This window comes from Phyllobacterium sp. UNC302MFCol5.2 (genome assembly GCF_000686005.1).
Classification (GTDB): domain Bacteria; phylum Pseudomonadota; class Alphaproteobacteria; order Rhizobiales; family Rhizobiaceae; genus Phyllobacterium; species Phyllobacterium pellucidum.
Genome location: NZ_JMLL01000010.1, coordinates 57,426 through 111,964, shown reverse-complemented (window position 1 = coordinate 111,964; position 54,539 = coordinate 57,426). Strand labels below are relative to the sequence as shown.

Annotated in this window: 63 protein-coding genes (2 of these 63 cut by a window edge); 29 read left to right on the top strand and 34 right to left on the bottom strand. The window is 60.2% G+C overall.

Going from position 1 to position 54,539, the window contains the following annotated elements; genetic code table 11:
• The 3 genes in view from BR48_RS0102420 to BR48_RS0102410 are tightly spaced (at most 30 nt apart) and all read left to right on the top strand, a layout consistent with a single transcriptional unit that may run on beyond the window.
• On the top strand, positions 1–113 hold the end of the coding sequence (locus tag BR48_RS0102420) for a PTS transporter subunit IIC (RefSeq protein WP_027229852.1). It extends 1,291 nt beyond the left edge of the window; 113 of the gene's 1,404 nt are visible here — the last part of the coding sequence; its start codon lies beyond the left edge, outside the window; the stop codon is at positions 111–113.
• A gap of 18 nt (positions 114–131) precedes the next feature.
• Positions 132–593: a PTS sugar transporter subunit IIA gene (locus tag BR48_RS0102415; protein ID WP_027229851.1), complete on the top strand. Its 462-nt coding sequence runs from the start codon at positions 132–134 to the stop codon at positions 591–593.
• Between the two features lie 30 nt (positions 594–623).
• Complete coding sequence (locus tag BR48_RS0102410; protein WP_027229850.1) at positions 624–911, top strand: PTS sugar transporter subunit IIB; 288 nt, start codon at positions 624–626, stop codon at positions 909–911.
• A 34-nt stretch (positions 912–945) separates the two neighbouring features.
• On the opposite strand, the gene BR48_RS0102405 is transcribed toward BR48_RS0102410, so the two are convergent.
• The 3 genes from BR48_RS0102405 to BR48_RS0102395 all read right to left on the bottom strand — a co-directional run bounded on the left by BR48_RS0102405 (position 946) and on the right by BR48_RS0102395 (position 2,873).
• The gene (locus tag BR48_RS0102405) at positions 946–1,338 is read right to left on the bottom strand and encodes a type II toxin-antitoxin system HicB family antitoxin (RefSeq protein ID WP_027229849.1); all 393 of its coding nucleotides are present in this window, start codon (positions 1,336–1,338) and stop codon (positions 946–948) included.
• Between the two features lie 23 nt (positions 1,339–1,361).
• A complete protein-coding gene (locus BR48_RS0102400; protein WP_027229848.1) occupies positions 1,362–1,544 on the bottom strand; it encodes a type II toxin-antitoxin system HicA family toxin in 183 nt (60 codons plus the stop codon).
• A gap of 90 nt (positions 1,545–1,634) precedes the next feature.
• Positions 1,635–2,873, bottom strand: coding sequence for an MFS transporter (locus BR48_RS0102395; RefSeq protein ID WP_027229847.1), 1,239 nt, complete (start codon positions 2,871–2,873; stop codon positions 1,635–1,637).
• 139 nt (positions 2,874–3,012) lie between these two features.
• Between BR48_RS0102395 and BR48_RS0102390 the strand changes: the two genes are divergently transcribed.
• The 6 genes from BR48_RS0102390 to panB all read left to right on the top strand — a co-directional run bounded on the left by BR48_RS0102390 (position 3,013) and on the right by panB (position 8,593).
• Positions 3,013–3,225, top strand: a complete 213-nt coding sequence (locus BR48_RS0102390) for a hypothetical protein (RefSeq protein ID WP_155810792.1) — start codon at positions 3,013–3,015, stop codon at positions 3,223–3,225.
• A 162-nt stretch (positions 3,226–3,387) separates the two neighbouring features.
• Positions 3,388–4,461, top strand: a complete 1,074-nt coding sequence (gene nadA / locus BR48_RS0102385; protein WP_027229845.1) for a quinolinate synthase NadA — start codon at positions 3,388–3,390, stop codon at positions 4,459–4,461.
• Between the two features lie 15 nt (positions 4,462–4,476).
• The gene (locus BR48_RS0102380) at positions 4,477–6,036 is read left to right on the top strand and encodes an L-aspartate oxidase (protein WP_027229844.1); all 1,560 of its coding nucleotides are present in this window, start codon (positions 4,477–4,479) and stop codon (positions 6,034–6,036) included.
• Complete coding sequence (gene nadC / locus BR48_RS0102375) at positions 6,036–6,914, top strand: carboxylating nicotinate-nucleotide diphosphorylase (RefSeq protein WP_027229843.1); 879 nt, start codon at positions 6,036–6,038, stop codon at positions 6,912–6,914. The genes BR48_RS0102380 and nadC overlap by 1 nt, the downstream gene beginning before the upstream one ends.
• Positions 6,911–7,756: a pantoate--beta-alanine ligase gene (gene panC / locus BR48_RS0102370; protein WP_027229842.1), complete on the top strand. Its 846-nt coding sequence runs from the start codon at positions 6,911–6,913 to the stop codon at positions 7,754–7,756. Before nadC ends, panC begins: the two co-directional genes overlap by 4 nt.
• A gap of 21 nt (positions 7,757–7,777) precedes the next feature.
• Positions 7,778–8,593 carry a 3-methyl-2-oxobutanoate hydroxymethyltransferase gene (gene panB / locus BR48_RS0102365; protein ID WP_027229841.1) on the top strand — a complete coding sequence of 272 codons (816 nt, stop codon included), beginning with the start codon at positions 7,778–7,780 and terminating at the stop codon, positions 8,591–8,593.
• Here the strand turns inward: panB and BR48_RS0102360 are convergent, their stop codons facing one another.
• From BR48_RS0102360 to BR48_RS0102330, 7 genes are read right to left on the bottom strand one after another with little or no spacing between them, the layout of a single operon-like run.
• Positions 8,594–8,896, bottom strand: a complete 303-nt coding sequence (locus tag BR48_RS0102360) for a HigA family addiction module antitoxin (protein WP_027229840.1) — start codon at positions 8,894–8,896, stop codon at positions 8,594–8,596.
• An 8-nt stretch (positions 8,897–8,904) separates the two neighbouring features.
• Positions 8,905–9,180: a type II toxin-antitoxin system RelE/ParE family toxin gene (locus BR48_RS0102355; RefSeq protein WP_027229839.1), complete on the bottom strand. Its 276-nt coding sequence runs from the start codon at positions 9,178–9,180 to the stop codon at positions 8,905–8,907.
• A gap of 57 nt (positions 9,181–9,237) precedes the next feature.
• Positions 9,238–9,750, bottom strand: a complete 513-nt coding sequence (locus BR48_RS0102350; protein WP_027229838.1) for a cupin domain-containing protein — start codon at positions 9,748–9,750, stop codon at positions 9,238–9,240.
• A 10-nt stretch (positions 9,751–9,760) separates the two neighbouring features.
• Positions 9,761–10,720, bottom strand: a complete 960-nt coding sequence (locus BR48_RS0102345) for an NAD regulator (RefSeq protein WP_027229837.1) — start codon at positions 10,718–10,720, stop codon at positions 9,761–9,763.
• Positions 10,717–11,238, bottom strand: coding sequence for a tyrosine phosphatase family protein (locus tag BR48_RS0102340; RefSeq protein WP_027229836.1), 522 nt, complete (start codon positions 11,236–11,238; stop codon positions 10,717–10,719). The genes BR48_RS0102345 and BR48_RS0102340 overlap by 4 nt, the downstream gene beginning before the upstream one ends.
• Positions 11,239–11,242: 4 nt before the next feature.
• A complete protein-coding gene (locus BR48_RS0102335) occupies positions 11,243–11,875 on the bottom strand; it encodes an HD family hydrolase (protein ID WP_027229835.1) in 633 nt (210 codons plus the stop codon).
• A 13-nt stretch (positions 11,876–11,888) separates the two neighbouring features.
• Entirely contained in the window at positions 11,889–12,740 is an 852-nt protein-coding gene (locus tag BR48_RS0102330; RefSeq protein WP_027229834.1) for a folate-binding protein YgfZ, read from the bottom strand.
• Positions 12,741–12,816: 76 nt separating this feature from the next.
• Here BR48_RS0102330 and BR48_RS0102325 point away from each other — a divergent pair, with 76 nt between their 5' ends.
• Positions 12,817–14,148 (top strand): dihydroorotase, encoded by a 1,332-nt coding sequence (locus tag BR48_RS0102325; RefSeq protein ID WP_027229833.1) that lies wholly within the window; start codon positions 12,817–12,819, stop codon positions 14,146–14,148.
• A 163-nt stretch (positions 14,149–14,311) separates the two neighbouring features.
• Here BR48_RS0102325 and BR48_RS0102320 read toward each other — a convergent pair whose 3' ends face one another.
• The 7 genes from BR48_RS0102320 to BR48_RS0102290 form a co-directional block, all read right to left on the bottom strand.
• Complete coding sequence (locus BR48_RS0102320) at positions 14,312–15,205, bottom strand: sigma-70 family RNA polymerase sigma factor (protein ID WP_027229832.1); 894 nt, start codon at positions 15,203–15,205, stop codon at positions 14,312–14,314.
• Positions 15,189–15,647 (bottom strand): carboxymuconolactone decarboxylase family protein, encoded by a 459-nt coding sequence (locus tag BR48_RS0102315; RefSeq protein ID WP_027229831.1) that lies wholly within the window; start codon positions 15,645–15,647, stop codon positions 15,189–15,191. Before BR48_RS0102315 ends, BR48_RS0102320 begins: the two co-directional genes overlap by 17 nt.
• Positions 15,648–15,962: 315 nt before the next feature.
• On the bottom strand, positions 15,963–17,018 hold the full coding sequence (locus tag BR48_RS0102310) for a D-alanine--D-alanine ligase family protein (protein ID WP_027229830.1): 1,056 nt from the start codon (positions 17,016–17,018) through the stop codon (positions 15,963–15,965).
• A 59-nt stretch (positions 17,019–17,077) separates the two neighbouring features.
• Positions 17,078–17,872, bottom strand: coding sequence for a hypothetical protein (locus BR48_RS0102305; RefSeq protein ID WP_051614491.1), 795 nt, complete (start codon positions 17,870–17,872; stop codon positions 17,078–17,080).
• A gap of 17 nt (positions 17,873–17,889) precedes the next feature.
• A complete protein-coding gene (locus BR48_RS0102300; protein ID WP_027229828.1) occupies positions 17,890–18,147 on the bottom strand; it encodes a hypothetical protein in 258 nt (85 codons plus the stop codon).
• A 102-nt stretch (positions 18,148–18,249) separates the two neighbouring features.
• Positions 18,250–18,600, bottom strand: a complete 351-nt coding sequence (locus BR48_RS0102295; RefSeq protein WP_228019501.1) for a TIGR02301 family protein — start codon at positions 18,598–18,600, stop codon at positions 18,250–18,252.
• A 98-nt stretch (positions 18,601–18,698) separates the two neighbouring features.
• Positions 18,699–19,130: an NUDIX domain-containing protein gene (locus BR48_RS0102290; protein WP_027229826.1), complete on the bottom strand. Its 432-nt coding sequence runs from the start codon at positions 19,128–19,130 to the stop codon at positions 18,699–18,701.
• Positions 19,131–19,228: 98 nt separating this feature from the next.
• Here BR48_RS0102290 and BR48_RS0102285 point away from each other — a divergent pair, with 98 nt between their 5' ends.
• Positions 19,229–19,996, top strand: coding sequence for an SOS response-associated peptidase (locus tag BR48_RS0102285; protein WP_027229825.1), 768 nt, complete (start codon positions 19,229–19,231; stop codon positions 19,994–19,996).
• 33 nt (positions 19,997–20,029) lie between these two features.
• Positions 20,030–20,644, top strand: a complete 615-nt coding sequence (locus BR48_RS0102280; protein WP_027229824.1) for a LysE/ArgO family amino acid transporter — start codon at positions 20,030–20,032, stop codon at positions 20,642–20,644.
• Here the strand turns inward: BR48_RS0102280 and BR48_RS26070 are convergent.
• Positions 20,621–20,788 (bottom strand): hypothetical protein, encoded by a 168-nt coding sequence (locus BR48_RS26070; RefSeq protein ID WP_155810791.1) that lies wholly within the window; start codon positions 20,786–20,788, stop codon positions 20,621–20,623. The two genes, BR48_RS0102280 and BR48_RS26070, sit on opposite strands and share 24 nt — an antisense overlap.
• Before the next feature lie 370 nt (positions 20,789–21,158).
• Here BR48_RS26070 and cysS point away from each other — a divergent pair, with 370 nt between their 5' ends.
• The 5 genes from cysS (at position 21,159) to rarD (ending at position 26,351) form a co-directional block, all read left to right on the top strand.
• Positions 21,159–22,607, top strand: a complete 1,449-nt coding sequence (gene cysS, locus BR48_RS0102265) for a cysteine--tRNA ligase (RefSeq protein ID WP_027229823.1) — start codon at positions 21,159–21,161, stop codon at positions 22,605–22,607.
• A 184-nt stretch (positions 22,608–22,791) separates the two neighbouring features.
• Positions 22,792–23,175: an endonuclease domain-containing protein gene (locus BR48_RS0102260; RefSeq protein ID WP_027229822.1), complete on the top strand. Its 384-nt coding sequence runs from the start codon at positions 22,792–22,794 to the stop codon at positions 23,173–23,175.
• Positions 23,165–23,668, top strand: a complete 504-nt coding sequence (locus tag BR48_RS0102255; RefSeq protein WP_027229821.1) for a GFA family protein — start codon at positions 23,165–23,167, stop codon at positions 23,666–23,668. Before BR48_RS0102260 ends, BR48_RS0102255 begins: the two co-directional genes overlap by 11 nt.
• Positions 23,665–25,278: a citramalate synthase gene (gene cimA, locus BR48_RS0102250; protein ID WP_027229820.1), complete on the top strand. Its 1,614-nt coding sequence runs from the start codon at positions 23,665–23,667 to the stop codon at positions 25,276–25,278. Before BR48_RS0102255 ends, cimA begins: the two co-directional genes overlap by 4 nt.
• A 185-nt stretch (positions 25,279–25,463) precedes the next feature.
• On the top strand, positions 25,464–26,351 hold the full coding sequence (rarD, locus tag BR48_RS0102245) for an EamA family transporter RarD (RefSeq protein ID WP_027229819.1): 888 nt from the start codon (positions 25,464–25,466) through the stop codon (positions 26,349–26,351).
• On the opposite strand, the gene BR48_RS0102240 is transcribed toward rarD, so the two are convergent.
• A complete protein-coding gene (locus BR48_RS0102240) occupies positions 26,348–27,349 on the bottom strand; it encodes a CorA family divalent cation transporter (protein ID WP_027229818.1) in 1,002 nt (333 codons plus the stop codon). The two genes, rarD and BR48_RS0102240, sit on opposite strands and share 4 nt — an antisense overlap.
• Before the next feature lie 21 nt (positions 27,350–27,370).
• A complete protein-coding gene (locus BR48_RS0102235) occupies positions 27,371–27,976 on the bottom strand; it encodes a TIGR00730 family Rossman fold protein (RefSeq protein WP_027229817.1) in 606 nt (201 codons plus the stop codon).
• A 177-nt stretch (positions 27,977–28,153) separates the two neighbouring features.
• Here BR48_RS0102235 and BR48_RS0102230 point away from each other — a divergent pair, with 177 nt between their 5' ends.
• The 5 genes from BR48_RS0102230 to pssA all read left to right on the top strand — a co-directional run bounded on the left by BR48_RS0102230 (position 28,154) and on the right by pssA (position 33,434).
• Positions 28,154–29,407: a LysM peptidoglycan-binding domain-containing protein gene (locus BR48_RS0102230; protein ID WP_027229816.1), complete on the top strand. Its 1,254-nt coding sequence runs from the start codon at positions 28,154–28,156 to the stop codon at positions 29,405–29,407.
• Between the two features lie 122 nt (positions 29,408–29,529).
• The gene (locus tag BR48_RS23610; protein WP_228018711.1) at positions 29,530–29,868 is read left to right on the top strand and encodes a metalloregulator ArsR/SmtB family transcription factor; all 339 of its coding nucleotides are present in this window, start codon (positions 29,530–29,532) and stop codon (positions 29,866–29,868) included.
• A 71-nt stretch (positions 29,869–29,939) separates the two neighbouring features.
• Positions 29,940–31,751 (top strand): ABC transporter ATP-binding protein/permease, encoded by a 1,812-nt coding sequence (locus tag BR48_RS0102220; RefSeq protein WP_245273370.1) that lies wholly within the window; start codon positions 29,940–29,942, stop codon positions 31,749–31,751.
• A 93-nt stretch (positions 31,752–31,844) separates the two neighbouring features.
• Entirely contained in the window at positions 31,845–32,576 is a 732-nt protein-coding gene (locus BR48_RS0102215) for a phosphatidylserine decarboxylase (RefSeq protein WP_280949026.1), read from the top strand.
• Between the two features lie 9 nt (positions 32,577–32,585).
• Positions 32,586–33,434, top strand: a complete 849-nt coding sequence (pssA, locus tag BR48_RS0102210) for a CDP-diacylglycerol--serine O-phosphatidyltransferase (protein WP_051614487.1) — start codon at positions 32,586–32,588, stop codon at positions 33,432–33,434.
• 510 nt (positions 33,435–33,944) lie between these two features.
• Here pssA and BR48_RS0102205 read toward each other — a convergent pair.
• The 11 genes from BR48_RS0102205 to rpsF form a co-directional block, all read right to left on the bottom strand.
• The gene (locus BR48_RS0102205; RefSeq protein ID WP_027229812.1) at positions 33,945–34,697 is read right to left on the bottom strand and encodes an SDR family NAD(P)-dependent oxidoreductase; all 753 of its coding nucleotides are present in this window, start codon (positions 34,695–34,697) and stop codon (positions 33,945–33,947) included.
• 12 nt (positions 34,698–34,709) lie between these two features.
• Complete coding sequence (gene purF, locus BR48_RS0102200) at positions 34,710–36,203, bottom strand: amidophosphoribosyltransferase (RefSeq protein ID WP_036813199.1); 1,494 nt, start codon at positions 36,201–36,203, stop codon at positions 34,710–34,712.
• Positions 36,204–36,341: 138 nt separating this feature from the next.
• Positions 36,342–36,941, bottom strand: a complete 600-nt coding sequence (locus BR48_RS0102195; RefSeq protein WP_027229810.1) for a CvpA family protein — start codon at positions 36,939–36,941, stop codon at positions 36,342–36,344.
• Positions 36,942–36,982: 41 nt separating this feature from the next.
• Positions 36,983–38,383 (bottom strand): DNA repair protein RadA, encoded by a 1,401-nt coding sequence (radA, locus tag BR48_RS0102190; protein ID WP_027229809.1) that lies wholly within the window; start codon positions 38,381–38,383, stop codon positions 36,983–36,985.
• Complete coding sequence (alr, locus tag BR48_RS0102185) at positions 38,383–39,549, bottom strand: alanine racemase (RefSeq protein ID WP_081815733.1); 1,167 nt, start codon at positions 39,547–39,549, stop codon at positions 38,383–38,385. The genes radA and alr overlap by 1 nt, the downstream gene beginning before the upstream one ends.
• A 4-nt stretch (positions 39,550–39,553) precedes the next feature.
• Entirely contained in the window at positions 39,554–41,047 is a 1,494-nt protein-coding gene (locus BR48_RS0102180; protein ID WP_027229807.1) for a replicative DNA helicase, read from the bottom strand.
• Between the two features lie 364 nt (positions 41,048–41,411).
• A complete protein-coding gene (locus tag BR48_RS0102175) occupies positions 41,412–42,692 on the bottom strand; it encodes a cyclopropane-fatty-acyl-phospholipid synthase family protein (protein WP_027229806.1) in 1,281 nt (426 codons plus the stop codon).
• 367 nt (positions 42,693–43,059) lie between these two features.
• Complete coding sequence (rplI, locus tag BR48_RS0102170; RefSeq protein WP_027229805.1) at positions 43,060–43,629, bottom strand: 50S ribosomal protein L9; 570 nt, start codon at positions 43,627–43,629, stop codon at positions 43,060–43,062.
• 19 nt (positions 43,630–43,648) lie between these two features.
• On the bottom strand, positions 43,649–44,617 hold the full coding sequence (locus tag BR48_RS0102165; protein WP_027229804.1) for a DUF2232 domain-containing protein: 969 nt from the start codon (positions 44,615–44,617) through the stop codon (positions 43,649–43,651).
• Between the two features lie 140 nt (positions 44,618–44,757).
• Positions 44,758–45,006, bottom strand: a complete 249-nt coding sequence (rpsR, locus tag BR48_RS0102160; RefSeq protein ID WP_027229803.1) for a 30S ribosomal protein S18 — start codon at positions 45,004–45,006, stop codon at positions 44,758–44,760.
• Positions 45,006–45,434 carry a 30S ribosomal protein S6 gene (gene rpsF, locus BR48_RS0102155; RefSeq protein WP_027229802.1) on the bottom strand — a complete coding sequence of 143 codons (429 nt, stop codon included), beginning with the start codon at positions 45,432–45,434 and terminating at the stop codon, positions 45,006–45,008. Before rpsF ends, rpsR begins: the two co-directional genes overlap by 1 nt.
• 459 nt (positions 45,435–45,893) lie before the next feature.
• Between rpsF and fabD the strand changes: the two genes are divergently transcribed.
• The 7 genes from fabD (at position 45,894) to gmk (ending at position 52,326) form a co-directional block, all read left to right on the top strand.
• A complete protein-coding gene (fabD, locus tag BR48_RS0102145; RefSeq protein ID WP_027229801.1) occupies positions 45,894–46,838 on the top strand; it encodes an ACP S-malonyltransferase in 945 nt (314 codons plus the stop codon).
• A gap of 17 nt (positions 46,839–46,855) precedes the next feature.
• Entirely contained in the window at positions 46,856–47,593 is a 738-nt protein-coding gene (fabG, locus tag BR48_RS0102140) for a 3-oxoacyl-[acyl-carrier-protein] reductase (RefSeq protein ID WP_027229800.1), read from the top strand.
• A 258-nt stretch (positions 47,594–47,851) separates the two neighbouring features.
• Positions 47,852–48,088 carry an acyl carrier protein gene (locus BR48_RS0102135; RefSeq protein WP_008128530.1) on the top strand — a complete coding sequence of 79 codons (237 nt, stop codon included), beginning with the start codon at positions 47,852–47,854 and terminating at the stop codon, positions 48,086–48,088.
• A gap of 109 nt (positions 48,089–48,197) precedes the next feature.
• A complete protein-coding gene (gene fabF / locus BR48_RS0102130; RefSeq protein WP_027229799.1) occupies positions 48,198–49,460 on the top strand; it encodes a beta-ketoacyl-ACP synthase II in 1,263 nt (420 codons plus the stop codon).
• 91 nt (positions 49,461–49,551) lie between these two features.
• The gene (gene mltG / locus BR48_RS23605) at positions 49,552–50,754 is read left to right on the top strand and encodes an endolytic transglycosylase MltG (protein WP_036813190.1); all 1,203 of its coding nucleotides are present in this window, start codon (positions 49,552–49,554) and stop codon (positions 50,752–50,754) included.
• Positions 50,755–50,794: 40 nt separating this feature from the next.
• A complete protein-coding gene (locus tag BR48_RS0102120; RefSeq protein ID WP_027229798.1) occupies positions 50,795–51,682 on the top strand; it encodes a YicC/YloC family endoribonuclease in 888 nt (295 codons plus the stop codon).
• Positions 51,683–51,714: 32 nt separating this feature from the next.
• Positions 51,715–52,326, top strand: a complete 612-nt coding sequence (gene gmk / locus BR48_RS0102115; RefSeq protein WP_027229797.1) for a guanylate kinase — start codon at positions 51,715–51,717, stop codon at positions 52,324–52,326.
• Here gmk and rsmA read toward each other — a convergent pair.
• The 3 genes in view from rsmA to BR48_RS0102100 are tightly spaced (at most 15 nt apart) and all read right to left on the bottom strand, a layout consistent with a single transcriptional unit that may run on beyond the window.
• On the bottom strand, positions 52,323–53,144 hold the full coding sequence (gene rsmA, locus BR48_RS0102110; RefSeq protein ID WP_027229796.1) for a 16S rRNA (adenine(1518)-N(6)/adenine(1519)-N(6))-dimethyltransferase RsmA: 822 nt from the start codon (positions 53,142–53,144) through the stop codon (positions 52,323–52,325). The genes gmk and rsmA overlap by 4 nt on opposite strands.
• Complete coding sequence (gene pdxA / locus BR48_RS23600; protein WP_036813183.1) at positions 53,141–54,166, bottom strand: 4-hydroxythreonine-4-phosphate dehydrogenase PdxA; 1,026 nt, start codon at positions 54,164–54,166, stop codon at positions 53,141–53,143. Before pdxA ends, rsmA begins: the two co-directional genes overlap by 4 nt.
• Before the next feature lie 15 nt (positions 54,167–54,181).
• Positions 54,182–54,539 carry the final stretch of a peptidylprolyl isomerase gene (locus tag BR48_RS0102100; RefSeq protein WP_027229795.1) on the bottom strand. It continues 596 nt past the right edge of the window, so only the last 358 of its 954 coding nucleotides appear in the window; its start codon lies beyond the right edge, outside the window; the stop codon is at positions 54,182–54,184.

Here is a 54,539-nt window from a genome sequence, read left to right as displayed (position 1 = left end):
GTCTCGTCGTGCTTGCGGCCATCATCGCCGCCGCATTCTGGGCCTATCGCCGCAACACGGCCGCATGGGAACGCGCCGCGGGTGCCGACGACGCTGTAGACCAGAACGCCTGAACCAAGTGGAGTGAATGAATGGCTGAGGCCTTGTTGAATACGCTTGATCCCGGGGCAATCGTCCTCGGGGTCAAGGCATCGAGCGACGAAGAGGTAATCCGCATTCTCGCGGCGCGCCTCGAAGGGCTCGGATATGTGAAGCCGAGTTACGCCGATGCCGTCGTGGCGCGCGAAGCCGCGCTGCCGACGGGACTGCCGCTCGGCGGCGCAAACAATGTTGCGGTGCCCCATACCGATCCGCACCATGTCATCAAGCCCGGCCTTGCGCTTGCAACGCTTGCCGAGCCGGTGCTGTTCTCGAACATGGAGGACCCCGACGAGAAGCTTCCGGTCAGCGTCGTTTTCGTCATGGCGCTCAACGACAAGGACAAGCAGGTCGAAATGCTGCAGGAGATAGCCGGAACAATCCAGTCGCCGGAAATCATCGCTGCGCTCATCGCCGCAAAATCCGCGGAAGACGTGCTGGGACTTCTCGGCTAGGTTGGATATTTCAAGGAGGAAAAAGAACAGATGGCCAAGCAGAAGACAGTGCTATTTGCCTGCGGAACCGGCATTGCCACCTCGACCGTCGTCGCACACGCGGTCGAAGAGGCGCTTAAGGATCGCGGCATCCGCATCAACACCCGCCAGTGCAAGGCGACGGAAGTGGCCGGACAGATCGATGATGTCGATCTCGTCGTATCGACCACCCAGTTGCCGAAGGACCTCGGCAAGCCGGTCATCACGACGCTGGCGTTCCTGACCGGGATCGGCAAGGCCGATGCCCTCGACAAGATCGAAGCCGCTCTGCGCGACTGAGCGGAAGAGGTTTTTCAAGCGAAATAGCGCGGCATCAGGCTTCTATCGCTTGCCGCGCGGCACTTGCCAAAAAGGCGGCGCGCGTCAATCCGCGCGCCCTTGCTGTTTCATCGATCGCCCGCAGCAAGCCGCGTTCGAAAGTGACATTGGCCCGCACCACGCCGGTATCGTTGTCGATGAGCGGCACAGAGATGAGAAAAGCGCCATTCGCAAGTTCCTCGCGAATGCTTTCCCTCGCCATGATTTCGGCGTGACTTGAAGGAGCGGGAAGCTCCATGTCTTCCGCGTAAAGTCGCAGCGCGTCGACTGCGTTTGACACGATATTGTCAACATCGTCAGAGGCCGAGTAGACGCCGGCTATATCCGGAAACTGGATGCCGTATGCACTATCGTCGTCGTGTTGGACGAGGGCAAAATAGTGGCGCATGGATATTGCTCCTTGTCTTGTCATCAAATCCATCCCGCGTCCTTTGCGATGGAACGTGCCGTTCCAAGCGGCAGGTCCTTTCTGGGATGCGGGATGATGAGGGTAATTTCGCCTTTGCGAAATTTGTGGTGGGAACCGCGAACTGAGACGAGTTCAAACCCTTCGTCCTTGAGGCGTTTGATGATCTTTTTGCTATCGCGTTCCACACGCAAACCCCAACAATGCGCATCTATATACGCATTGTTGCGCAAGTTCGTCAAGTTTGGTGCGCATCGAAATGCGCACTACCAGAACAGTTACTCCGCCGGCTGCAGCGCAGGGCGAACTGCGGGCGTTTCCTCGATCGGCCAGTGCACGATGGCCGCAAAAATGCCGAGCGCCACGCCGAGCCACCAGACGGGATTATAGCTGCCGAAATGATCGTAGAGGTAGCCGCCGAGCCATACGCCGAGGAACGAGCCGATCTGGTGTGACAGGAACACGATGCCGCCGAGCATTCCAAGGTGCTTTGTTCCGAACATGATGGCGACGAGCGAATTCGTCGGGGCCACGGTCGAAAGCCACATCAGGCCCATCAGGATCGAGAAGATGATCACTGAGGTGCCGGTCTGCGGCAGGAGCAAGAAGGCGGTGACGAGCGCCGAACGACCGAGGTAGAGGAAGGAAAGGAACTTAGGCTTCGAATAGCGCTGGCTGATGATGCCGGATGCGAGCGAGCCGATGATGTTGAAGAAACCGATCAGGGCGAGGGCAAGGACGGCGTATTTCGCATCGATTCCGATATCGCCGATATAGGCCGGGAAATGCGCGGTAATAAACGCAACCTGAAATCCGCAGACAAAGAAGCCAGTGGTCAGGAGGATATAGCTCTTGTGCCCGAATGCCTCGCGCAACGCTTCGCCGATCGATTGCTTGTAATGGCTTTCGCTGACCCTGCCGCTCGAGGAATTGCCCCGCAGCGGAATGGCAAGGACCGGGATGATCAGCATGGCAAGGCCGAGATAGACGAGCGCGTCAGACCAGCCGAAACTTTCGATCAGCCCCTGGCTGATCGGCGCGAAGACAAACATGCCTGCCGAACCCGCCGCAGTCCCGATGCCGAATACCAGCGTACGGTTGGCCGGCGTGACATTGCGGGCAAAGGCCGAAAGGATGATGCCGAAGGAACCGGCCGCGACGCCAAGCCCGACCAGCACACCGCCGCCGAGATAAAGGAGGCCGGGTGACGTCGCCCAGGCCATGACGAGAAGACCGCTGCAATACAGAAGCGCCGAAAGAAGCAGGACACGCCACGTTCCGAATTTGTCGGCGATTGCGCCAAAGATCGGTTGGCCGGCGCCCCAGAACAGGTTCTGCAGCGCCATCGCCATGCCGAAGGTTGTGCGGTCCCAGCCTTTTTCGGAAAGAAGCGGCAACTGGAAGAAGCCCATGGCCGAACGCGGGCCGAAGGTAAGGAGGGCGATCAGGCAGCCGGCAATGATGATGAGCCAGGGCACGCCCGGTTGCTTGGCGGTCGATGCTTGGGCTTCGGACATGGTATGCGCTCCTTTGAGAGCGCTGAGCATTAGCGCTTTCTTCCATGCAATCAATTGAATTGAGTTGATTGTTGCTTAAATGAGTTTGATGGGTTGGGCGTCCTTGCTCGGTAAAATCAAGCAAAATGAGATTTGGCATATGCAACCTTCGCTAGCGCTTTTGTCGATAAGTCTGCTTCTTCTCGCCGGATGCGCAAGTTCGGGTGATGTCAGCCCGCTGGTGTTCTGCGATCGTCCGACGGATTTCAACGCGAGGATTTTTACCGACTGCACGCCGCGCCTCGGCGGGGACAGTCCGTTCAAACGCGATCAGCAGTATCGCTACTACAACGATAACTACCGCCATCGCTGATGATTGCTTCGACGGAAAGAGAGTGCCTTTTCTTTCGAACACCGCTTGAAGCCAGCAAAATAATCTCCTATGTAACTGCCCACGGCCTTGCCGTTTTTCTTTTGCCCATAAATATGCTCAATTTGAGTATAAATGGGAGGCGTGTTCAGGAGGAAATGGAATATGACCAACCCCGCCCGCATTTCGGCAGAGCGTTCCACGGTGAGGACCGCGGCGGATCGCTTTGGCGTCGTCGATATGCCCGATCTGTCATATACGCCCGAGGTCGCGGCCGAGACTGAACACCTCTACCAGCGCGTCTCGCACCACATTCCGCGGCTCGAATGGCCGGTCTACGCGCCCTATGTGGCTGCGATCAACCGGCTGAAGAAGCAGCGCAATGCCGTCATTCTAGCGCACAACTACCAGACGCCGGAAATATTCCACTGCGTTGCCGATATCGTCGGCGACTCGCTCCAGCTTGCCAAGGAAGCAACCAAGGTCGATGCGGAGATCATCGTCCAATGCGGCGTGCATTTCATGGCCGAGACCTCGAAGCTGCTCAATCCGCAAAAGACTGTGTTGATCCCGGATATGAAGGCCGGCTGCTCCCTTGCCGAATCGATTACCGGCGCCGACGTGCGCCTGCTGCGCGAGACCTATCCTGGCGTTCCGATCGTCACCTACGTCAACACCTCGGCGGAAGTGAAGGCCGAGAGCGATATCTGCTGCACCTCGGCCAATGCGGTTGAGGTGGTGGAGAGCTTCGGCGTCGACCGGGTCTTGTGCATTCCCGATGAATTTCTCGCCCAGAACGTCGCCGCGCAAACCAAGGTGAAGATTTTGACCTGGAAAGGTCACTGCGAAGTGCATGAGCGTTTCACGGCCGAGGAATTGCTGGCTTACAAGGCCGCTGATCCGGACATCCAGATCATCGCCCATCCGGAATGCCCGCCGGAGGTCGTTGCCGTCGCCGACTTTACCGGTTCGACCAGCGGAATGATCGGTTATGTGAAGGACAATCGCCCCGCCAAGGTGCTGCTTGTCACCGAATGTTCGATGGCATCGAACATCGAGTCGGAGGTTCCCGGCGTGAAATTCATCAAGCCGTGCAATCTTTGCCCGCACATGAAGCGCATCACGCTGCCCAAGATATTGGAAAGCCTCGTCTATATGCGCGACGAAATTCACGTGGATCCGCTCGTCGCCGAGCGTGCGCGGCTTGCGGTCGAGCGCATGGTGAACCTCAGAAACTGATCGGAGGCTGGCCCGATGTCCAATCAAACGGAACCCGTAATCATCATCGGTGGCGGTCTTGCAGGGCTGTTCTGCGCCCTGAAACTTGCTCCGCGGCCTGTGACAGTGCTCGCCGCCGCTCCTATCGGGCGCGGAGCCTCGTCCGCTTGGGCGCAGGCCGGTATCGCCGCGGCTGTCTCCGATGGTGATACCATTGAAAAGCATGTTTCCGATACTGTCGCCGCAGGCGATGGCATCGTTGACGAGACCATCGCCCGGCTTATGGCAAGCGAGGCCGCGGCGCGGGTGCACGATCTTCTTGGCTATGGCGTTCCATTCGACCGCGACCTCGAAGGCCGGCTCCAGGTATCGCGTGAGGCGGCCCATTCGGAAAGCCGCATCGTCCGCGTGCGCGGCGACATGGCCGGCCGCGCCATCATGCAGGCGCTGGTCAAGACGGTCGAAACGACGCCTTCGATCCGAGTGATGGAAGGTTACGTTGTCGAGGACATCGTTACCGCGCAAGGTTCGGTAAAAGGCGTGGTCGCCCGCAGCGAGGCTGGTCGCGGACCCCAGGTTCGGCTCGCGTCTTCCAACGTGGTCATTGCGACCGGCGGCATCGGTCATCTTTATGCGGTCACGACCAATCCGCCCGAGGCACGGGGCGAGGGCATAGGCATGGCCGCTCGCGCCGGCGCGATGATGGCGGACATGGAATTCGTCCAGTTTCACCCGACGGCGATCAACGTCGACAAGGACCCGGCGCCGCTCGCGACGGAGGCCCTACGTGGCCATGGTGCGACATTGATCAACGACGCCGGCGAACGCTTCATGCTGAAGATCGATGCCGATGCCGAGCTTGCGCCGCGCGACGTGGTCGCGCGCGGCATCTATGCCGAAGTTAAGAGCGGGCGGGGTGCCTGGCTCGATTGCACCGAGGCTGTAGGGGCCTCATTCGCCGAAGAGTTTCCGACCGTCTACAAATATTGCCGCGATGCCGGGATCGACCCGGTCGTCCAGCCGATCCCGGTTGTGCCCGCCGCGCATTATTTCATGGGTGGCATCCTGACTGATGCTGATGGCCGCACCTCGATCGACGGCCTGTGGGCCTGCGGCGAGTGCACGTCCACCGGCGCCCATGGCGCAAACCGCCTTGCATCCAACTCCTTGCTCGAAGCTGTTGTATTTTCAGCAAGAATTGCTGCGAGGATCGGCAATGAAGGCGAGGCTTTCGCCGGCGACTGGTCGAAGGGATCGGTCCATCGGGACGACCTCACCGCGGAGGCGGATACGCCGGCAATGACGCGTTTGCGCACGACGATGAGTGCGAGCTTCGGCGTCATTCGCAACCGGACGGACATGCTGGAAGGTCTGGAGACAATCCTCGAACTTGAGACCGGCAATCGCGACACGGCATTCCGCAATGTGCTTGCAACGGCCAAACTGGTCGCGGTGAGCGCCTTGCGCCGCGAGGAGAGCCGTGGCGGCCACTTCCGCACGGATTTCCCCGAGGTGCGTCCGGATTGGCAGCACCGCACCTTCCTGACCTTGGCAGATGCCGACGGCTCAGTCGAAGACATGCGTGAGGTCGCGTGATGGCGCGCCGGCCCCCTGGTTCTGCGTTTCCGCCTTCGCTCCCGCCGCTCCTGATCGAGGAGGCCGTACGCGGCGCCTTGCGCGAGGACCTCGGGCGTGCCGGTGATATAACGACGAACGCCACACTTTCCGAGGAAGCCACTGCGACCGCCGTGCTCTCAAGCCGCGAGGCTGGCACCCTGTGCGGCATGGGCTTTGCACGGACGGCGTTCGCGCTGATAGATCCGAGGCTCGAATTCGAGGCGTTCGCGAAAGATGGCGAGACCATTTCGCCCGGCCAGGATATTGCGCGGGTCTCGGGCAATGCGCGGGCCATTCTTTCGTCCGAGCGCGTCGCCCTCAACTACCTGATGCACCTCAGCGGAATCGCGACTTATACCGCCAAATTCGTCGATCTTATCAAGGATACCGGCGCTCGCGTCTGCGATACCCGCAAGACCATCCCCGGCATGCGCGCCTTTGCCAAATACGCCGTGAAGTGCGGCGGCGGCGCCAATCACCGGTTCGGGCTCGACGACGCAATTCTCATCAAGGACAATCACGTCGCCGTTGCCGGCGGGGTGACGAGGGCGATAAAGGCCGCCCGCGCCTATGCCGGTCACCTTGTGAAAATCGAGGTCGAAGTCGATGGTCTGGAGCAGTTCGAAGAGGCGCTGGCAGCCGGGGCCGATGTGATTCTGCTTGATAATATGGGCCCGGAACTCCTTGAAAAGGCGGTTGGAATCAATTCGGGCCGCGCGGTCCTCGAAGCGTCCGGCGGGATAAGCTTCGATACAATTAAAGCTGTTGCGCAAACAGGCGTGGACTATATTTCGACATCAAAAATCACTATGGCTGCGCCAACGCTCGATATCGGACTGGACATTGAAATCGCATGAAAGTCATCGCTACGGTTGCGGAGCTGCGCGCGACGCTCAAGGCTGAACGTCAGAAGGGCAAGGCGATCGGCCTCGTCCCGACCATGGGCTATCTGCATATCGGCCATATGGAATTGGTCCGACGTGCCAAGAGTGCGACCGACGTCACGGTCGTTTCTATATTCGTCAACCCGACGCAATTCGGCCCCAACGAAGACCTGTCGACCTACCCGCGCGATATGGACGGCGACCTTGCCAAGCTGAAGGCCGAAGGCGTCGATTATGTCTTTACGCCGGAAGTCGCGGAAATCTATCGGCCTGGCGCGCACACGATCGTCGATAATCTGGTGCTTTCGCGCATCCTCATCGGCAAGATCCGCCCCGGCCATTTCCGCGGCGTGACCACCGTCGTCACCAAGCTCTTCAATATCGTACAGCCGGACCAGGCGTTCTTCGGCGAGAAAGACTACCAGCAGCTGACAATCATTCGCCGCATGGTGGATGATCTGAACATGCCGATCGATATTATAGGTGTCCCGACGGTTCGCGAAGCGGATGGATTGGCTTGCTCGTCGCGCAATGCCATGCTCGCGGCAGCGGATCGCAAGGCAGCGGTCATTCTGTCAAGGTCGCTGGCCAAGGCGGAGGAAATGGTTGCGCAGGGCCAGCGCTCGGTTCCCGCGATCCGCAATGCGGTGCGCGGCATACTTGAAGCGGAAAAACGCGGTACGATCGAGTCCGTGGATATCCGCGACGCCGAGACGCTCGATCCCGTTTCAGGCAAGTTCCGGCAGCAGGTGGTCATTCTGCTCATCGTGCGTTTCGGCAAGGTCCGCCTGATCGACCAGCGTGTCATCGGCTGACGTAGCAGGGGAGGAGACCCTATGAGCCAGGAAATCGTAACGCGCCGGATCACTGCACCTGAGATCCTCGGTCGTAAGGGCGGCGAGCCGATTGTCGCGCTGACGGCCTATCACGCCAATACCGCGCGGATCGTCGACAATCATGCCGACATTCTCCTCGTCGGCGATAGTCTTGGCATGGTGCTCTACGCCATGGATTCGACGCTTGGCGTTCCGCTCGATCTGATGATTGCCCACGGCCGCGCAGTGGTGCGCGGGTCGAAGCGAGGGCTCATCGTTGTCGATATGCCATTTGGCTCCTACGAGGAAAGTCCGGCAGTCGCATTTCGCAATGCCGCGCGGATCATGGCGGAGACCGGCTGCGGCGCGGTCAAGCTCGAGGGCGGCGTGCAAATGGCCGATACCATCCGTTTTCTCACCGAGCGCGGCATCCCGGTCATGGCGCATGTCGGCCTGACCCCGCAATCGATCAACACGCTTGGCGGCTTCAAGACGCAAGGACGGGACACGGCGCTGTGGCCCCTCATCAAGGCGGATGCACAAGCCGTCGCCTCGGCGGGAGCGTTCGCGGTTGTGCTCGAAGGCATCGTTGAACCGCTTGCGGCGGAAATTTCGCGCGAAAGCAGCATTCCCACCATCGGCATCGGTGGGTCACGGGAGTGCGACGGCCAGATCCTCGTCCTTGAGGACATGCTCGGATATAATCCGAAGCCGCCACGTTTCGTGAAGGTCTATGGCGAGGTCGGAAATGCCATTGACGCGGCAGTCAAATCCTATGCGGACGATGTCCGATCGCGGACGTTTCCCGGCGATGAGAATGTGTACCCGTTGAAGTAGCTAAGCGGCGCGGATGATCGGAATGTTGCTGACGTCGACTTCGCGCTCAGCGTGCCAGGCATCGTAGCTAGCCTGCATGCGCAGCCAAATCTCCGCGCCATTGCCGAAGCCTTTGCCAAGTCGTGCGGCGACCTCGGGGGAAACTGGCTTACGCTCACCGATAATGTCATAGAGGTGCTGCCGAGAAATCCCAAGAAGCTTTGCGATCTCTGTCTTGTTCTTGCCGGTCGCAGGAATGATATCATTCAGTGCGGCACCCGGATGGGACGGACATCTGTTGGGGTCGCGGATGGCTTTATGCATGGTCTTTCCTAGTGATATTGCTCGAAATCGACTGCTTGCGCATCGCCATCCTTAAATTCAAAGGTGATGCACCACGGTCCATTCACATGAATGGTGCAGCGCTTGGGATTAAACCCGCGCAATGCGTGGAAGTTGTAGCCTGGTAAATTCAGTTCCTCTGCCATCACTGCTTTATCCAGAGTATCGAGTCGCACAAGAATGCGCTTGTGCATCCGGGGTTCTATCGTTGACTTCCCCGTTCGCCACAGGGTCGCCAACGCCTTGCTCTTGAACGTCCTGATCATGTAAGCGATCTGCTTACATTCCACAAGGCCCAATTCGACGATAGTCGGAAATCCAATCTATTTCTGTGGCTTTCCCTGCGTATCGGCGTTTTGCCAATAGTCCATTTTGGCCGCGCGGTCATAGCCTTCACCCATGAGGCGCACGCCGACGCGTCCCGTCTCGGGGTAAAAGATCACGTCGTTCGGGTTCTTCTCGCCGATGATGATGAAGCGGCAGGGCGCATCGCTGTGGTTGAAGAAGGAATGTCCTGCCTTCTGGCCGGCCGGAAAGCACACGTGGTCGCCGGTTTTCATGCGATAGGTCTTATCGCCAAGCCGCAGTGTCATCTCGCCCGCAAGCACGAACGCCTGCTCTTCTTCGAGCATATGATAGTGGTTGAGGCTCGACTCCATTCCGGGCGCCAACTCTTCGAGCGCCACGCCCACATGGGTTGCGCCGCCGTGACCGGAAAGGTAGCGGAAGCGCGTTCCGTAGCGGCTGCCTTCCGACCATTCCTCCCACGGAACGTTTTCTGCCGCAAAGGGCTCCGAAATGCCGTCGGCATTGATCGATACAGGTTTCGTGCTCATGGGTTCCTCCCTAGGTCCGCCCGCCGACCCTGAGGCCCGCGACGCTGCGCTCTTCGAGCACATTATGCCGGAAGCGATAGAGAGCTGCGGGCCGCCCGCGCGGTTGCGATTGCTCGGCGCCAGTGGGCTCCACCAGTTCCGTGGTCTCTACCAGGCGGCGAAAGTTCTGCTTGTGCAGGTGGCGGCCGGAAATCGCCTCCACCGTCTCTTGCAGGGCGGTCAATGTGAAGGTGGACGGCATGAGCTCAAAGACGACCGGCCGGTATTTCAGCTTGGCGCGCAGCCGGGCAATCGCGGTAGCAAGGATGCGCCGGTGATCGAAGCTCATCGAAACGCCGAGCTGGCGCGACAGAGCCGTATCGTTGGTCCGCCCGTCGCGCACGGCTTCCTCGATAAGGCCAGCCTCATACAGCAATTCGTACCGCTCAAGCACGCGCTCTTCGTCCCAAGCGATGCCATCCTCCCCGAACGCGAGCCGCAAGCGGCTGAGACGCGCAGGAACACCGCCACTTTCCGCCCAGCTGCGCAGGGCAGGACGAACCGTCTCGTCGATCAATGCGGGCTTGCCGCCGCGCCAGTCCTCCCAAGGAAGAAACGAATACCAGCTGCGCCAGCGCGCGCCTGATTTGCGCAGGGACTCCTTATTGTCATCGGTGATGCGGGTGAGGGCAAGGTAGCCTACCGAAACGATGTGAAGATCGCGATCTTCAGCAGTCTTGTGCCGGCCACGATCACCGAACGTATAGAGTTGTTCGACATAACCAAGCCGTAAGGGGGTCTGCTCGGCGACCCATTCGCGCAGGCCCGCCTCAAAGGTGCGGTGCTCCAACGGATTGAACGGACCGAATGGCAGCTCGTCGCGTTCGATGTCGTCACTGGAAGCTGTGGTAAGGATCAACGGGTCGTTGTCGGCCACAGCCGCAATGGCTGCGCTCAAATTGATCTCGACCGCGTTGGGTGTACCCGTCATACGGAAATGCTCAGGGGCAGGATGAACGGCGTACCCTCGAAGGCCTCTTCGCCTCGCCCGATCGCCTTGACCGCATCGACCATGCGGCCTCGTCGCCCGAGCATGTCGTCGGCAAGGGCTATGAGGCGGCTGTTGGGCGTGGCCGATGGCGCGTTGCGGCGCAGTGCCTGCGCCAGGTCCGCTTCGTCAAGCTCCGGATTGAGGGCGAGCGCCGTGATATAGGCGGCCGCGGTCGAGCGCGATATGCCGGCATAGCAATGGATGAGCAGCGGCGCCTGCCGGTCCCAGCGCCGACCGAAGATCAGAAGCTGGTGGATATGGTCTACCGCCGGCAAGGTCATGCCTTCGGCAGGCTCGATGATGTCGTTGAAGCCCAGGAAAAGGTGCCGTGCCTCGGCGATTTCGGCAGGCCGCATCACCGGCGTGCCGGTGTTGATGAGCGTGATCATGTCGCGAGCGCCGAAGCGGATTGCGGATTCGGCGATACGGGATAGGGGAGAAACGACGATGTGCGGCATGGATCTAACCTTGGTCTTGTGAACGTCGCCCGTCAAGCTCGGCAAAACGTTGCAAAAAAGCGTCTTGAACATCCTGTGTCGGCAGCGCGGTCACGTCGATGCCATGCGGGCTGATACCGCGCGGGCGGCCGAAGAATTGCACGGCTTCCTTTTCGGCGAATCCGGCAAGTCGGGTCGCTTCGAAATAGGCGGCCACCGCATCGGCGCGTTTGATCAACAGGCGCAGGTTCTGATGGATGACCGGAGCAAGCGCGAAGCGGACATGAATGGCATGCTGCAGCCGCAATTCCACGCTCTTGTAATCGCCGCCGACCACCGCCTTGAACGGCGAAATCATGTCGCCGATCACATATTCAGGCGCATCGTGCAGCAGCGCGATCAGCCGCTGATCGGTTGTCGCCTCCGGCACGATCCTGCCAAATATCTCTTCGACGAGCAGCGAATGTTGCGCAACGGAAAAGGCGTGATCGCCGACGGTCTGCCCGTTCCAGCGTGCAACACGGGCGAGCCCTTGGGCGATGTCGACGATCTCGATGTCGAGCGGCGATGGATCGAGCAGGTCGAGCCTGCGGCCGGACAGCATGCGCTGCCAGGCCCTGAGTTCCGTTCGCTTGTCCGTCTGCGGCTTCGCCGGCATCAACGATTCCCGATCACGCTTCCTGCGTCGTTACCGGAAATGTAAAGCGGTGTTCGGGGGGAATGGCAAGGTGAACCGCGACATCTCCTGCCATAATGGGCATGCCGCTATCCATCGCATCCTTGACCCGGTCGATGCGGACAAGGGCGAGACCGTCTTTCGCAACGACTGTGCCGAGGGTACCAATCTCGCGGCCGCCCGCAGTTAGGGGTGTTCCCTGCGCCGGCAGGTCAGCGGCGGCCGCTGCGACCAATATCCGCCGCCGCGCGGTGCCGCGATGCTGCATCCTTGATACGACCTCCTGGCCGACGAAACAGCCCTTCTTGAACGAAACGCCTCCAGTCTGGTCGAAGTTGACGTCATGGGGAAATGCTTCGCCGAGTGCATAGTCGTCCGGTGCTTCGGCGACGCCGTATGCGATGCGAAGCGCATTCCAGGCGTCAATGCCCGAGCCAGCATCGGCAGGTGCGCCGTACCGGCGCCTGACGCTGAAGCTGTCGGGAAACCGGCGGTCGGTCAGGATTGAATCAGTTTCCGAGGCACTTGAATCGTCATTCCAGGAAACCGTGACAAGCGACTCTTTATCCATGGCAAATTGAACCTTGGCGCGAAGCCGGTAGAGTGTGAGGCGCTTCACGAGATCGTCTATAGATGAAGCATTGAGATCAAGGCGCAGCCCGGCCCCGTTGCGCGAAACAAGGAATTCAAACAGGATTTTTCCCTGCGGCGTCAGCAGGGCGCCCGGCTTCAAATCACCTTTGCCGAGCGTATCGAGATCGGTCGTGATAATGTTCTGGAGAAAATCTTCGGCGTCGTCGCCCTTGACGTCCAGGAGCGCGCGTCCACTTAAACTTGCCGATGGCATAGCATTGTCCTTGCCTTTATCGTCCCTGTTACCTAATTCGCTCTAGGCAGGTTCGCAAGGCTGGATGGGAAAGCAAATGGTGCAGACGTTCGACACGATTTACCGCAGCGGTTTTGTCGTCAATCAGGATGGGGTCGGCCTGCGGGATATCGGCGTCAGCAATGGCCGTATCGCCGCGATCGGTAATCTCGGCCACGCCTCGGCAGGCGAGCTCGTCGATGCGACCGGGCTGCACATCCTGCCCGGCGTCGTCGACAGCCAGGTGCACTTCCGCGAACCAGGCCTTGAGCACAAGGAGGATCTGGAAAGCGGTTCGCGCTCCGCTGTCCTTGGCGGCGTCACCGCCGTCTTCGAAATGCCGAACACCAAGCCCCTGACGACGTCGGCCGAAACGCTTGAAGACAAGATCAGGCGCGGCCGACACCGCATGCACTGCGACTTCGCCTTCTGGGTGGGGGGCACGCGCGACAATGCCGATCAGGTGGCCGAACTGGAGCGTCTTCCCGGCGCTGCGGGCATCAAGGTTTTCATGGGCTCGTCCACCGGCGACCTTCTGGTCGAGGATGACGAAGGCGTCCGATCGATCCTCAGGAACACGCGCCGCCGCGCCGCCTTCCATTCGGAGGACGAGTTTCGGCTACGGGAACGCGAGGGCCTCCGCATTGCCGGCGATCCCGCGTCCCATCCCGTTTGGCGTGACGAAATCGCAGCGCTCAAATGCACCGAACGCTTGGTGCGCATTGCCAGGGAAACCCGGGCGCGCATCCATGTCCTGCATATATCGACGGCCGAGGAAATCGAATTCCTCAAGGATCACAAGGATGTGGCAAGCTGCGAGGCGACGCCGCACCATCTGACGCTCGAGGCAAGCCAGTATGCGACGCTCGGCACGCTGCTGCAGATGAATCCGCCGGTCCGCGATGCACGGCACCGCGATGGCGTCTGGTCAGGCATCACGCAGGGTATCGTCGATGTTCTCGGCTCCGACCATGCGCCGCACACGCTTGAGGAAAAGTCGAAGCCCTATCCGGCGTCCCCGTCGGGCATGACGGGCGTTCAGACACTCGTACCTATCATGCTCGACCATGTGAACGAGGGTCGCATGTCGATCGAGCGCTTCGTCGACCTGACGTCGCATGGTCCGAACCGGCTGTTCGGGATGGCGCGCAAAGGCCGCATCGCCGTCGGATATGACGCGGACCTGACGATCGTTGACATGAAGCGGCGCGAGACGATCACCAATGCCGGCGTCGGCTCCAAGGCGGGCTGGACGCCCTATGATGGCAAGATCGTCACCGGCTGGCCGGTAGGCACAATCGTTCGCGGCCAAAGGGTGATGTGGGAGGGCGAGATCGTCACGCCATCCACGGGCGAACCTGTGCTTTTTGGTGAGGCGCTGCCTCGGTAACGCGCGTTGCATTGTGCTGAGGCTCCATTCTTCTCCGTCATCCTCGGGCCCCGAGCCGAGGATCCATTCTTTGCCACGCCGCTGGCGGGTCCTGGGGACGAGCACCCGCGGATGACGGTGGTGAGGTGAGGTGAGGTTGAAAAAAACGCACCACCTCCAGCCTTCAAGCACTTCCGCCCGGAATTGCCTGCGCAAACTGCAGGTGGCGCAGTTTCTCCGGATTGCGGACAATGTAGATCACCTTGATCTTGCCGTCCTCGATTTCGAGCGCCGTGGTTTGCGGCAGTCCGTCGAATTCGGTGGTCACAAAGCCGGGAAGGCCGTCGACCAGGCCCTCATATAATAGCGGCGAAAACCGATAGCCGGCGGTCCGCCCGATGCCGTCGAAGAAGCGTCGGACCTTTGCCCGCGAATAGATTGGATTGATCGTGGATGTGCGGTTGCCGCCGCCATCGGCATACATGACGACGTCATCGGCAAGAAGCGCCTGCAGTGCCTGCATGTCGCCGCTGCGCGATGCATTGTAGAAGGCTTGGGCGATATTCTTGCCCTGTTCGTCGGAAACGGGAAAGCGCGGCTTTGCTTGCTGAACATGGGTGCGGGCCCGGCTCGCCAGCTGGCGGCAGCTTGCCGGATCGCGGCCTATCGCCTGCGCCACCTCATTGAAATCCTGGCCGAAAACATCGTGCAGCAGGAACGCCGCCCGTTCCAGCGGCGACAGCCGCTCCAGCGCCATCATCAGCGTCAGCGTGATATCGGCATCCGTCTCCTCTTCGCTCGGATCGAATATCGGTTCAGGCAGCCAGCTTCCCACATAGGTCTCCCGTCTAACACGTGCAGATTTGAGGTGGTCGAGGCAGAGCCTCGTGACGATGCGAACCAGGAAGGCTTCCTCGCTCCGTACCTCCGAGCGATCGGCCTGGTGCCAGCGAATGAAACCTTCCTGGACAATATCCTCCGCCTCCGCGACCGATCCGAGCATGCGATAGGCAATGCGGATCAGTCGCGGTCTGAGGCGATTGAATATACTCGACGTGGCGTCAGGCTGCTGCGGCACTATCTTTCGACACCGGATGCACCGACCGGAATCCGATGGCGAGCCGGTTCCAACCGTTGATGGTAACAATGAGCATGCTCAGTTTGACGATCTCCTCTTCGCTGAACTGCGTCTTCAATTCCTCATAGACATTATCCGGTGCGTGCGTCTTGGCAATCAGCGTCAATGCCTCGGTCCAGGCGAGGGCAGCGCGTTCGCGCTCGCTATAAAGCGGCGACTCGCGCCAGGCGTCGAGCAGATAGAGGCGCTGTTCGGTCTCGCCGCGCTTGCGCGCATCCTTCGAATGCATGTCGAGGCAGAAGGCGCAGCCATTGATCTGCGAGGCACGCATCTTGACGAGTTCGATAAGGCTCATCTCGAGCCCGCTGGAAACGGCGCTCTTCTCCATCTCGATCATGGGCTTTATTGCGTCGTGGTTGTAGGGGTTCAGTCTCGGTTTCATCATTGGTCTCCTTGTGCGGCATTGCGTTGCCTGAAAACAAGACGAGACAGCATTTTCTAATGTGACATCGCTCAAAGATTATTTTTGGGACAGGCTGCGTTTGTTGAGCGGAGATCCATTCTTGCCGCCCCGCATTGGGTCGAACTAACCTCAATCTGCTGCTGTAGGGCGCGTCGGCTCAAGGGTCGGAGGGGCATCGCCCGCCTACGATAACGTCAACTTAGCGCGCCGACGCTGGCGATCAGGCCATTGTCATTGTTGCAACCGGTGAGATGTATAAGGTGGAGGACCGAGGTGACCGTCCAGCGCCGAGAATCAGCGTACGGCGCGCTTCAATCCGTGCTGGATCAACCGGTGGATCAGTTCCGGATACGGTATTCCGGTCGCGCCAAGTACCTTGGGATACATGCTGATATTGGTGAATCCCGGTATCGTATTGACTTCGTTGATCACGGCGCTGCCATCGGCGCGAAGGAAGAAATCAACGCGCGCCATGCCCTCGCATCCAAGCGCACGAAAAGCTTGTTCTGCCATATCCTGTAGAGCCTGGGTCTCGTCGGGGCTGATGCGGGCAGGCACGGTAAGGTCCGCTCCATCCGCATCGAGGTATTTTGCTTCGTAGGTATAGAAGTCGTGCGTGTTGGACGGAGCGATTTCACCGGGCACCGAAACAATCAAGGTGCTATCTGCCGCTTCGAGCACGCCGAGTTCGATCTCCCGGCCTTCAATGAACTCTTCGATGAGGACATGGTCGTCGAACTGCAATGCCGATTCAACCGCCAGATGCAGTTCCTCGGCTGTCCTCGCCTTGCTGACGCCGACCGATGAACCCTGCCGGGCCGGCTTGACGAAGACGGGCCATGAAAGCGTTTGGGAAAAGGCGTCGAGATCTATGTCCGAGGAGCGCTTTACCATGATGCCAGACGCAACGGGCAGGCCGTCATGGGCCAGCAGGCACTTCGCCTGATATTTGTCCATGGCGGCGGCGGATCCGAAAATACCGCTTCCGACATAGGGAATGTTGGCGACTTCCGCCAGGCCCTGCACGGAGCCGTCTTCGCCAAAGGGTCCGTGAAGAACCGGCAGCAGCACGTCTATAGGCGTGATCTCATAGGCCGGGCCGGATATGGGAAGAGCAAGCGCGCGGCCCCGGCCACCCGGAAGCAAGGTAATTTTCGTACCATCGCCCGGTACGGATTGCGGAAAGCCGCCGTCGACGAGCAGCCACTCGCCCTGCCGGGTCACCGCAACGAGAACTGTTTCGTAAACCTCCGGGTCAATCGCCTCGAAGGCATTTCTCGCGGACATGACGGAGACATCGTGTTCGGAAGATCTGCCACCAAAGAGAATTGCGACGCGCGTTCTGGACATGGTGGAGTTCTCCCGAAAGATCGGCGATGGGGATTCAAGATGGATCGCCTGGCGCCGGCTCAGTCGCCCGTGACGAAGAAGCGCCAGCGTCCCTTCGGCGTGATGCCAAGGCGGTAGAAGACGTAGGTGCCGAATTGCTTCATCTCGTCATAATCGCCGGCGGTGACGATCTGAAAGAGTTCGACCTTCTGCTTGGCGTCGAGCTTGTCGAGCGGATAGGCGAAAAAGTAGGGCCACACATAAAGCTCGTCCGGCGTGCCGGCATCGAGGTGGACATAGCCGGATTCAAGCACGTCGACGAGGATTGCAAGAATTTCCATGCCTTCCGGATCGCCCGCCAACGACTTCAGATAGGCGAGGGGATCGCCCTCGATCTCGGTGAGCGAGAGCATGGTGACGTCGTCGCCGGAGCCGATCAAAGGACGCAGCGCCTCGATATTGCCGGACTTGGCCGCCGTCAGGATGAGTTCGTGCATCTTGCGCACCGGAAACGGCAGCTTGCTGAGATCGTATTCGACTTGCGCGGCCGCTGCGCCTTCCTTGGCGTTCGGCATGGCGATGCTGCTGTCGGGGACGACCGCGCCGTCATTGGCGGCGGGCGTGTCCGCATCCCCGTCGCTCGGGGCCGCCGGTTGCTCGGTCGCAGCGGGCGGCGTCTCGCCTGCCGGCTTTTGCGTGGCATCGGGCTTGGCAGGCTCTGGAGGCTTGGGAAGCTCTTCCTTCTTCAGTTCGCTCAAGGCAAGCTGGACCGGTTTGCCGCTGGCGGCCGCAGCAGGAAGGCTGAACGCACAGGACGCGGCCACGATGACAATTGCGCGGGCAATCGCGGGCGCGGAAAAGTGCTTCTCAAGCATGCTGGATCACCCGGGCGTTACTGGAGAACGCGATTCGTTGAAAATTCACCTGCAGAAATACGTTCACGCAACACTTCAAGCAACGCAAGAGCGGAGGCTTCGCCATTGTCGCGGATCAGTTCGATCAGCGCGGTTGCGAATGCTGCCTCGGCCATAATTTCAGGTTCGATACCCTCGAGCGTGCCATCTGCCCAGACTTCATTCTGATATTCGATCGCAACCAGTTTTTTTTCTTCTGCAACCAACCTATCGAGGTCCGTCGATGTCATGTTCATGTCATACCGTCCTTGGCCGAAGCCAATTCTTAAACTACCGCTAAACTCTATCATAGGTTTTGTTTAAAATGCGGCCCATTGGCTTCAACAGTTAAAGCACAGTTAATTTCCATAACCCGATACGATCTCGGATGAAAGCCTCATTCCTTCGGCCTGGTAGCGGTCAATCGCCGCAATCGCCTGGCTGGTGCAGGTGGAGTAAGTCTCGTTGAAAGTGCGGTAGCCGCGGTTGAAGCTGGCGATGAGACGCGCCCGCCGTGCCGGGTCGGGGTTTTCCGCCAGAAGCAGCGTATCCATGCGATCGCGCCACTGGCTGCTCTTCTCGCCACACAGATTGCGCAGCGAATGGATCGATCCCATTACCTCGGCGAGGCGCAGGAGCTTGGCCTCGTAGAGCGGATCGACAGCATATGCCGGGACAGCGCTGGCGAGTGTCGCAAGAAACGCTGTGATCAATGCTGCTCGCCGCACGAAATTCCCCAAGCCTGTTCGCCTTTCGCGACATGTTGCCCGAAAGCAAGGCGCCTTCAAGGCGTCGATCGGCGATACCCTCAACTTTCGAAGGAACGCGCCAGGAAGTGCACGACCTCGAGCACGCTTTCGGTCACGTCAAATGCGGCCATTTCGTCGGCGCGCAGCCAATGCACGGCCGCAGCATCGTCGGCGGCGACGGCGTCTCCCGTTGCGTCATGCGCGAGGAACACAGCGAGGCGGAACGCCTTGGGCGACGGAAACTCGGGTGTCGAGTAATCGAAGGTATAGGTGGTCAGATAAGTGACCTCGTGCGCGATGATGCCGGTCTCTTCGAAGAGCTCGCGCATTGCAGCTTCCTGCGGCGTCTCGCCGTCCTCACGCCGTCCACCCGGAAAGGCGAGCCAGCCTTTCGAGGGCTCGCGGCCGCGCTCGACGAGCAGGAATGCGTGGTCGCGGATACAGACCGCGGAAACGCCGTCGACAGTTGCGGAGAGGGGAATTTGATCCATATCTCAGGGGTAAGCGGCATCAACGCATTTGACAAGGTCGCCTTGACGGGCGACCGCAAATCGGGAAGATCGCCGCGGTCACTAAGGGCTCGTTATAAATGTGCGGACGTTTTTCCCTCCTCGGAACACCGGAAGAGATCGAAGCCTGGTTCGATCTTATGGAGCTTGAGGAATTCCCGCCCCGCTACAATATCGCGCCGACCCAACCGATCCTCATGGTCGTCAGCGGGGAAACGCCGCCGCCCGGCAGCAACCGGTCGAACCGGCGTGCGCTTCTGGTACGATGGGGGTTCATTCCGGGATGGGTCAAGGATACGGCAAATTATCCGCTTATGATCAACGCCCGCGCCGAGACCGCGATCGAAAAGGCATCGTTCAAGGCGGCGATGCGCCATCGCCGCGCGCTGATCCCGGCCTCGGGCTTCTATGAGTGGCGCCGCAACGGCGACCGGAAGGCGCAGGCCTATTGGGTGCGCCCGCGCGATGGCGGCGTTGTCGCCTTTGCCGGACTTTACGAGCCCTGGGCGAATGCCGAGGGGTCGGAGATGGATACCGGCGCGGTGCTCACCACGGAGGCGAACGAGAATCTGCGTTTCATCCACGACCGCATGCCCGTCGTGATCGAGCAGAAGGATTTCTCGCGCTGGCTCGATTGCAAGACGCAGGAGCCACGCCATGTCGCCGACCTCCTGAAACCGGCACGCGAGGACCTTTTCGAGGCTATACGGGTCTCCGACAAGGTCAACAAGTTCGAAAACACCGGACCGGAAATCCAGGAGCGGGTCGAAGAGACACCGCCCGAGGAACGCAAGAAACCGCAGCGTTCAAAGCCGCCGCAATCCGACGCACAGATGAAACTTTTCTAGGCCTTCACGCGCCAACTTCAGGACACAGACGATATGCTTTCAGCCGCTCTTTCCGGTTTTCTCCTTGGCGCGTCGCTCATAATCGCGATCGGCGCGCAAAACGCCTATATCCTGCGGCAGGGCCTGCTGCGCGAACATGTCTTCATCCTGAGCTTCATTTGCGCGCTGTCGGATGCCTTGCTGATCGCGGCTGGCGTTGCCGGCCTCGGCACGCTTATCGCACAGTCCCCGAAACTGATTTCCTTCGTGACGCTGGGCGGAGCGGCGTTTCTCTTCTGGTACGCGTCGGTCGCCTTTCGGCGTGCGTTTCATCCGGAAGGCTTGCGGGCGGCGGGTTCTGGCGGAAGCTCACTCAAGGCAGCCGTCGGCACAGTGCTCGCGCTGACATTCCTCAATCCGCACGTCTATCTCGATACAGTCGTTCTATTGGGCGGGCTCTCGGCTCGCTTCGAGGGCGTCAACCGCGCGGCCTATGGCGTCGGCGCGGCGCTCGCTTCGTTCATCTGGTTCTTCAGCCTCGGCTATGGGGCGAGGCTGCTGCAACCGGTGTTCGCCAAGCCTGCGGCCTGGCGTGTCCTCGACATCCTGATCGGCCTTGTCATGGCCGGCATTGCAACGAGCCTGTTAGTCCGTTTCCTGCACAATTGAAGCAAGCTTCAGCTGCGGACGCTTGCGCACGGTGCTCAGCACCGCGGCAAGGATCGCGGCGGGGCCGATGGCATTATATTTGGCAACGAGATTCTCGGCGCGGACGCTTTCGCGCGGCTTTGCCGTCTGCTGGATGGTGTTCATGGGTCTGGTCCTATCCCCTTTTTCGGATAAGTCAGGATTCCCGGTCAAATGAGCCGGAAAAAAGGCACTTTCCGGGAGGATTTTGGGCTATTCGGTTAAGATGGATTAACCACGAGGAAGCAGGCAAAAATGCAACACCCGCGTTTCGCGGCGACACGCTTGACGATCGACCCGCAGTCGATCATAAATGTGGCCATGAAAACGTTGCCCGTAACCATCATTATTACCTGTCGGATCATTATCAGCTAGCACTGCGCTGGCCCGGCCGTTTTCGTCTCAAAATTCAGCAAAAGATGTGAAACGCACCGGTCGCCAGACCAGTGGAATGATATCCGTTTGATGTTGAAACCCGAGATTTGAGCAGACCGCCATGCCGCAGCAACTGAGCCTCTACAACACGCTCACCCGCACGAAGGAAGTGTTCGTGCCGATCGATCCGAACAATGTGCGCATGTATGTCTGCGGACCCACTGTCTATGACTATGCCCACATCGGCAACGCCCGACCGGTGATCGTCTTCGACGTTTTGTTTCGCTTGCTGCGCCACGTCTACGGCGAAAACCACGTTACCTATGTGCGCAATATCACCGACGTCGACGACAAGATCAATGCGCGTGCCGCCCGTGACTTTCCGGAGCTTCCGCTCAATGAGGCGATCCGCAAGGTGACGGAAACGACGAACCGCCAGTTCCAGGCTGATGTGGCGGCGCTTGGCAACCTGCAGCCAACGGCCCAGCCCCGGGCGACGGAATATATCGCCGAAATGGTGGCGATGATCGACCGTCTCGTCGAGCGCGGCATCGCCTATGTCGCCGATGGCCATGTCCTGTTCTCGCCAACGGCGATGAACGCCGCCAGGGGGCCGCGCTACGGCATGCTGGCCCGCCGTTCTGCCGACGATATGCTCGCCGGTGCCCGCGTCGATGTCGCCTCCTACAAGCGCGACGAGATGGATTTCGTCCTGTGGAAACCGTCAAGGGAGGGTGAGCCAGGCTGGGCCTCACCGGCGGGGATCGAAGGTCTTGGCCGTCCCGGCTGGCATATCGAATGCTCGGCCATGTCCATGGCGAAACTGCTCGAGCCGTTTGGCGGCGGACTGCAGTGCGACGATCCGCAGAAGAACATCTTCGACATCCATGCCGGCGGCATCGACCTCGTTTTCCCGCACCACGAGAACGAGATCGCACAGTCGTGCTGCGCGCTCGGCATCGACCGCATGGCCAATGTGTGGATGCATAACGGCTTCCTGCAGGTCGAGGGCCAGAAGATGGCAAAGAGCCTCGGCAACTTCGTGACGATCAACGAGCTTCTCGCAACCGAAACGTTCGGCGGGCGCAAGTGGCCGGGCGACGTGCTGCGCCTCGCCATGCTGATGACCAACTACCGCGAGCCGATCGATTTCAGCATAAGCCGGCTCGAGGAGGCGGAGAACATTCTTGCCAAGGCGCGCGAATATGTGGGCAATGCCGAACCCGGTGCGATCCCGGATGAGGTGATTGCCCTGCTTGCGGATGATCTCGCCACGCCGAGCGTGATCAACTGGCTGTCTTCGGCGCGGCGCTCGCGCGCGGTCGAGCCTGGCGATTACCGGGCCGCCTTCGCGCTTCTCGGATTCGATTTGCAGGCGGAGACAGTGTCGTCAGAGCTTGCGGGCGAGATCGAGGCGAAGATCGCCGACCGGCTCGCTCTGCTTGCCGCAAAGAGCTTCGCCGAGGCCGATCGCATCCGCGCCGAATTGCTGGATCAGGGTATACAGCTCAAGGACGGCAAGGATCCTGAAACGGGCGAGCGGGTTACGACCTGGGAGGTGAGGCGGTGATGGACGGGCGTGGATCGCACCCCCCTCTGTCCTGCCGGACATCTCCCCCACAAGGGGGGAGACCAGCCTTTAAAGAGGTTGAGGCCAATCTCCAGGGTTTACATTTGAGCGACACGCTCGATGACAATTCAGTCTCCCCCCTTGTGGGGGAGATGTCCGGCAGGACAGAGGGGGGTGACTGACCATGCCATCCCACACGCCAATTCCGGTGAAGATCCGCCAATATGCGAAGTCCATGCGGCGGGCGCAAACCGAGCCGGAATTGAAACTTTGGAATTGCCTCCGTGCTCACCGACTGATGGGCTTGTCGTTCAAGCGGCAGGTTCCAATCGGCGGTTACATCGTTGATTTCGCCTGTGCTGCGGCTCGCATCGTTGTGGAACTCGACGGTTCTCAACACGGTGAAGATCATAGTCAACAGTATGACGGCGCAAGAACCGAACGCCTGAACCGCGACGGGTGGACGGTTTTGCGGTTTTGGAATGACGATGTGCTTCAAGATATCGATGGCGTCTGTCAGCATATCGTCAGCACAGTTTCCGCAGGGAGCCCCGCCCATGAGCCTTGACAACAAACCCATATACACCGGCGGGTGTCAGTGCGGAGCGGTTCGGTTTCGCGTCGAGGGCCGCGTGGACGACACCTCCATCTGCCATTGCCGCATGTGCCAGAAGGCGTTCGGCAATTTCTATGCGCCGCTTGCATCGGTGCGCGGCGCCCATTTCCAGTGGACGCGCGGCGAACCCAAGCGCTACCAGTCGTCCAATCACGTCAAGCGCGGTTTTTGTGCCGAATGCGGCACGCCGCTGACCTATGAGGCGCCCGACGGCCTCGCGCTGGCGATCGGTGCTTTCGATCATCCGGAGGAACTTGCCCCTGTCCTGCAATGGGGTCTTGAAGGCAAGTTGCCCTATGTCGACGATCTCGGCGCGCTGCCGGGCCATACGTCGGAAGGCGATCCTGAATCGGCTGAATTTCTCAAAACAATGATATCCTATCAGCATCCCGACCATGACACGGATCAATGGCCGCAGGCCGGGGACGGGGAAACGAGCAAGTGACCAAGGAACGCATCTACCTCTTCGACACCACTTTGCGCGACGGCCAGCAGACGCCAGGCATCGATTTTTCGGTCGAGGACAAGAAGGTCATCGCCGCCTTGCTCGATGATTTCGGCTTCGATTATGTCGAAGGCGGTTATCCCGGCGCCAATCCCACCGACACGGCGTTCTTCAGCGAGAAGCGAACAAAGCGCGCGAAGTTTGCGGCATTCGGCATGACCAAGCGGGCAGGGGTCTCCACCTCCAACGATCCCGGCGTCACGGCGCTGATCCGTTCCGCCGCCGACACGGTCTGCTTCGTCGGCAAGAGCTGGGACTATCACGTGCGCGTGGCGCTCGGCTGCACCAATGACGAAAACCTTGAAAGTATCGCAGCCTCGGTCACGGCCGCTGTAGAGGCCGGCAAGGAAGCCATCGTCGATTGCGAGCACTTCTTTGACGGCTACAAGGCCAACCCGTCCTATGCGCTCGCTTGCGCGCAAACCGCCTATGACGCCGGCGCGCGCTGGGTCGTGCTCTGCGATACCAATGGCGGTACGCAGCCCGCAGAAGTGGCGACGATCGTACGCGAGGTGACGAAGTCGATCCCCGGCGATCATCTCGGCATTCATGCCCATAATGACACTGAGCAGGCGGTCGCCAACTCGCTGGCTGCGATCGATGCCGGCGTGCGCCACGTGCAAGGCACGCTCAACGGTATCGGCGAGCGTTGCGGCAATGCCAATCTCGTCACGATCATTCCGACGCTGATGCTGAAGCCTGCCTGGGCGGACCGCTTCGAGACCGGCATCAGCATGGAGAAACTGCAGGGGCTGTCGCGGCTCTCGCGCAGCTTCGACGAATTGCTCAACCGTGCGCCCAACCCGCAGGGCGCATTCGTCGGGACGTCGGCTTTCGCGACCAAGGCCGGCATCCACGCTTCGGCCCTGATCAAAGAGCCGGCGACTTACGAACATGTCCCGCCGGAGACCGTCGGCAATCGCCGCAAGGTGATGGTCTCCGACCAGGGCGGCAAGTCCAACTTCATCAATGAGTTGGAGCGCCGCGGCATCAGCGTGGCAAAGTCCGATCCTCGGCTCGACACGCTCATTGCCCTCGTCAAGGAACATGAGGCGGAAGGCTATGCCTATGAGGGCGCCGATGCGAGCTTCGAACTTTTGGCGCGGCGCACGCTCGGCACTGTCCCGGAATTCTTCAAGGTCGACTCGTTTCGATGCATGGTCGAACGCCGCTTCGATGCCAACGGCAATATAAAGACGGTCTCGGAAGCGGTGGTGAAGGTCGACATCGACGGCGAGACCCGCATGTCCGTCGCCGAGGGCCATGGCCCGGTCAACGCACTCGATCTAGCGCTGCGCAAGGATATGGGCCGTTACCAGAACGAGATCGATGATCTTGTGCTCGCCGATTTCAAGGTTCGTATCCTCAATGGCGGCACGGAGGCGATCACGCGCGTTCTGATCGAGTCGACGGATTCGAGCAATGCGCGCTGGTGGACGGTGGGCGTCTCCGACAACATCATCGACGCCTCCTTTCAGGCGCTGATGGATTCCATTATCTACAAGCTGATGAAAAACCGCGATCTCGCTGGCAAGATCGCCGCAGAATAGCTGGAAATCGCTCATAATTTGTTCGAATCGCCGTAAAAAACATCAACTGTCTTGATGTATCGATCAGCCGAATTCAATGGACGCGCCGGGAAGCGAGGACTAGGAGTCGGCGCATCATGACTGAACAGATAGCTTCCAATCGCGCCGTGACCGCTGGCCTTGTCACAACCGAAGGTCCAGGCGGCATGTCCGACGGGAAGAAGGGTTTCATCTTTGCGCTCTCAGCCTATCTGCTCTGGGGCGTCCTTCCGTTCTACCTGAAGTCGGTTGCCCATATGCCGGCGCTGGAAGTGGTGGCGCATCGCATCATCTGGTCGGTACCCATCGCCGCCCTGCTGCTGTGGTGGCTCGGATTGTTCGGCGATCTGAAGGTCGCTTTGACGACGCCCTGGATGCTTTTCATGGCGATGCTGACGGCCTCGCTCATCACGCTTAACTGGGGAACCTATGTTTGGGCGATCGGCAGCGGCCACGCCATCGATACCGCGCTCGGCTATTACATCAACCCGCTTGTGAATGTCGTGCTCGGCGGCATTTTCCTTGGCGAGCGCCTGTCGAAGCCGCAGGCCGTGGCGGTTGGGCTCGCCGCCTGCGCGGTGCTCCTTTTGACGGTCTATTCCGGCGGCTTGCCCTGGATCTCGCTGGTGCTTGCCTTCAGCTTTGGCTTCTACGGCTTCTTCCGCAAGACGTTACCGATTGGCCCAACGCAGGGTTTCATGCTTGAAGTCCTGCTTTTGTCAGTGCCTTCGCTCGCCTTCATCGCCTGGACCGTCTCGCAGGGCACCAGCCACTTCTTCAATGGCAGCGCCCACGACGTCGGCCTTCTGCTCTTCGCCGGTCCGGCAACGGCGGTGCCGCTCATCCTTTATGCATTCGGCGCCAAGCTGCTGCGCTATACGACGATCGGACTGATGCAGTACATCGCACCGACGATCGTCTTCCTCAGCGCCATCTTCGTCTTCGGCGAGCCTTTCTCGCATATCCAGTTCATCGCCTTTGCGCTGATCTGGACGGCGCTTGCCATCTATACGTGGTCAATGTTGCAGCAAGCCCGCAAGGTGAAGGCGGCTTAACGCCTGTTCCCGCCGATCCTGCGCACAATCAGATAAACCGCCGCGGAAATCGCGAGCGCGATGAAAGCGATGATCCAAAAACCGTGCGCGCTTTCTGCAAGCGGTAGCCCGCCGGTATTCATCCCGAAAAGCCCGCTGATGACCGTGCTCGGCAAAAGAACAGCGGTCATCACCGACAAAACGTACAGGAACTGGTTCGACTGGTCGGTGAGCTTGGCCATCAGTTCGTCCTGCAGCAAACGCGCGCGCTGCTGCAACTGGTCGCCCTCCGCATGCAGGGTTTCGGCTCGCCGCGACAGGGCCTCGATGAGATCGTCCAACTCCTCAGGCAGGGCCCTGCGGTCGGCATGGTCTATATGTCGAAACAGGCTGATCGCCGCTGTCAGATAGCGGTGGAAGACCACGATCTGCCGCCGCACCGGCACCAGGCGCTCCCGTTCGCCCTGCCAGTTCTCGCCGACAATGTGATCCTCGATCGAATCGAGCGTTTCCGAAAGCTTGGCGATTTCCGCCTTGAGCAGTTCAAGGAAACGCCGGAAAACAGCATTGAACAGGGTGAGCGGCGAGGGAAGCCGGATTTTGCCCCGACCTATCGCCTGGCGTATGTCGTCGACCGACTGCAGCGGATGGCGCCGCGCGCTGATGAAGACCCCATCATTGAAGGCAAAGCGGAAATAGCCGAGTTCGCGCGGATCGCCATAGTGCTCATGCTGGAGATCGGGCAATTCGCCGTATAGCCAGCCATCATCGAAATTGATCTGGCATTGGTCGCCGGAGGCAAGCAGAACCTCGCGTACCGCTTCGGGCAGGGTGGCGTCGGTTTCGAGGCTGCGTCGTGCTCTTGCATCGGCCAGCGCATAGCTTTTCCAGGTCCATACGGCAGGATTGGAGGCGCCAGGATGCAGGATAAGCGCGCCATCCGCACCGAATGCGTGGCTTATGACAAAGTCATCGCTGGCAAGTTGTTTGCTGTTGGGATCCAAGGCCTTCGTGTCCACCTATCGATCCCTTTTCCGTAGCTACATCCGTTCGATGATCGACCCATCGCCTTCCCGGTCGCCTCGCGCAGCGGCGTTGAGGATCGCCGGCACGATCTCATCCGGGTTTTCTACCACAAGCGGATTGACCAAATGTGACGTATGCACGAACCCTTCGGCCTTCATGTGGTCGATGAGCGCAAGCATCGGATTCCAGAAGCCGTTGACATTGGCAAAGACCATCGGCTTGCGATGCCGCCCGAGTTGGGCCCAGGTCATTATCTCGACGATCTCCTCGACCGTGCCGATGCCCCCGGGCAGCGTGACGAAGGCGTCGGAGCGCTCGAACATCTTGTGTTTGCGCTCGTGCATGTCTTCCGTGACAATCAGCTCGGAAAGCTGGCCAAGCGCGTGTTCGGTGGCTTCCTTGTTCATCAGGAACTTCGGGATGATGCCGGTTACCCGACCGCCCGCGGACATGACGCCGTCCGCAACCGCGCCCATGATGCCTTTCGTGCCGCCGCCATAGACGAGTTCAAGCCCGTGTGCGGCAATCGACTTGCCGAGCAGCCGGCCGCTTTGCTTGTAGATCGGATCGCGGCCCGGCGAGGACCCGCAATAGACACATATGGATCGAATCTTGCTCATGCGACGACTGGTGCCTCCTGCACCGCCAAACGTCAAGGCGGTAGTAATGCGACAAAAGTTTGCTACCCCAGATTTGTTCTTGATAAGTCTAAAGACTAGTCCTGAATCTAAAGGGTTTTCTTGTAGCAACGGCGAAAAGGCGCTAGACCAAAAAGAGAACAATAGGAATGGGGAACGATGTTCGAGAATAAAATTGCGGTTTTGGGGCTCGGTACTGTCGTTGCCGCTGGGCTCGTCGCCGCTGTCGTGGCGTTGCTGCCAGGTGAGCCGACTTCTGACAAACCCGTAGCGCTTGCGACCAGTCCTGCACAGACACAGCAGCCAGCCGCTGCACCAGCACCGGCCCCGCAACAAGAGGCCAAGGTAGAGAGCCCGACGCTCCCTGCGGCCAACGCGCCCGCTGCCCAGCCGGACGCTTCGGTTCCGCAAGGCGAAGCGACGATAACTTCGAGCGGACCCACTTTCGACATTCTCCGCGTCGAACCCTCCGGATCGATCGTTGTTGCCGGTAAGGCGGCAAAGAACGCTACAGTCGATCTTTTGTCTGGATCGCAGATCGTCGGCACCGGCAAGGCGACAGATACCGGCGACTTCGTCATCGCCCTCGATACGCCATTGAAACCCGGCGACTATCAGCTTGTGCTGCGCTCGACACTGCCCGATGGCAGCGCGCTGACATCGCTCGAGACCGCCATTGTCTCCGTACCCGAAAACAAGTCGGGACAGGTGCTGGCGCTCGTCGAGCAATCTGGCCAACCGAGCCGCATGATTACGACGCCGCAAGCCACGACACCGGCTGCACCGGCCGAAGCGCAGACGGCAACGGCGACCGCCGCCTCGCCGGCCGGCGACAAGCCCGCCGCGCCCGCCGAGAGGGCTCTCGTTGCCGTCGAGGCTGTCGAGATCGAGGGCAACAAGATTTTCATCGCCGGCACCTCCGAGCCAGGCTCGACAGTCAAGCTCTATGCCAATGACGATCCGCTCGGAACGACGAAGACGGCGCCAAACGGCCGCTTCCTGCTGCAGACCGTACAGGAGCTTGCTGTCGGCGATTACATTATCCGCGCCGAAATGATGGGCCGGGATGGCATGACCATAATCGCGCGTGCGGCGGTACCGTTCAAACGCGAGGCGGGTGAACGCGTCGCAGCCATTGCCGATGCCACGCCCGGCGACAGCGCCACCGGCGCCGTTCCGCAAGGTACGGATCCGGCAGCGCAGAACAGCGAGGCGCCGCTCAAGAATGTCGACGGTTCGGTTATCATTCGCCGGGGCGACAATCTCTGGCGGATTTCCCGCCGCACCTATGGCGCGGGCGTTCGCTACACGACGATCTACCTTGCCAACAAGGAGCAGATCCGCAACCCGAACAAGATTTTCCCCGGTCAGGTCTTCACCTTGCCGGATCAGGAAAAATCAGCTGTCGAGTGACATGATTGCGCTATCCCGGCACCTTAAGCCGGAATAGCGTTTTTACTTTTCGGCTTGCTTTGGAAATTTATATCGTTTATCGCCGATGGACGATGAATTGTACCAATCCGTTTGAACGCTCTTTGTCGGACGCGGAAACCGCCCGGATCCTTGCCGCGCTTGCTCATCCGGCGCGCTTGCGCATCGTTCGGCAGCTCGCCTGTCTCGACCGCTCCTGTTGCAAGGATATCGTCGCGCAGCTTGACCTTGCGCAGTCGACGGTCTCGCAGCATCTGAAAATTCTCGTCGAAGCTGGCCTTGTCCGCTATCAGCCCTCAGGCCAGAGCTCGCACTACAGTATCAATCCGGATGCATTCGTCACCGTTGCCGCGTTTGTCAGCGACATGGCGAGCCTTTGCTGTTCCGATGAAGGGATGGTTCGGGGCCGTGCCTCGCTGCACCCCGCGATCCACAAGGAATAAAAGTGGCCAACAAGACCGTTTCCGCCGACTCTGGAAAGACACTCCAGACCATACGCAATCTCTGGCCCTACATGTGGCCGATGGAGCGGCCGGACCTGCGCATGCGCGTGATCTGGGCCACGGTCTATCTCGTTATTTCCAAGGTCGTTCTGATCCTTGTTCCGTATTTCTTCAAATGGGCGACCAATGCTTTAAATGGCAAGTTCGAGCCCTCGGACCTCGTGCCGGCGCTGCTCGTCGGCCCGCTTATGCTGGTCGCGGCCTATAATCTGGCCCGTATCGTCCAGGCAGGTCTCAACCAGTTGCGCGACGCGCTGTTTGCCAGTGTCGGCCAGTACGCCGTGCGAAAACTTGCTTATAAGACCTTCGTGCATATGCATGATTTGTCCTTGCGCTTTCACGTCGAACGGCGCACGGGCGGCCTTTCGCGCATTATCGAGCGCGGGACCAAGGGCATCGAAACGATTGTCCGGTTCACGATCCTGAACACGGCGCCGACGATCCTCGAATTTCTCATGACGGCCGTGATCTTCGCCGTAACCTATGGTTTCTCTTATGTCGCCGTGGTCGTTGCCACGGTCTGGCTCTATACGTGGTTTACCGTCCGTGCCAGCGATTGGCGCATCGGCATACGCCGCGACATGAACGCGTCCGATACGGACGCAAATTCCAAGGCGATCGACTCGTTGCTCAATTTCGAGACGGTCAAATATTTCGGCAACGAGGCCATGGAGGCCAAGCGCTTCGACGGAGCCATGGCGCGCTATGAAGTATCGGCGACCCGCATCTGGACCTCGCTCGGCTGGCTCAACTTCGGTCAGGCCGTCATCTTCGGCGTCGGCATGGCGGTGATGATGATCATGTCGGGCAGGGAGGTTCTCGCCGGCACGCAGACGCTTGGCGACTTCGTATTCATCAACGCCATGCTGATGCAGCTGTCGATCCCGCTGAATTTCATCGGCTTCATCTATCGTGAGGTGCGCCAGGGCCTGACCGACATCGAGCAGATGTTCGATCTTCTGGATGTGGAGCAGGAAGTCCAGGACAGGCCGGACGCGCGGCCGCTTGACATCGAGCGGGGGTCCGTCCGCTTTGACAATGTTCACTTTGCCTATGACCCGAAGCGCCCCATCCTGAAGGGCGTCAGTTTCGAGGTGCCGGCCGGCAAGACGATTGCCATTGTCGGGCCTTCCGGTGCGGGGAAATCGACCCTTTCCAGGCTGCTTTTCCGCCTTTACGATATCCAGAGCGGCTCGATCAGCGTTGACGGGCAGGATATTCGCGACGTTACGCAGGAAAGCCTGCGCGCCGCGATCGGCATGGTGCCGCAGGATACGGTGCTGTTCAATGACACCATTGCCTATAATATCCGTTATGGCCGAATCGCAGCAAGCGATGAGGAAATGCGCAACGCCGCTGAACTTGCTCAGATCGGTCCGTTCATTCAGACATTGCCGGACGGCTACGAGTCGATGGTCGGCGAGCGTGGGCTGAAGCTTTCCGGCGGCGAAAAACAGCGTGTCGCCATTGCCCGGACGATCCTGAAGGCTCCGCCCATTCTCATCCTCGACGAAGCGACGTCGGCGCTTGACAGCGCCACGGAGCATGAAATCCAGTCGGCGCTCGATCTTGTCAGCCGCAACCGCACAACGCTGGTCATTGCCCATCGTCTTTCGACTGTCATCGGCGCTGATGAAATCATCGTCCTCAAGGATGGCGTCATTGCCGAGCGTGGCACGCACCTGACGCTCCTTGCCCGCGGTGGCCTCTATGCTTCCATGTGGAATCGCCAGCGCGAAGCCACCGAGGCCGAGGAGCGGCTGCGCCGTGTGCGCGAGGAAGACGACCTTGGCGTGGTCCTGCGCGGCGAGCCGGCAGCATAGCGGTTTCAGTGAACTGGCGAGCGAAGCGTTTGCCCCGGCCTCCAATCTCCGATAAGTAACGCGCGAAACGCATTGGCGCGCCTTGGGTTTCGCGTGTGCGTTACCGGGACCAGCAGGAAGCAACGAATGAGCCTTGTCGATACCATCCGCAATACATTTGTGCCGATTCATCGGGAGGGATATCCGTTTATCGCCGGTTTTGCCGGTGCGACGATCATTCTCGGCTATTTCTGGGAGCCGTTGTTCTGGATCGGCTTCGTGCTGACGGCCTGGTGCATCTATTTCTATCGTGATCCGCAGCGCGTGACGCCCATCGACGACAAGCTGGTCATAAGCTCCGCGGATGGAATTGTTTCAGCGGTGGGCCCAGCCGTGCCCCCACGCGAACTCGGCCTCGGCACCGGCGAGATGACGCGCATTTCCGTGTTCATGAACGTTTTCTCTTGTCACATCAATCGCGCACCGGTGCGCGGACGCATCAAGACGATCGTTCACAAGCCGGGCAAGTTTTTGAATGCCGAGCTCGACAAGGCGAGTGCCGAGAACGAGCGCAACAGCCTCCTGATCGAAAGCCCGAATGGCGAGGTCGCCGTGGTGCAGATCGCCGGACTGGTTGCGCGCCGCATCGTGTGCTGGGCTGACGAGAAGAAGGCGCTGTCGATCGGTGAGCGTTTCGGGCTCATCCGCTTCGGCTCGCGGGTGGATGTCTATCTTCCCCAGGGCTTTACCCCCCGCGTCGCAATTGGCCAGATGGCGGTTGGCGGCGAGACCGTCATCGCCGAATTCGGCGGGGCGGCGAGCGCGCCGCTGGTGCGGATCAGCTGAGGTTGCGGCATGAACGACATCGAATCCGATCCGCTGTTTGACGACAAGCCTCGGGCACACGAACCGCGGGGCAGGCGAATTCCGCTGCGCTATCTCGTCCCGAATGTGATCACTGTGCTTGCCATCTGTGCCGGGCTGACGGGCATAAGGCTCGCCTTCGAGAATCGCTTCGAACTCGCCGTTGCCATGGTGCTGCTTGCCGCCTTTCTCGACGGCATTGACGGACGTATCGCCCGCATGATGAAGGGCTCGAGCAATTTCGGCGCCCAGATGGATTCGCTCGCCGATATCGTCAATTTCGGCGTTGCGCCGGCCCTTGTGCTTTATGCCTATATGCTCGATCAGGCGCGGTCCTTCGGCTGGATCGCGGCGCTGCTCTATTGCATCGCCTGCTGCCTGCGCCTTGCCCGTTTCAACGTCATGCTCGATGCCGTAGGCCAGCCCGCCTGGCAAAAGAACTTCTTTACAGGCGTGCCAGCACCCGCCGGAGCGCTTCTGGTAATGCTGCCGGTCTATCTCGGCTTTCTCGGTCTTGCCCCGACGCGGGCTGTCGCCTTCGGGGCAGCCGCCTACACCGTGATTGTCGCCAGCCTGATGATCAGCCGTCTGCCGGTCTATAGCGGCAAGGCGGCGGGTACAAAGCTGCGCTCCGACTGGGTCATGCCGATTTTCCTGTTCATCGTCGTCTACGTTGCGTTCCTGATGAGCTACACATGGCAGACGCTGACACTGACGACGATCGCTTTCTTCATCAGCCTGCCTTTCAGCACACGCGCCTGGAAGCGCTTCGAAGCGGCGGATGCACTCAGCGCCGCCACAGCTTCTCCAAACAACGAGGCCGAAGCCGCATCGTCGTGAGGCTCGGGTTTATCGTCGTGAAGCTTAGGTTTTCAGCCGTCACTGGGGCTTGAGCCTGCTGTCATCGGTCCCCACCTATCCGGTCGGACCGCCGTTATCCGGTCCCGCGGTCGTTCCCGTACTGGCGCCCCTGCCGCCGCCCGCTCAACGAATCCCCCTGTCACCCGTTCGCACCGCCGTTACCGGGTCGCACGGCCGTCGTTCCCTGCTTGGCGCCCCTGCCGGCGCCCCGCTCAACGGCTCGCACTCCCGTCATCCGCTCCCACCGCCGTCATCCTCGGGCGCTTGACCCGAGGATCCATCGTGGACGCTGTTGATCACGCAAAACGAAGCTTGGTCCTCGGGTAAAAAGCCGAGGATAACGGCTGAGAGGAGGATGATGTGAAATCAAACACCTTCCGGCAGAACGATGTTAATGGTCGCCAAGACCGCAATCATGGCTTCTCGCAAGAGCCGTGCTCGAGCCGTCAGAAATTGGCAACAAACGCCTGCTCGACCAATACGGAGACTCTAGCTCGGATCGTTGTAGCTCAGAAGCTTGCCTTCGCGCACGTCATAGAGCTTGCCGGTGACATCGAGTGCCGGGTCAAGCATAAGCGCGATCTGGGCGGCAACGTCGCCCGGCGTCGGCAAGGTTTCCGGATCTTCGCCCGGCATTGCCTGAGCGCGCATTGCCGTGCGTGTTGCGCCGGGATTGACCGAGTTGATACGAAGGCGCGTCTGGCGCGTCTCCTCGGCCCAGCTGCGCGCCATCACCTCGACGGCAGCCTTGGAGGCGGCATAGGGACCCCAATAGGCTCTCGCCGTGTGAGCGACGCCCGAGGAAAGGAACAGCGCACGGCCGGCATCCGAGAGCTTCAGGAGCGGATCGGTGGTGCGGATCAGGCGCCATACGCTCGACACGTTGATCGCCATCAGCTTGTCGAAGACCTTTGCCTCGACGTGGCCGATCGGTGATATCGTGCCGAGGAAACCGGCGTTCGCCACCATGATGTCGAGCTTTCCCCAACGCTCGTGGATCGAGCCGCCAAGCCGGTCGATGGCCGGCAAGTCGGTCAGGTCGAGCGGCACCAGCGTCGCGCTACCGCCCGCGCTCTTGATCTCGTCGTCGAGATCCTCGAGCCCGCCGACTGTCCGGGCGACGGCGATGACATGGGCGCCGCGTGCGGCAAGATCCTTCGCCAGAAAATAGCCGATGCCGCGGGATGCGCCAGTGACAAGCGCAAGCTTGCCGTCCAGCCGGAAACTGCCGTCAGAAATCATTGTGTCGTGAACTCAACCGTTATTTGCGAGAAGCGAGAGCTTGTGGACGTTGCTCGGACCATCCTTGTCGAGAAGGCGGGTCGGATAGTCGCCAGTAAAATAGTGATCGGTGAACAGCGGCGTACGGGAATCGCGCGGCTGGCCGCTGACGGCTTTGTAGAGACCGTCAATCGACAGGAACGCCAGCGAATCCGCGCCGATGTAACGGCACATGGCGTCGAGATCGGCGTATTGGTTGGCGAGGAGCTTGTCGGCGTCCGGCGTGTCGATGCCATAGAAATCCGGGTGGAAGATCATCGGGCTCGCGACGCGTATATGAACTTCGCTCGCCCCGGCATCGCGGATCATCTGCACGATCTTGACCGACGTTGTCCCGCGCACGATCGAGTCGTCGATGAGAACGACGCGCTTGCCTTCGATGACGGCACGATTGGCCGAATGCTTCAGCTTCACGCCGAAAGCGCGGATCGATTGCGTCGGCTCGATAAAGGTGCGTCCGACATAGTGGTTGCGGATGATGCCGAGCTCGAACGGGATACCGCTGGCCTGGGCAAAGCCGATCGCGGCGGGTGTGCCGCCATCTGGAACAGGTACGACAACGTCGGCCTCAAGCGGCGCTTCCTTGGCAAGGTTGATGCCCATGTTCTTGCGCGCGGTGTAGACGTTGCGGCCGCCGACGACGGAGTCAGGACGGGCGAAATACACATATTCGAACAGGCAGAGGCGCTCCTGCTTTGGAGTCTGCGGCTTGAAGGCGTCGATGCTGATCGAGCCGTCCGGCTGGATCTCGCAAACGACGACTTCACCGTTCTCCACGTCGCGGATGAACTTCGCGCCAATAATGTCGAGCGCGCAAGTCTCGGATGCGAAGATCGGCTTGCCGTCGAGTTCGCCCATGACGAGCGGGCGGATGCCGATCGGATCACGCGCGGCAATCAGCTTGGTGCGGGTGAGGGCAAGCATCGCATAGCCGCCTTCCATCTGGCGGATCGCGTCGATAAAACGATCGCTGGACGAGGCATGGCGCGAGCGCGCGATAAGGTGGAGGACGACCTCCGTATCGGAATTCGACTGGCAGATCGCACCGTCGGCGATCAACTGGCGACGCAGGGTCAGGCCATTGGTGAAATTGCCGTTATGGGCGATGGCGATGCCACCGACTTCAAGCTCGGCGAGGAGCGGCTGCACGTTGCGCAGAACCGTGTCGCCCGTCGTCGAATAGCGCACATGGCCGATGGCCCTGTCGCCCGGCAACTGGGCAAGCGTGGCGGGGTTGGTGTAGTGATCGCCGACAAGGCCCATGCGCCGCTCCGAGCAGAACTGGCGTCCGTCGTAGGAAACGATACCGGCAGCTTCCTGCCCGCGGTGCTGCAGCGCATGCAATCCGAGCGCCGTCAGCGTGGCCGCATCGGTGTGCCCCAAAATGCCAAACACACCGCACTCTTCATGCAGTGTGTCGTCATCGAGGGACATCAATTGGGTATCGTCACGAGAAATGTCGGTCATTACCGCCAGCCTTTCGCCGCAGATTCAATTGAGCCTAATTCATATTATGCCATAGGAGGCAATCGACTAACAGGGCAGGACCCGCGTCCACGTGTCAATCGAAGCCCCTATATGGTGTATAAGCGCCAAGACTCCAAGTCACTGGTTTGTCGCACCACCTTCCGGCGGGATATCTTCCTTCGGTTCCGGCGCAGTCGTCGCGTCGGGCGATGCTTCCGGCGCGGTCGTGCCGGGTTTCAGCCGCTTCAGGATGGTCGATTCGGGATCTTCCGGCAGAAGGCCGACAAGTTTCGCGCCAAGCTGGTCGATCATCGGCTTCGATTTGGCGTTTCCAACCCAGGCTGGCTGGTTTTCCGGCACGAGCCAGTTGAAGAACAGCATGGCGACGACAACGAGAAGTATGCCGCGCGCTGCGCCAAACAGGAAGCCGAGCGTGCGGTCAAGCGCGCCGATGCGGCTGTCAATGATGAAATCGGCAATCTTCATGGTGATAATGGACACGACGATCAGCGTGACGACGAAGACAAGGCCCGCCGCTGCAATCTGCACGATGGTGTCGTTACTGATGTACGGGGTGAGGAAGGGAACAACAGGCTTGTAAAAGAGATAAGCGGCCGCTGCCGCCGCTGCCCAGGAAACAACCGACAGCACTTCGCGCGAAAATCCGCGCACCATGGCGAGGACCGCCGATACGAGGGTGATGCCCAATAGAATTCCGTCAAGCAACGTAATCGGCATTTACTTTCATCCCCATGTCACTGCCCGATGGCCCCATCCGGTCAGTCTGCGCGTTGTTTCTTGCCTGGTCCCGAAGCCGCGATCCGGGCCACAAGGTCCGGCAACGAAGCCGTTTCGGTCAGAGCGGCATTGCCGTTCTTGGCAACATCGTTGCTTCCCTTGGGAAGAACCGCCTGCTTGAAGCCAAGCTTATCTGCTTCTTTCAGTCTCTGTACAGCATGTGCAACCGGACGCACGGCGCCCGATAGGCTGACTTCGCCGAAATAGACGCAATCGGCCGGAAGGGCAATACCGGCGATAGAGGAAACCAGCGCAGAGGCGACGGCGAGATCAGCGGCCGGTTCAGTAATGCGATAACCGCCGGCAACGTTCAGATAAACGTCATGCTGGCCGAACCGAACGCCGCAATGGGCTTCGAGTACGGCGAGAATCATCGACAGGCGGTTGCCGTCCCATCCGACTACCGCGCGCCGCGGTGTTCCGAGCGTCGACGGCGCAACCAGCGCCTGAATCTCGACGAGGATCGGGCGCGTGCCCTCCATACCTGCAAACACTGCTGCGCCCGGGGATTTTTCGTTGCGCTCGCCGAGAAAAAGCTCGGATGGGTTCGCAACTTCGCGCAAGCCGCGGTCGGACATTTCGAAAACGCCGATCTCGTCAGTGGGTCCGAAGCGGTTCTTCACCGTGCGCAGGATGCGGTAGTGATGGCCACCTTCGCCCTCGAAATAGAGCACGGCATCGACCATATGCTCGACGACGCGCGGACCGGCAATCTGGCCTTCCTTGGTCACGTGGCCGACGAGAACGACGGCGGCGCCGGTCTGCTTGGCATAGCGGATCATCGCCTGTGCGCCGGCGCGTACCTGCGTCACCGTGCCGGGCGCCGAATCGGCCGCGTCCGTCCAAAGGGTCTGGATCGAGTCGATAATGATGAGGTCGGGGCGCTTCGAATCGGCGATAGTCGCCAGAATGTCCTCGACATTGGTCTCGGCCGCTAGCTGCACGTCGGTATCCGCAGCGCCGAGGCGCTGCGCGCGCAACCTGATCTGGGCCACCGCCTCTTCACCCGAGACGTAGACGACGCGGTTGCCACGCCGCGCCAGCGCTGCTGCCGCCTGCGTCAGCAATGTGGACTTGCCGATCCCGGGATCGCCGCCGACGAGAATGGCGGAACCGCGCACAAATCCGCCGCCGGTCACCCGGTCGAGTTCGCCGATCCCGGAGCGGATACGCGGCGCATCCTCGATCTCGCCAGAGAGGCTGGTCAGCGCGACGGCTCGCCCCTTGCGGGCCGAAAGGCGTCCCGGGCCGCTCCCGATCCCGCCGGAGGTGCCTTCCTCGACAAGCGTGTTCCACTCACCGCATTCGTCGCACTTCCCCGCCCAGCGTGAATGTACAGCGCCGCAGTTCTGGCAGATGAATTGAACCCGGGCCTTGGCCATCAGCTACGCTTTCCCGAATAAAGATAGCGGCGGTGATAGCGATTGCCGAGGCTGGTGAGCATCTCATAGCCAATGGTGCCGGCGGCGCGCGCGGCCTCATCCAGCGCAATGTTGGCGCCGATCAGTTCGATGAAGTCCCCGGGCTTTACGGCGTCTGACGGAAGATCCGTCACATCGAATGAGGTAAGGTCCATGGTGACGCGGCCGATCACGGGCACTCTCTGACCAGCGATGAACCCTTCGCCGCCCTTGGTGACAGCGCCGCGCAACGGCACGCCGCTTCCCGAGGCCGAGCGGAGGTAGCCATCGGCGTAGCCGACCGAACAGATCGCAATCCGCGTATCGCGCTCGAGCGTCGCGGTGGCGCCGTAACCGACCGTCTCGCCCTTGCGGCCGTTACGGATTTGTACGATGCGCGCCTCCACCGTCACCACGGGACGCATCGGATTGGCAACGCCGGAGAGCGGCTCGCCGCCATACATGGCAACGCCTGGGCGACTCAAATTGAAGCCCGTATGCAAGGTATGAAAGACGCCGGGCGAGTTGGCGATACTTGACTGAATGCCTTTGAAAGCGGCTCGAAGCTTTTGAAATGATTCAAATTGCTTGGCCGTCAAGGCGTGGGCTGTGTCGTCGGCCGCCGCAAGATGGGTAATCAGGAGCACCGGGGCGGGTGCGCCGGGCCTTGCGGCATATGCCAGTGCCTCGTCAACCGTCAGCCCGAGGCGATTCATGCCGGTATCTACATTCAAGGCGAATGGCAGCGGCTCGGGACGACCAGAATTTGCGCGCTCCCAAAGGTCGATTTCGTGGGGCGATCCGAGAACCGGGATGAGGTCCGATTGCTCGTAGGCGGGAAATGCGCCCTCGAAAAATCCGTTGAGGACGAAGACGCGCGCATCCGGGGCAACAGCTTTGACCCGCAAACCTTCTTCTGCAAGCGCAACGAAGAAGCTGCGGCAGCCAGCCTGCCAAAGGGCGGGCACGACATGCACGATCCCGAGCCCATAAGCGTCGGCCTTGACCACGGCCGACGTTTCGGCTGGCTTCGATTTCTCCGCGAGCAGCTGCCAGTTGGCAATGAGGGCATCGAGGTCTATGGTCAGACGCCCGCCGGCCAGCCGCGGGTCGGCGCCGGTCGTGGTCACATTGGTCTTGATGTTCAAATCGTCACTCGAATCGTTCTGGAAGATGCGAATCCTCGGCAAGATCGGTGAAGCGCGTGAACTCTGACTGGAACGCAAGCCTCACGGTTCCTGTCGGGCCGTGGCGCTGCTTGGCGATGATGACTTCCGCCTTGCCTGAAGCCTCGTTGAGATCGGCCTGCCACTTGAAATGCTCTTCCGTCCCTACTTTCGGCTCCTTGTTCTTGATATAGTATTCATCGCGATAAACGAAAAGCACGACGTCGGCGTCCTGCTCGATCGAGCCGGATTCGCGCAAGTCCGAAAGCTGCGGGTGTTTGTCTTCACGGCTTTCCACCTGGCGTGAAAGCTGGGAGAGGGCGATGATCGGCGTGTTCAGTTCCTTGCCGAGCGCCTTCAGGCCGGTCGTGATCTCGGTGATTTCCTGAACACGGTTTTCCGAGGCGCGCTTGGAAGACCCCTGCATCAGCTGAATATAGTCGATGACGAGAACGTCGAGCCCGCGCTGCCGCTTGAGCCGCCGTGCCCTTGCGGCAAGCTGGGCGATCGAGATACCGCCGGTCTGGTCGATATAGAGCGGCACGCGTTGCATGTGCTGCGAGCAGGCGACCAGCTTTTCGAAATCGGCCTCGCTGATTTCGCCTCGGCGGATTTTCGAGGAACTGATCTCCGATTGCTCGGAAATGATACGCGTCGCCAGCTGTTCCGACGACATTTCGAGCGAAAAGAAGCCGACGACGCCGCCATTCTTGGCCTTGAAGCTGCCATCCGCCTGCTGTTCCGGCTCATAGGCCGCAGCGATGTTGAACGCGATATTGGTCGCAAGCGAGGTCTTGCCCATGCCGGGACGCCCGGCGAGTACGATAAGGTCGGAAGGCTGCAGCCCGCCCATGCGCGCATCGAGTGCGCGTATGCCGGTGGAGATGCCGGAGAGGTGGCCGTCGCGCATGAAGGCGGCATTGGCCATGTCGACCGCAGACTTCACCGCGTCGGTAAAGGTCTGGAACCCGCCATCGTACCGGCCGGTTTCGGCAAGCTCGAACAGCCGCCGCTCAGCGTCCTCGATCTGGCCTTGCGGTGCGACATCGACGGGAGCGTCATAGGCGATATTGACCATGTCCTCGCCGATGGTGATCAGCGCGCGGCGGGTCGCAAGATCGTAGATGGCGCGACCATAATCCTCGGCATTGATGATTGTCACCGCTTCGGCCGCGAGACGGGCGAGATATTGCATGACCGTCATGTCGCCGACCTTCTCGTCGGCCGGCACGAAGGTCTTCAGCGTCACCGGATTAGCCATCTTGCCCATCCGGATCATGTCGGATGAGATCTCGAAAATCTTGCGGTGCAAAGGTTCGTTGAAATGGGTCGGCTTCAGGAAATCGGAAACGCGGTAGAACGCATCATTGTTGACCAGGATGGCACCCAGAAGGGCCTGCTCTGCCTCGATATTATTGGGAGCCTCCCTGTAGAAGGCGTCGCGCGCCTCATTGATCTTGCGTACCGTTGCTTCAGCCATTTCGCTTTTTCCTGTTATCCCTTCACTATGGCCACCGGGCATTTGACCGCGCAATGCGGGGTCGAAACATACATTTCAATCCACAACAAAAGCAGACTCGGATTGTTTGAAGCTTGACTCAGAGAGGCAGATTCGGGGCGCGATTCTCCCTCCTGAATCTACACCCGGCGTAGGAAATTGTGCAAATTGCAGGCGGCAATAAGCTGTGCGACCGCTGGCCACTCCGCACAGCTAAAGTGAGACCAGTGCTGATTCTTTCGTGGGGAATGGATCCTCGGGACGGACCGGATAACGGCAGCATAGGCCCGAGGGTGATCTTGGGCATACCGGGCGCAAGATGACGGCGAAGGGGAAGAGGGGCGGCCTAGCGCCCCGCTACCGACTCCTTCGTATTGACCTGGCTGTTGGCGGAACTGCGCTCGCATTCGAGACGCCTCAGCCGCTTTTCTGCCTCGAATATATAGTCGCGGGTCAGCGGCACGGCCTCCTGCTGATGCGCCAACTGGATCTGGAACACGACGAGGTTCTGCCAGCGGAAAGCAGCTTCCGAGGCGGCGAGATAGAATTCCCACATCCGGCAGAAGCGTTCGTCATAGATCGCCTTGGCCTGTTCGCGATTTTCCATGAAGCGCTCGCGCCAGATACGCAGCGTCTCGGCGTAGTGGAGACGCAATATCTCGATATCGGTGACGACAAGGCCTGCCTTCTCGATATGCGGGACGACTTCCGACAGGGCTGGGATATAGCCGCCTGGGAAGATGTATTTCTGGATGAACGCATTCGTGTAGGACGGACCGTCCGAACGGCCGATGGAATGCAGGAGGAACACGCCATCCTTTTTCAGAAGCCGGGCCGTGTGCTGGAAATACTCGGCGAAATGGCCGACGCCCACGTGCTCGAACATGCCGACGGAAACGATGCGGTCGAAACCGTCCTCCAGCGTGCGATAGTCGCGCAGATCAAAGCGTGCGCGTGCCGAGAGGCCCTCATCGAAGGCGCGCTTGTTGGCGACGCCATGCTGCTCCTGCGAAAGCGTGACGCCGGTAACATCTGCTTCGAGATATTTGGCAAGGTAAAGTCCGAGGCCACCCCAGCCGCAGCCGATATCGAGCACTTTCTGGCCCTTCCTGGCGAGAAGCTTTGCGGAAATATGGCGCTTTTTCGCGAGCTGCGCCTCTTCGAGCGTCGCGTCAGGGCGCTCGAAATAGGCGCAGGAGTACTGCATGTCGCTGTCGAGGAAGAGACGATAAAGGTCTCCCGAAAGGTCGTAGTGCCGCTGCACATTGTTCGATGCGCGGGTCAGCGTGTTCATCTGGTGCAGTCTGCGTGTGGCGCGGCGGATGCCTTCGATTGCCAGCATCCAGGGTTCCCGGGCAACCGTTGCCCCGGTATTCTCGAATATGATCTTGAGGACATCGTAGATATTGCCGTCAAGAACGTCGATTTCGCCGTTCATATAGGCTTCGGCAAAGTGCAGCGACGGGTCGAACGCGATTTTCCGCTCTGCGGCGGCGCTGTTGATGCGAAAGGCGATCGGTTCGCCCGTTCCATCGCCAAACGTCCGGGATTTGCCCGAGGCGTCCGTTATTACAAGGGTACCAGTGTGGATCAGACGTGATAGTGCAGCCTTTAGAATGGCATTCATGAACAATCTCCATCATTGACGATAGAGCTCGGCCATCAGAGCAAAGGATGTCCAAAAGGTATGTCTTCTTGGGCGGAAACCCGGCGTTCCGGGCAGATTCGGAATAAATTCTGCGGGCTTTGGCTCGACCGATGCGATCGGTCTAGCCGGACCCTTTGACCGTATCCCGAATTTCCTCCGGCAGAATGGTGCCATTTGGATATCCTTTGCTCTAGAAGACTCAACCTTGAGTCTAGGTCGGGCATGGGTAGGACAAGTAAATCTACTCAATTTTTTCATTCTGAAAAGCAAAAAAACACCCGGCATCTCTGCCGGGTGTTTTGTGCGACTCAAGTAAAGCAGTTACCTCATGGTAACCGAAGTACTATCAGACGTTTTCTTCGCCTTCTTCGTCCTCGTCGAAGAATTCGTCCGAAAGCGGTGCTTCTTCAATTCCGTAGATCGCCTGAGCCGAGGTAAGGTCTTCGCCCTTTACCTGACGCTCGGCTTCGTCGGCCGTGCGGGCGATGTTGATCGTGACCGATGCCTCAACTTCCGGATGCAGGGCGAGAACGACCTTATGGAGGCCGATCGTCTTGATAGGCAGGTTGAGTTCAACCTGGTTGCGGTTGAGCGAGAAGCCTTCGGCCGTGATCAGGTCGGCGATATCGCGCGTCGATACCGAACCGTAAAGCTGACCGGTCTCGCCGGCCGAGCGGATGGCGACGAAGGTCTTGCCGTTGAGCTTGTCGGCAATTGCCTGGGCTTCGGACTTGCGCTCGAGGTTGCGGGCTTCGAGCTGGGCGCGCTGGCCCTCGAACTTCTTCTTGTTGGCTTCGTTTGCACGAAGAGCCTTGCCCTGCGGCAGGAGGAAGTTGCGGGCAAAGCCGTCCTTTACCTTGACGGTGTCGCCCATCTGGCCGAGGCGGCTGATACGTTCGAGAAGAATGACTTCCATTTTGAGTTTCCTTTCAAGTTCAATTGTCGTTGTTGGGTGTTGTATTCGCAGCCTTCGAAACCGGCGCGCTGCGCGATGTGTCGAACAGACCGGCGAGAAGGAAGAAGAAAAGCACGAAGACGAAGAGCATCACGGCGAAGTAGGCGAACCACAGCGCCACCGGACGCCACGCGGCTCCGCGTGTCCGTGCGTGAAGCATGGCAAAGCCGGCCATGATGAAGCAGGCACCAAGGGCGCCGGCAAAGGCGGTTGCGGCATAGCCGATACCGCCCGGAAGGAAGCACGCGGCACAGGCAACGGCAAAGACGGCGAGCGCCGGGCGGGGCATGCGCAGGGCGCGCGGCCAGTCATCCCTCGGACGGCGCAGTTTGCCCGACGCTGCGGTGAGACGCAGGGCAAGGTAGAGATTGGCGACGATGATCATCACCCAGACGGCGGGCTGCATGGCCGGCAGGACGCGCACGACGAACAGCGCCATGTCCTGAACGGCTTCCGCATTGGCGGCAAGTTCTGGATTGCTCGCGGCAAGCTGCTGTCCAAGCGACGCGGCAAGCTGCGCCGCGAAATCATCGCCGAAGCCGATCATCACGCCGATGGCGATGAAACTTGCGCCGACGATCAGCGCGAGGCGAAGCAGCATGTCGGCGATCGGGTACCAGACATAGGTATCCTTTGGGCCGCCGATCTCCTCGGCAGGACGTGCAAGGCCAATGAAGTAGGAAGCTGCCGCGGCGGGGAGCGCCGTGATAAGCACGACGACGATGGCCGCGGTCGGTGCGGCAAGCACAGAAACGGCAACGGCCATCGAGAGGGCGGCAATGAAGCCCGCGCCGGTGCCCCAGCCGAGGGCGGCAACGAAAATCGGAAGCGGGGAAAAGAGCAGGAGCGCCATGGCGAGCGTCGACTGCGTGATGACGCCGACCGAGAGCAGCGCGGCTGCGAGGCCCGCCATTACTCCAACGCCAATATCTTTTGCAGTCAGTTTCATTTCGCTCGCTGTCCTGCTTCTTGAGCAGTTAGAGGCGGTTCTTCGACCAGAGCCTCAACTTGGGTTTTTTGTTCGCCAGGCCCGCGCCCATCGCGGATGGCAAGGAAGGCGGCGGCTGGGCTGCCGCCTTCGGTCTTGTCTTATTTCACAACGTAGGGCAGGAGGCCGAGGAAACGTGCGCGCTTGATCGCCTGGGCGAGTTCGCGCTGCTTCTTCTGGCTGACAGCCGTGATACGGGAAGGAACGATCTTGCCCCGCTCGGAAATGTAACGCGACAGGAGCTTGATGTCCTTGTAGTCGATCTTCGGCGCATTCGCACCCGAGAAGGGGCAGGTCTTGCGGCGGCGATGGAACGGACGGCGGGTCGGGATCTGATTGATATCAACCATTATTCTGCTCCTTCACCGGCTTCGTTGTCACGCGGACGACGCGGACGGCGCGGACGATCGTCGTCGCGGCCACCGAATTTGTTGTCGTCACGATCACGGCGATCGTCGCGACGTGCGAGCATGGCCGACTGGCCTTCCTCGTGTTCGTCGACGCGGATCGTCATGAAGCGCAGGACGTCTTCATTGATGCGCTGCTGGCGCTCGAGTTCGGCAACAGCCGCTGCCGGAGCAGTGATGTTGAGAAGCGAGTAATACGCCTTGCGGTTCTTGTTGATACGATAGGTGAGGGCACGCAGTCCCCAGCTTTCGATACGCCCGACTGATCCGCCATTGGTCTCGATGATGCCCTTGTACTGTTCTACAAGCGCATCGACCTGCTGCTGCGAAATGTCCTGTCGGGCAAGGAACACATGTTCATAAAGAGCCATTGTCTTTGCCTTTCTTCGTTAATATTGCCCGGTATCAACGGTAAACCTCTGCGAATCTCTCTGCCGGAAGACCGGGGAAGAAAGGACGCTGATGGAGACGATCGAGAGCGGAGACACGGGAGGCTGAAGCTTTACGCTTCGACGGATGCTTGATCCGGCCCTCCGTTCAGCCCCCAGCTGACGCCGAGCAATGAACGGGCGGCTTATACGGGCAAAAGGTCAAAGAAGCAACCCGTCCGTCCGAGAATATTCGATGCAGCGGGATCAGACGATTGAAAGCCGATTGAGGCCTCAGATTTCGCGCGAGCTTGCCCAAATACAGCCGTCGCAGTCAATATAACACTTGGTTCAATACTGTGGGCTTGCCGGCCGCTGCAGCATCAAAGCTTGACTTCGCGCTTGCCGATAGGCACATCGCGCGTCAGATTGACAAGCGAGCGAACGATTGGAGGCCCTTCCATGTCCATAGCATTCACCTTCCCGGGACAGGGAAGCCAGGCCGTCGGCATGGGCAAGGCGCTGGCGGACAACTTCGCGGAAGCCAAGGCAGTGTTCGACGAGGTGGATGAAGCCCTTGGCGAGAAGCTATCGGCAATCATCTGGGAAGGCCCGGAAGAGACCCTCACCCTGACAGCCAATGCCCAGCCGGCGCTGATGGCGGTTTCCATTGCCGTCCTGCGCGTCCTTGAGGCAAAGGGTGTTTCGCTGAAGGACAAGGTCGCCTGCGTTGCCGGGCATTCGCTCGGCGAATATTCGGCACTTTGCGCGGCCGGCACGTTCTCGCTCGCCGACACGGCCCGGCTTCTGCGTATTCGCGGCAATGCCATGCAGAAGGCCGTTCCCGCCGGCGAGGGCGCTATGGCAGCCATCATCGGGCTGGAGCACGCCGATGTCGAAGCCGTTTGCAAGGAGGCGTCTGCCGGGGGACCAGTACAGATCGCCAACGACAATGGCGGCGGCCAGCTGGTGATTTCCGGGGCGAAGGCCCCCGTCGAGGTGGCGGCGGCGCTGGCAACGGCGAAGGGCGCAAAACGCGCTATCATGCTGCCCGTATCCGCGCCCTTCCATTCGGCACTGATGGCGCCAGCGGCGGATGCCATGCGCGAAGCGCTCGCCGCTGTGCGCATGCAGGATCCGATCGTGCCGCTCATTGCCAATGTGCGCGCAGCGCCCGTCACCTCCGCCGATGAAATCGCCCGGCTGCTGGTCGAGCAGGTCACCGGCCAGGTGCGCTGGCGCGAAACCGTCGAGTGGTTCGGCGCAAATGGCGTGACGACGCTCTATGAGATCGGTGCCGGCAAAGTACTGACCGGACTTGCCCGCCGTATCAACAAGGACATTTCCGGGGTCGCCATCGGTACTCCGGAAGACATCGATGCGGCAGTCGCCGCGCTCAACGCCTGAGACAAGAGGGACATACCATGTTTGATCTGACCGGCCGCAAGGCGCTCGTGACGGGCGCGACAGGGGGCATTGGCGAGGCGATCGCGCGGATGCTGCACGCACAGGGCGCCACAGTCGGGCTGCATGGCACCCGTGTCGAGAAACTGGAATCCCTGGCCGGCGAATTCAGCGACCGCGTCAAGATTTTCCCAGCCAACCTTTCGAGCCGCGAAGAGGTCAAGGCGCTCGGCGAGAAGGCGGAAGCCGACCTCGAAGGGGTCGACATCCTCGTCAATAATGCCGGGATCACCAAGGACGGTCTTTTCGTTCGCATGAGCGATGCCGATTGGGACAGCGTGCTCGAGGTCAATCTGACGGCAGTCTTCCGGCTGACACGCGAGCTGACGCATCCGATGATGCGCCGCCGCTATGGCCGCATCATCAACATCACTTCCGTCGTCGGCGTGACCGGCAATCCGGGCCAGACCAACTATGTTGCGTCAAAAGCCGGCCTTATCGGCTTTACGAAGTCGCTGGCGCAAGAGATTGCCAGCCGCAACGTGACGGTCAATTGCGTCGCGCCCGGTTTCATCGAATCGGCCATGACCGACAAGCTCAACGACAAGCAGAAGGAAAGCATCATGGCCGCCATCCCGATGCGCCGCATGGGCACCGGTGCCGAGGTTGCTTCGTCGGTTGCCTACCTTGCCAGCAGCGAGGCCGCATACGTCACCGGCCAGACCATTCACGTCAACGGCGGCATGGCAATGATTTGAGCCTGTTAGTGCAGGTATCGGTGGGTATTGGGTCCAATCCCATTTATGAGATTGAGGCGACGAATAAAGCGTGATAAGTCGCGCACCAGTTTGGGCAGTCAAACCGATTTGATGTCCTTTCAATTTCCGCAAGGAAAGAGCCGCATGGGTGGGTGTTTTGGCTGCCGAACAGGGTAAAACAACCATCTTATTGCTTGATTAGAGTCATCCGTGCCGCTAACCAAGGCATAGGAAAAAACAAACAGGTTGAGGTTCCACATGAGTGATACTGCAGAACGCGTCAAGAAAATCGTCATTGAACATCTGGGCGTTGATGCCGAGAAAGTCACCGATGGTGCGAGCTTCATCGACGATCTGGGCGCCGACAGCCTTGATACTGTCGAGCTCGTGATGGCCTTTGAAGAAGAATTCGGCGTCGAAATTCCCGATGATGCTGCTGAGACGATTCTGACAGTCGGCGATGCGGTCAAGTTCATCGACAAGGCACAGGCCTGATTTCGTTCGGCTCGCCACCGCGTGGATGGTGATGTAAGGTGTTCTGCCTTCCTCGTTCATGCGTGGAGCCGGAAATAATCATGTTGCATATGACATTGAAGGATCGGCCATGAGGCGCGTTGTCATAACCGGCCTTGGGCTGGTGTCTCCTCTCGCATCCGGTGTTGAAGCCACCTGGTCTCGTTTGCTCGCAGGCCAAAGTGGTGCCCGGCGCGTGACGGAATTCGAAGTTGATGATCTGCCCTGCAAGATCGCTTGCCGCATTCCGGTAGGCGACGGCACCGACGGGACGTTCAATCCGGATGAATGGATGGAGCCCAAGGAGCAGCGCAAGGTCGATCCATTCATCATCTACGCCGTGGCGGCCGCCGATCAGGCGCTTGCCGATGCCAAATGGGCGCCGGAGAGCGATGAAGACCAGATTCGCACCGGCGTGCTGATCGGATCGGGCATTGGCGGTCTCGAGGGTATCGTCGAGGCTGGTTATACGCTGCGGGACAGAGGTCCCCGGCGCATTTCGCCATTTTTCATTCCGGGCCGCTTGATCAATCTCGCCTCCGGGCACGTTTCGATCAAGCACAAGCTGCGCGGGCCGAACCATTCGGTCGTCACCGCCTGTTCGACCGGCGCGCATGCGATCGGCGATGCCTCGCGTCTGATTGCCTTTGGCGATGCCGACGTGATGGTTGCCGGCGGTACGGAATCACCGGTCAGCCGCATTTCGCTTGCCGGCTTTGCTGCATGCAAGGCGTTGTCGACGGCGCGCAACGATGATCCGACGGCTGCTTCGCGGCCCTATGACGAGGACCGCGATGGCTTCGTCATGGGCGAGGGCGCTGGTGTTGTCGTCCTTGAAGAGCTCGAACATGCCCTGGCACGCGGTGCAAAGATTTACGCTGAAGTGATCGGCTACGGTCTTTCTGGCGATGCCTATCACATCACCGCCCCGTCAGAGGATGGCGAAGGTGCGCAGCGCTGCATGGAAATGGCCCTGAAGCGCGCTGGTATAACGCCTGACGATATCGATTACATCAACTCGCACGGTACCTCGACGATGGCCGACACCATCGAACTTGGTGCGGTCGAGCGCGTTGTGGGCGATGCTGCATCGAAAATTTCCATGTCTTCGACGAAGTCGTCGATCGGCCACCTTCTCGGCGCGGCAGGTTCCACCGAGGCTGTGTTCTGCGTCCTCGCCATTCGTGACAATATCGCGCCTGCCACCATCAATCTCGACAATCCGTCGAAGGAAACCAAGATCGATCTCGTCCCGCACAAGCCGCGCGAACGCAAGATCGATATCGCCCTGTCCAATTCCTTCGGTTTCGGCGGCACGAACGCTTCGCTCGTATTGCGGCGTTATCAACAGTGATGCGAGCATGGCGGAAGCGCTCATTCGCGCTTTCGCCATATTCGCAATCGATTCTACCGGCTCTAGAGCAGAGGATATCCGAGGTGCTTGAGTGAGCTCAGATCAACAGTCTGGAGACGCGAACGCCGGCAGTGCGCCGGCGCGCAAACCGATCGTGCCGCAATCGGCGTCGGAAGCTTTGCGTCCTGAGCCGGGTACGCCCCCGCCTGCGCCGAAGAAGCGTTCGCGGCGCGCCCGCAGCCAGATCGTCGTTTTCGCGAATTTTCTGTTCTCGCTGGTTGTGCTGGTGGTGTTGGCCGCCGCCGCTGCGGTGTACTTCGGCAAAATCGCCTTCAACGAGGCGGGGCCTACCGAAGTTACCACCAATTACGTGGTGAAGAGCGGTACAGGTTTTGCTGAGATTGCCGACGGGCTTGAGCGCCGGGGCATCATTTCCGATGCCCGCGTGTTTAAATATGCAGTGCGCGCCTACGGCTTTCAGAACGATATGAAGGCCGGCGAATATGAGATCAAGGCCGGGGCGTCGATGCACGAGATCATGGATCTTCTGCGCAGCGGCAAGTCCGTGCTTCATTCGCTGACAATTCCCGAAGGACTGACGGTCGAGCAGATTTTCGAGCGCATTCAGGAGGATGACGTTCTCACTGGTGATCTGCCCGCAGTTTTGCCGGCGGAAGGTTCGCTCTTTGCCAATACGATGCGCTTCTCACGCGGCACGACGCGCGAGGAACTCGTCAAGAAGATGCAGGCCGACCAGAAGAAGCTTGTCGACGACATCTGGGAGCGCCGCGACCCCAGCGTTCCGCTGAAGACCATCGATGAATTCGTCACGCTTGCCTCAATCGTCGAGAAAGAGACCGGCAAGGCGGATGAGCGTCCGCGCGTCGCCGCTGTCTTCATCAACCGCCTCAACAAGAAAATGCGGCTTCAGTCTGATCCGACGATCCTCTACGGTTTGTTCGGCGGCAAGGGCAAGCCGACGGATCGACCTATCCTGAAATCGGACCTCGAAAAGCCGACACCCTATAACACCTATACGGTGAACGGGCTGCCGCCTGGGCCGATTGCCAATCCCGGGCGCGATGCGCTGGAGGCCGTTGCCCATCCATCGCAGACCAACGAGCTTTATTTCGTTGCCGACGGGACCGGCGGTCATGTGTTTGCTGCGACGCTTGAAGAACATAATGATAATGTGAAGCGCTGGCGCGAGGTCGAGAAGAATCGCCTGGATGAGGCCGCCAAGGCGGCGACAGGCGACAAGAACGCCGCACCGGACGTCGATAGCGGCAACTAAACGGACGAGCCCGCATTGAAGCCGGGCTCGAGGGGGCACAATGTCACTGCAAAGCATGACGGGGTTTGCCCGGCACCTTCGCAATATGGCCGGCGCACAGATTTCCTGGGAGATCAAATCGGTCAACGGCAAGGGTCTCGACGTGCGGTTTCGACTGCCGGCAGGACTTGAAGCAATCGAACAGAAGGCGCGCAATTTCGTCGCGCAGCATTTCAAGCGTGGCAACTTCCAGGCGACGCTGACCGTGGATCGCACAGCCAATATCGGTCGCGCCATCGTCAACGAGCCGCTCCTCAAGGAGTTGGCTTCCATCGCCGCACATCTTCGCGAGGAGTACGGCCTTGCGCCGTCGACGCCGGAGGGCCTGATGGCATTGCGCGGCGTGCTGGACGTGCCGCAGGAGGTGGTCTTGCCGGGCGACCAGAGCGAACTCGAACACGCGGTCCTGGCTGTGCTTGATGAAACGCTCATCGAACTCGCGCATAATCGTCAGGCCGAAGGCAAGGCGCTCGGCGAGATATTGCGGGTGCAGATCACGACGATCGAGATGCTTGTGCAGCAGGCGCGGCTTGATCCGAGCCGCTCGCCAGAAGCCATTCGTGCCCGTCTCGCCGCTCAGGTCGCCCTTCTTCTTGATGCGGCGCCTGCTCTCGATGAGGCGCGCCTGCACATGGAAGCGGCCTTCCTCGCCACCAAGGCGGATATCCAAGAGGAACTCGACCGGCTGGAGATGCATGTGGCATCGGCGCGCGCGCTTCTGAAAGAAGGCAATGGCGTTGGCCGCAAGCTAGATTTCCTTACGCAGGAATTCAATCGCGAGTCCAATACGCTCTGTTCGAAGGCCAATGCGGCATCGATCACGACAATTGGGCTTGACCTGAAGGCCGTTGTGGATCAATTGCGCGAGCAAATTCAGAATCTGGAGTAATCATGTTCAACAGCATCAAGCGACGCGGTCTCATGCTGGTCCTGTCGTCCCCGTCCGGCGCAGGAAAATCAACGCTCGCCCGGTTGTTGCTCAATGATACCGGATTGAAGCTTTCGCTTTCGATCAGCGTGACAACGCGCCCGCGCCGCGCCAGCGAAATCGAAGGCGTGCACTACCACTTCATCTCGGTTCGTGAATTTGAACGTCTGCGCGACAGCGACGCGCTGATCGAATGGGCCGAAGTGCATGGCAATTTTTACGGAACGCCGCGTGAGGCCGCTGAAAATGCTCTCGCCGATGGTCAGGACATGCTTTTCGACATCGACTGGCAGGGGGCGTTGCAGCTCCAGGAAAAGATGAAGGGCGACATTGTGAGTATCTTCATCCTGCCGCCTTCGATGGCGCACCTGAAGCAGCGCCTGCATCGCCGCGCCGAAGACACCGAGGAAGTCATCGATATGCGCCTGCGCAATGCGCGCAACGAAATCGAGCGCTGGCGTTCCTACGACTATGTCGTGGTCAACGAGGATCTCGACGAAGCATTTCACCAAGTACAGTCGATCGTCACCGCCGAACGGCTGCGGCGTGACCGCTGCCCGGGCCTCTTCGATTTTGTCAGCGGTCTGCTCGAAGAAAAGCTCTAAAGAGCGTTCGCGAGCGCGACGAATTCTTGGATCGAGAGCGTTTCCGCGCGCCGGGTCGGGTCGATCCCGACCTTCTGAAGCAATGCCTCGCCGCCAAGCGGCTTGATGCTCTGCCGCAGCATTTTTCGTCGCTGGCCGAATGCTGCCTGGGTCACACGCCCGAGTGTCGCAGCATCGCACGCGAGTGGCGACTGGCGCGGGACGAGGTGCACGACGGATGAAGTCACCTTGGGCGGCGGTGTAAACGCTTGCGGCGGCACATCGAAGGTGATTTTTGCCTCGGTCCGCCAGCCTGCGAGAACGCCGAGCCTGCCATAGGCGTCGGAACCCGGCCTCGCGACAATCCGTTCGGCCACTTCGCGCTGGAACATCAGCGTCAGCGACGCGTAGAACGGCGGCCAAGGCTCGCTGAGGAGCCAGCCTATCAGCAATTGCGTGCCGACATTGTAAGGCAGGTTGGCAACGATCTTGACCTCACTGCCATTGGCCAACTGCGTGAAGTCGACTTCCAGCGCATCGCCGGGAATGACCTTGAGCGCACCCGGATAGTGGTCGGCTATTTCCTGAAGGGCAGCGAGGCAGCGTTCATCGCGCTCGATTGCGATGACGTTGGCGCCTTGCGCGAGCAGGGCGCGCGTCAATCCTCCAGGACCAGGCCCAACCTCGATGACGGTTTGTCCCGCGAGATCACCCGCTTGCCGCGCAATCTTCGCTGTCAGATTGAGATCAAACAGAAAGTTCTGCCCGAGCGATTTCTTCGCCATCAGGCCATGCCGTTCGATGACCTCTCGCAGCGGCGGCAGGCTGTCGATACTCATGCGGCAGGGCGCTTCAGTTGGGCGCGCTTGGCGTGAAGCTCCCCGGCCAGCCGAAGCGCGGCGATGAGGCTGTCAGGCTTGGCTTTTCCCGTGCCGGCTATGTCGAATGCGGTGCCGTGGTCCGGCGAAGTACGGACAAATGGTAAGCCGAGGGTTACGTTAACGCTGTCGTCGAAGCCGAGCGTTTTTACCGGAATGAGCGCCTGATCGTGATACATGCATATGGCTGCATCATATTGGGTGCGCACCGCGGCGTGGAACATGGTGTCAGCCGGAAGCGGTCCACGCGCGTCGATACCCTCGGCGCGCAGCGTCTCGACGGCTGGACGAACAATCGTCTCGTCTTCCATGCCCATGCTGCCGTGTTCGCCGGCGTGGGGGTTGAGCCCCGCAATGGCGAGGCGCGGATGAGCGATGCCGAACTGCTCTTTCAGGGCAAGGGCAGTTATGCGTGAAACCGTGAGAATTGTCGCTGCATCCAGGACCGTCGCCACTCTGCTCAGCGCAATGTGGATGGTGACTGGAACCGCGCGAAGTTCGGGACCCGCCAGCATCATGACAGGCGTGAACTTATGGCCGAGATGTTCGCCGGCAAGATGCGCAAGAAACTCGGTGTGCCCGGGATATTTAAATCCTGCTTCGTAGAGCGGTTTCTTGGCGATGGGGCAGGTGACGACCGCATGGGCGTCACCTGCCAACGTGAGCGCAACCGCGCGCTCTATTGCCTCAATCGTCGCGGCAGCATTCGCGACCAGCGGCACACCCGGCCTGTCGATCTGCGGGTGCTGCAACGGTATGACCGGCAGCGCCCGGTCGAAAACTCCTGCCGCAGCTTTAGGGTTTGTCGGCTCAACCGGAACATCCAGCCCCAACCGCAATGCCCGCGAGCGAACGAAGTCCGGATCGGCGAGGAGGAAGAAGGCAGGGATTTGCATTTCCTGGCGCAATTGCCACGCGGCAATGGCTATGTCGGGGCCAATGCCCGACGGATCACCGGAACTAACGGCGAGGGCAGCATTCATGCGCGTGCAATCCGATCATTCGTTGACGATTTTCGCCTTGCTGCGCAGTTCTTCGATGTATTTCTTGTCGACCGCTTCGGCGGTTGCATCCTTCTTGCCGTCGCCCGTGGCCGCAGCGTCCTCCTGCGAGAACACCATGCGGGCAACGCGGTCGTCCGACACCTGGCGCGAGGCGCAGACACCAAGGAATTCAACTCCCTTGCCAGTATCGAGTGTCGTTGTCGCCTGGCCGACCGGCGTCGAGATGACCTGCTTCGACCATTCCGGCGGCAGTTCCTGTTCGATGAACTTGCCGAGATCGAGCACCGTCACGTCGAGTGTGCCCTTGGCGATCTCACGTGTGTTTTCGCAGCCGTTGAAGCGGGCGCGGAGG

Coding starts and splice junctions, on each gene's coding strand:
- BR48_RS0102415 (WP_027229851.1), top strand. CDS start 132: ATGGCTGAGGCCTTGTTGAATACGCTTGATCCCGGGGCAATCGTCCTC.
- BR48_RS0102410 (WP_027229850.1), top strand. CDS start 624: ATGGCCAAGCAGAAGACAGTGCTATTTGCCTGCGGAACCGGCATTGCC.
- BR48_RS0102405 (WP_027229849.1), bottom strand. CDS start 1,338: ATGCGCCACTATTTTGCCCTCGTCCAACACGACGACGATAGTGCATAC.
- BR48_RS0102395 (WP_027229847.1), bottom strand. CDS start 2,873: ATGTCCGAAGCCCAAGCATCGACCGCCAAGCAACCGGGCGTGCCCTGG.
- BR48_RS0102390 (WP_155810792.1), top strand. CDS start 3,013: ATGCAACCTTCGCTAGCGCTTTTGTCGATAAGTCTGCTTCTTCTCGCC.
- nadA (WP_027229845.1), top strand. CDS start 3,388: ATGACCAACCCCGCCCGCATTTCGGCAGAGCGTTCCACGGTGAGGACC.
- BR48_RS0102380 (WP_027229844.1), top strand. CDS start 4,477: ATGTCCAATCAAACGGAACCCGTAATCATCATCGGTGGCGGTCTTGCA.
- nadC (WP_027229843.1), top strand. CDS start 6,036: ATGGCGCGCCGGCCCCCTGGTTCTGCGTTTCCGCCTTCGCTCCCGCCG.
- panC (WP_027229842.1), top strand. CDS start 6,911: ATGAAAGTCATCGCTACGGTTGCGGAGCTGCGCGCGACGCTCAAGGCT.
- panB (WP_027229841.1), top strand. CDS start 7,778: ATGAGCCAGGAAATCGTAACGCGCCGGATCACTGCACCTGAGATCCTC.
- BR48_RS0102360 (WP_027229840.1), bottom strand. CDS start 8,896: ATGCATAAAGCCATCCGCGACCCCAACAGATGTCCGTCCCATCCGGGT.
- BR48_RS0102355 (WP_027229839.1), bottom strand. CDS start 9,180: ATGATCAGGACGTTCAAGAGCAAGGCGTTGGCGACCCTGTGGCGAACG.
- BR48_RS0102350 (WP_027229838.1), bottom strand. CDS start 9,750: ATGAGCACGAAACCTGTATCGATCAATGCCGACGGCATTTCGGAGCCC.
- BR48_RS0102345 (WP_027229837.1), bottom strand. CDS start 10,720: ATGACGGGTACACCCAACGCGGTCGAGATCAATTTGAGCGCAGCCATT.
- BR48_RS0102340 (WP_027229836.1), bottom strand. CDS start 11,238: ATGCCGCACATCGTCGTTTCTCCCCTATCCCGTATCGCCGAATCCGCA.
- BR48_RS0102335 (WP_027229835.1), bottom strand. CDS start 11,875: ATGCCGGCGAAGCCGCAGACGGACAAGCGAACGGAACTCAGGGCCTGG.
- BR48_RS0102330 (WP_027229834.1), bottom strand. CDS start 12,740: ATGCCATCGGCAAGTTTAAGTGGACGCGCGCTCCTGGACGTCAAGGGC.
- BR48_RS0102325 (WP_027229833.1), top strand. CDS start 12,817: ATGGTGCAGACGTTCGACACGATTTACCGCAGCGGTTTTGTCGTCAAT.
- BR48_RS0102315 (WP_027229831.1), bottom strand. CDS start 15,647: ATGAAACCGAGACTGAACCCCTACAACCACGACGCAATAAAGCCCATG.
- BR48_RS0102310 (WP_027229830.1), bottom strand. CDS start 17,018: ATGTCCAGAACGCGCGTCGCAATTCTCTTTGGTGGCAGATCTTCCGAA.
- BR48_RS0102305 (WP_051614491.1), bottom strand. CDS start 17,872: ATGCTTGAGAAGCACTTTTCCGCGCCCGCGATTGCCCGCGCAATTGTC.
- BR48_RS0102300 (WP_027229828.1), bottom strand. CDS start 18,147: ATGAACATGACATCGACGGACCTCGATAGGTTGGTTGCAGAAGAAAAA.
- BR48_RS0102290 (WP_027229826.1), bottom strand. CDS start 19,130: ATGGATCAAATTCCCCTCTCCGCAACTGTCGACGGCGTTTCCGCGGTC.
- BR48_RS0102285 (WP_027229825.1), top strand. CDS start 19,229: ATGTGCGGACGTTTTTCCCTCCTCGGAACACCGGAAGAGATCGAAGCC.
- BR48_RS0102280 (WP_027229824.1), top strand. CDS start 20,030: ATGCTTTCAGCCGCTCTTTCCGGTTTTCTCCTTGGCGCGTCGCTCATA.
- BR48_RS26070 (WP_155810791.1), bottom strand. CDS start 20,788: ATGAACACCATCCAGCAGACGGCAAAGCCGCGCGAAAGCGTCCGCGCC.
- cysS (WP_027229823.1), top strand. CDS start 21,159: ATGCCGCAGCAACTGAGCCTCTACAACACGCTCACCCGCACGAAGGAA.
- BR48_RS0102260 (WP_027229822.1), top strand. CDS start 22,792: ATGCCATCCCACACGCCAATTCCGGTGAAGATCCGCCAATATGCGAAG.
- BR48_RS0102255 (WP_027229821.1), top strand. CDS start 23,165: ATGAGCCTTGACAACAAACCCATATACACCGGCGGGTGTCAGTGCGGA.
- rarD (WP_027229819.1), top strand. CDS start 25,464: ATGTCCGACGGGAAGAAGGGTTTCATCTTTGCGCTCTCAGCCTATCTG.
- BR48_RS0102235 (WP_027229817.1), bottom strand. CDS start 27,976: ATGAGCAAGATTCGATCCATATGTGTCTATTGCGGGTCCTCGCCGGGC.
- BR48_RS0102230 (WP_027229816.1), top strand. CDS start 28,154: ATGTTCGAGAATAAAATTGCGGTTTTGGGGCTCGGTACTGTCGTTGCC.
- BR48_RS0102220 (WP_245273370.1), top strand. CDS start 29,940: ATGTGGCCGATGGAGCGGCCGGACCTGCGCATGCGCGTGATCTGGGCC.
- pssA (WP_051614487.1), top strand. CDS start 32,586: ATGAACGACATCGAATCCGATCCGCTGTTTGACGACAAGCCTCGGGCA.
- BR48_RS0102205 (WP_027229812.1), bottom strand. CDS start 34,697: ATGATTTCTGACGGCAGTTTCCGGCTGGACGGCAAGCTTGCGCTTGTC.
- purF (WP_036813199.1), bottom strand. CDS start 36,203: ATGACCGACATTTCTCGTGACGATACCCAATTGATGTCCCTCGATGAC.
- BR48_RS0102195 (WP_027229810.1), bottom strand. CDS start 36,941: ATGCCGATTACGTTGCTTGACGGAATTCTATTGGGCATCACCCTCGTA.
- radA (WP_027229809.1), bottom strand. CDS start 38,383: ATGGCCAAGGCCCGGGTTCAATTCATCTGCCAGAACTGCGGCGCTGTA.
- BR48_RS0102180 (WP_027229807.1), bottom strand. CDS start 41,047: ATGGCTGAAGCAACGGTACGCAAGATCAATGAGGCGCGCGACGCCTTC.
- BR48_RS0102175 (WP_027229806.1), bottom strand. CDS start 42,692: ATGAATGCCATTCTAAAGGCTGCACTATCACGTCTGATCCACACTGGT.
- rplI (WP_027229805.1), bottom strand. CDS start 43,629: ATGGAAGTCATTCTTCTCGAACGTATCAGCCGCCTCGGCCAGATGGGC.
- BR48_RS0102165 (WP_027229804.1), bottom strand. CDS start 44,617: ATGAAACTGACTGCAAAAGATATTGGCGTTGGAGTAATGGCGGGCCTC.
- rpsR (WP_027229803.1), bottom strand. CDS start 45,006: ATGGTTGATATCAATCAGATCCCGACCCGCCGTCCGTTCCATCGCCGC.
- rpsF (WP_027229802.1), bottom strand. CDS start 45,434: ATGGCTCTTTATGAACATGTGTTCCTTGCCCGACAGGACATTTCGCAG.
- fabD (WP_027229801.1), top strand. CDS start 45,894: ATGTCCATAGCATTCACCTTCCCGGGACAGGGAAGCCAGGCCGTCGGC.
- fabG (WP_027229800.1), top strand. CDS start 46,856: ATGTTTGATCTGACCGGCCGCAAGGCGCTCGTGACGGGCGCGACAGGG.
- BR48_RS0102135 (WP_008128530.1), top strand. CDS start 47,852: ATGAGTGATACTGCAGAACGCGTCAAGAAAATCGTCATTGAACATCTG.
- fabF (WP_027229799.1), top strand. CDS start 48,198: ATGAGGCGCGTTGTCATAACCGGCCTTGGGCTGGTGTCTCCTCTCGCA.
- BR48_RS0102120 (WP_027229798.1), top strand. CDS start 50,795: ATGTCACTGCAAAGCATGACGGGGTTTGCCCGGCACCTTCGCAATATG.
- gmk (WP_027229797.1), top strand. CDS start 51,715: ATGCTGGTCCTGTCGTCCCCGTCCGGCGCAGGAAAATCAACGCTCGCC.
- rsmA (WP_027229796.1), bottom strand. CDS start 53,144: ATGAGTATCGACAGCCTGCCGCCGCTGCGAGAGGTCATCGAACGGCAT.
- pdxA (WP_036813183.1), bottom strand. CDS start 54,166: ATGAATGCTGCCCTCGCCGTTAGTTCCGGTGATCCGTCGGGCATTGGC.